Raw genomic sequence first — 53795 nt, 5'->3', positions numbered from 1 at the left:
CTCCACAGCCTGAAAAAAAGTAGGAGATATTCTCCTACTTTTTTCTTTTATCTAATTCAAATTATTAAAATGAAATTTTAATCAGCAAGAGCTTTACTGTTCACAAATAGTGGTATAAACAAGTAAGGAGTGAAGAGGCACTATTTCATTTTATTTAAATGATAATCCGCTCTCCTCCAAAGCTTGTCTAAGCTTCGGCAAAGACGCAGGTCCCATACCATGCAGTTTTAAAATTTCTTTTTCACTATATTTTGAGAGTTCTTCTACAGTTTGAATTCCATGGTGTTCTAATGCCCTTCTTGCTGGCGCTGAAAGAAGAGAGAGAAAACCTTCTTTTGGTTTTCTCTCTTTCTCACAGGTTGGGCAAGTTGGACAATCGCTACTTTTATAGTACTCGTGTCCCTGTTCACAAGTTTTTAACGTTGTCATTTTTTATAGCCCCCTTCTGTTGTCTATCCTTCAATATTTACAACGTGATTCCCATCAAAGAAATATAAACATTTCTCTTTGACAGGATGTTGTAAGCTTTTCTCGAGTGCTTTTGCATATAACGAAAGTTGCACTTTATATCGATCTTCTAAAATTGGTTTTGCTTGTTCGAATCCGCCTGGGAATTTCCCTTCAATCGTATCTGTTTTGAAGTCGATTAACGTAATGCCATCTTCCTCTTCAATCATGCAGTCGATAACCCCTTGGACAAGAATCGTTTCTTCACTCTTCCCTTGCCAATCTTGATATGCTTCTTCTGCTGCAAGCATCATCGTAAATGGTACTTCACGCTCTACACTTTTTGCCGCTAATACCCTTTTACCTAAGTCACTGTCAAAGAATGAAATTACTTTTTCAATTGCTATTTCTTCCGCCTGCTCGAATGTTAATAATTCCTTATTTACCATTCCTGCGATTTGTTCTTGTAGCGTTTCGGCCGTAATCGGTTTCTTCAAATCTACATGCTGCATAACGGCATGGACTGCTGTTCCACGCTCTGCGTACGTTAACCCTTTTTTCTCCATAAAGCGCGGACGTGTTTTAATTGGTGCACGTAGTTTTTTAATAAAGGCGTTATCGCTACCTTCTTCAGATTGATAATTTCTCTTTATTTCTGTAACAGATTGCTTCGCACGATGAGATGTCGCATCCTCATATCCGTACTTCCACATTAATCTGTCGTACACTTCTTCTTTCCGTTCACTTTGCAGGGGAACAGCCTTTTTCTCACGAAGCGCTTCTAACAATTCTTGTTTCTCTTCTTGAACTGGCTCTGGTGCAAGAAGCGTGTTACCGTCCACAACTTCTACTTTCCAGCTAGTGTCATACCCGTAAATTTCATCCGGAATGCTTCCTTGTCCTAATTCAAGAAGCATTTCACTATCACGGTGTCTATATAATGAAGGTGCAATCCAGTCTAAATAACAAGACGCCCCAGCACGTATGTGATCTGGTAATAACCATTCACTATGTTCCCTCGCATCAAGCCATTTTTCCATTTCCTTAGTTGCATCCTTAACTGTTCCGATTAAAATTAGCTTCTCTTTCGCACGCGTTAACGCTACGTATAATACGCGCATTTCTTCTGCAATTAATTCCATTTTCATTTTACGCTTAATCGCAAGCTGTGATAATGTCGTATATTTAATTCGTTTACGCGGATCGATAAATTGTGAACCGAAACCGAAATCTTTATGCAGTAAGAAACGCTTCATTAAGTCTTGTGTATTAAAACGACGACCGAGTCCAGCTACAAATACGACCGGGAACTCTAGCCCTTTACTTTTATGAATCGTCATAATGCGAACAACGTCTTCTTGTTCACCGAGGGCTCTCGCCGTACCCATATCATCACCGCGTTCTAAAATACGTTCAATAAAACGCAAGAAGCGGAATAACCCTCTAAATGATGTTGCTTCATATTGTCTTGCACGGTCATATAGCACGCGCAAGTTTGCCTGCCTTTGCTTTCCAGCTGGTAAACCGCCAACGAAGTCGTAATAACCTGTCTCACCGTACACTTTCCAAATTAAATCAGAAAGGGATTGTTGACGGGCAAATTCACGCCATCCTTGCAGTAAATTATAAAACCACTCTAATTTATCATGAAGTTCTTGCTCTTCTTCAAGCGGTGCTCCTTTTAAGAACGAGCTCATTACTTCATAAAATGACCCTTTCTTCCCATGAGCACGAAGCGTCGCAAGGTCTTCATCATTTAGTCCCACAATCGGTGAACGAAGTACAGCTGCAAGCGGAATATCTTGCATCGGATTATCAATAACGCGGAATACGTTCATCATAATATTTACTTCTGTCGCTTCAAAATAACCAGTCGCAAGGTCAGCATATACTGGAATTCCTTGCAATTTTAACTCTTCCATAATTTGCGGCGCCCACGGCATCGAGCGGAGTAAAATAACGAAATCACGGTATTGTACAGGGCGCATACTATCCGTTTTACGATCATACACTTCATAACCTGAATCAACCATCGCTTTAATACGCTGCGCCATAAGACGAGCTTCAAGCTGCGCTTTTTCTACTTCCGCACCTTCTTCTCCGTCTTGCACTTCTTCTTCCGTTTGCTGAATGCATAGTAGTTCTGCCGCTACATCTTCACCTTCTGGATAGCTAGCACCTAGCTTTAATTCAGCGTCTGCATCGTAGTCGATTTCTCCGACTTCTTCGCCCATAATTTGTTTGAAAATAAAGTTCGTACCTGCTAACACTTCATGACGACTACGGAAGTTTTTCGCTAAGTCTATCTTCATTCCGCCGCCCGATCCTTCTTGTGTGAAGCGTTTATACTTTCCTAAGAATAAACCTGGTTCTGCTAGTCGGAAACGATAAATCGACTGCTTCACGTCACCTACCATGAATAAGTTTCCTTCACTCTCAGAATCTTTCGTTACGAATTTAATAATGGATTCCTGTACAAAGTTCGTGTCTTGATATTCATCGACTAATACTTCAGCAAATTTATTACGATATTGGAGCGCCACTGCTGACGGATTCATTTCACCATTTTCACTTTGTTCACTTAAAATTTGTAAACAGAAATGCTCTAAATCTGTGAAATCGACCATTCCTTTATCTCGCTTCATCGCTTGGAAACGCTCTGTAAATACTTTTACAAGTTGAACAAGCTTTTCTAATACTGGGTGCATATCTTGAAAATCTCGTAAGAAACTTTCAGGTTTGCGGCTAAATAACTCTTCCTGTAATTTCTTCACTTCATCTTTCGCTTTATTACGAAGAGAGTCTACTTGTTTTACAACATCTTCATTGTAATCACTTTTCTTAATACGCTTTAACGTTTGCCACGATACGTTTTGCATCGCTTCATACAATCTTGTCCACGACTCACGAGCAGCTGATGATAGCGTTCCAAGTAAAGCTACATCTGCTTGCAGGGTTTCAATGCGAGGCGCTGGACCGTCAGGAAGCATTGCGAGTTCAGTTGCCTTACGAATATGCTGTTCCGCTGTTTCAAGCTGGAATTTCACATCTTCTAATAAATAAGAAGCATATACTAAATCCTCAATTGTCTTTCCTTCTACGTCATATGCTTCTACTAATTTATCAAGCCATTTTTCCGGATTTGGATGCGCTCTTGATTCTGTATGAAGCGCTAAAATCATACGTTGTAAGTCATCATCACTACGGTCACTCGTATAACGATCAACGAGTTCAAAGAATATCGTATTATCTTCGATGCCATACTCTTCTTCTAATATGTCATCTAGCACTTCTTCTTTTAACAATTCATTTTCTGTTTGATTCGCAATACGGAAACGAGGATCAACATCAAGCATGTAGTAATATCCTCTAATTACTTGTAAACAGAATGAGTGAATTGTTGAAATGGAAGCTTTATTTAATAGGCTCAGCTGCTTTCTTACGTGTTGAGAGCCTGGTTCATCAATTAATACCTTTTCTAACGCTTCCCCGATTCGGTTTTTCATCTCTTGCGCTGCTGCATTCGTAAATGTTACAACGAGCAGGCGGTCGACATCGACTGGGTTCTCTTCATTAATAATCTTTTTAATAATACGTTCAACTAATACTGCTGTTTTACCTGATCCAGCTGCAGCCGCAACTAAAATATCACGTCCGTTCGCTACAACAGCTTTCCACTGGTCATCTGTCCATTGACTACCTTCTGGTTTTTTAGGCCAATTTTCTATCATTCTCCGCCAACCTCCTCTCTTATTTTCTCCATCGCTTCGCTATCTTTCATATCTTTTAACGATCGGAACTGATTATCTTCAAGTGACTCATCAAATTGACAAACAGATTTGAAGTTACAGAACGTACATGCTGCTTTATTTCCCATTTTATAAGGAGCAATATCGATAACACCTTCTGTAATATCTTTTCCAATATTTTCAAACGTATGGTGTACATATTTTTGCAGTACGTTAAACTCTTGCTCACTTGCAATACTTGAACGCGCACTAAAGCTACCGTCTTTTTTCAGGCCAGCAGAAATAATATCTGAGCTTCCTGTTGAAAGTTTGTTATCCATTAAACGAACAACGTCAGCATCTCCTAATACGAGTCCTTTCATTTTAAATTTCTTTAAAATTTCTTTTTCAATTTCAGCTTCAGATGCGTCACCTTTCATCTCAACGATTGGGTTATGAATATGGAAATACAATACACCAGCTGGTGATGCTGCGTGGCCTTTTTTCATCCACGTCTGTGCATTCGAAGTAACAACATCTAAATACGTTAACATTTGAAGTGCTAATCCGTAATACACTTCCGTTAAATCTAACGCTTTTGAACTTGATTTATAATCAATAATACGTAAGAACGTCCCGTTTTCATCTTCTGCCTTATCAACACGGTCAATACGACCGACTACTTCCATCTTTACACCATTTGGTAATGAGAATTCCATTGGCGGAAGTGACCCTGTACCACCCATACCGAACGGCACCTCTAAATCAACTGGTACGAATCCGCTCGACTTCGCATGTTCACGAAGAATGATTGACGTGCGGAAAATAATTTGTTGTAGTTTTTGTTTTAAATAGAAATGACGATTTGAACTTAATAAAATTTGTCGTTGTAATAACGGTGCAATTTCTTCTATTACTAAAACAGAAAGATGTTCACATTCTTTTATTGATAAATCCACCCAAGTGCGGTTTTCACGCAATAACTTGTCCGCAATTTTCTTTAATGCCGCATGGAATAATTCGCCGATATCTGGCGCATCAAGTTTGAAAATATCACGCTCTCTAAGCGACAAACCATGCTGCGCGAAATGAGCGTATGCACAACGATTAAATAGTTCCATACGAGAGACGCTTCCTTTAATTGTATCTCCGTATAAATCTCTACTTACTGCTGTACTTAGTTTCTGCGCACGATTTCGGTAAAATAAACTTGATAGCACGCGACTACTTTTTTGTTTCCATTCATCTGACGTTACGTAGAAATTATATACATCCCACCAAAAATCTAAATTCCCTTCAAATCCGTATCGTTTCCACGTTTGTAGTTGCTGCATAACGTAAGATAACGTCACTTCTGGCGTTGCTACATATGAAATTTGTTCTGAGCGTGATAAGTCGTTTACATCATTCGTAATAAACGAATCTTTCACATTAGGGAACATTCTTTTTATTTTCTTAATAAAGCTAGACGCAAGTAACGTCTTTCCTTCTTCATCTGCAAGCGGGCATGAAATGTATAACTTCTCAGATGCTCTCGTTACCATTTGATACATAACGAACTGTTCTTCTAACAAAGTTTGTCTCGTCGTTGGCGCTAATTCAATCCCTGCTGCACCAAGAACTTCTCTTTCCTCATCAGAAAGCATACCTTCATCCATAGGTGCTGCTGGAATGACACCCTCATTTACACCTATAATAAACGTTGCTCTCACATCAGATAACCTGGAGTGATCAATATTAGCAATTAACACTTGGTCTAATGACGGCGGAATGTTAGCAAATTGAAGTGCCTCAAGACCTGTCGACATAACGTCAGTAAACATAGAAAGAGACATTTTCTCTTCCCCAAGCATCTCTACAAATGTATCAAGAAGGCTCATTACTTCTTCCCATACTTGTTCATGATCTGTCGCAAATAAGAAATCTCCACTTTCTTCTGCACGTATACGTAATTCTTCTAGTTTCTTCGGAACATCCAGTTCTTCTAAAAACAAGTAAACTGCTTCACACATTTGCATAACTGTTCCTGCACGCTTTAACCTTTTTTGCATGCGAATAACAGGTGTTCTTACAACGTCACGTAGCCTATTTATTTTCTCTTCCATTTCACGTTCACTGTCTGTAATCATCCCGTTCGTATCATCAAGAGAACGATAACGGCGATACATCCATGGATCTTCAGCAGTCCATCTCTTTCCTTGTACACCATACGCTAAACAGTAATTTTCAAATTCATCCATTTCTTCACGCATCGCTTCTTTTCTTACGTCTAATGGATATAAAAGCTCTGTTTTCACGCAACGGAACACCGCATCATAACGCCAATTCCCACTAATAATCTCGAGTGCAGAACGAATACATTCTACCAATGGGTGGTGTGACATCGGGCGCTTTTCATCGATGAAGTGCGGGATATTGTAATCTGTAAATAACGTTCGCATCACATCGTAATAACTTTCCCCATTACGAAGAAGCACTGCAATATCTCGGTAACGATATTTTTCGTCCGCAACAAGTTTACGAATTTCACGAGCAACACCTTCTACCTCCGCTCGTAAATTCGCAGCTGTACTAATCGTTACACTCGCTTCACCGTTAAATTTTTCATTCGGACGCGCTTCATAATGAGCTTCTAAATGCGCTAATGCTGGAGAATGAAAACGCGGCTGTTCCATAAGTGGAATTGTTTTTTCAATTTCTATTTTCTCTTCACGCGCTACTTGTTTTATTTTTTCATACGTTAACGTCGTTTCATAAAATAAATCGAGTTCATTTACTGGCTGTGCTAACGTTTTTTCATCTATCGTTAACGTGATCGTAACTTTCGCTCCGCAAATCATAAGCTGTCTTACAATCTCTAACTCTTGCGGGGAGAATGAATGAAATCCATCTATATAAATTTCCGCACCATTTACATATTCAGACTGCGGAAGCTTTTCCACTAGCAATTGCAGGTAGTCTTCTGAATCTAAGTATTTTCCAATTAAAGCACGTTCAAAATCATCGTATAATAGCTGTAAATCATACACTTTATTCGCTAGTAACTTTTGTTCGGCACTGCTACTATGCGCATCCAATTGTTGCCACATTTCATAAACGTTAGATGGCGTTACATTGTAACGTTTAAACTCCGCAATCATACTGCCAAGATGTTCAAAGAAACCGTTTTGCTCCGCTGCTTTTTGGAACACCGATAATCCATCTTTACGAGACTCTACAATTTTACGGAGTAACATATGTACACCAGCTTCATCAATATGAAGACGACTCGCTCCGCCAACTTCTTGTAGTACCTTCCACGCTAATCGTGAAAAACTAAAAACTTGTGCCCGAATAGAACCTCTTACATCCTCACTTCCAATTAACGCCTGCTGCGTCTGGAATGTCATCTGTTCTGGCACAAGATATAATATTGTTTTCCCTCTCGGGCGTTGTTTTAACTCTTCTTGCACTTCGCGTAAACAAAGTGTACTTTTTCCACTTCCCGCTCTACCAATCACAAATCGAAGTGACATGTAACCCCACCTTTCACTTACATAACGAACGTTAGTTTGCTACTATAATTGTATTATAGTACACGAAAAAAGACAAACTGAGTTGTTTGCCTTTTTCTATACTTCTATCTATTATATCAACCTTTTGAAAAATTCGTTTGCACCTCTTGAATTGGCCAATATCGCAAATCAACTTTACCGACAACTGTATCAGCTTTTACAAAGCCAAAGTGTCTACTATCCCAGCTCCCGAGCCGGTTATCACCTACTACAAAAATAAACCCGGGTGGCACCAGCTTTTCTTTCGTTAACTCTTCTAATGTAAAGTCGCCTGTTAGTTGCCTTCCATTTATCTCTTTCTTATACTTCTCTAAATAAGGCTCATCAATAAATTGACCGTTTATATATAACTTATCCTGCTTATATTCAATATGATCTCCAGGTAAACCGATAACCCGCTTTACATAGTCCTCTTTTTTATTCGCATGAAATACCACAACGTCAAATCTGTTCAAGTCCCCAACTTGATAACTCACCTTATTTACAACGAGCATATTGCCATCTTGCAATGTCGGCATCATTGACTTCCCCTCTACAACATACGTTGAAAAGAAAAACGTTCGAAAAAATACAGCTAATAATACACCAATTAAAATTGTTCGTATCCACTCTATGCCTTCTTTTTTCAAAGTTTTCTTCATCTGCTTCTCCCCTTATCCTTTAATACTGAAGCTTTCCTTTACAAAGAAGACTATTCTTAATGTAGTTCTAACTTTACTTCGATTTTCTTACCGACATACCATAAAATAAAAATACCAATCGCTACAATGACTGATTTCACTGGATTATGAATAAATGACATTAAATCATGACCGATATACGTTAAAATAAAAATCATCACAAGTTTTCCGAATGCTAACGCTAGACCAAACTGTTTTACACTAATTCGGGATAAACCAGCGACAACATTTATGAGCGCTGACGGTGTAAACGGAAAACAAAATATAACAAAAATCGGTGCGAATCCTTTCCTTTCAATCCACCCCATTGCTTTTCGTACTCTCTCATGCTTATTTACAAACGAAAAGAAACGACTGCGACCAAAATGGCGGATGATGAAAAAGACAAGTAATGCACCCATTACTGATCCAAGCCATGAATAAAGAAAACCGAGCCAAAAGCCAAACGCAACAGCATTCGCCAGTACAAATACGATAAGCGGTAATGCTGGAATCAACGCCTCTATCATCGGTAAACCAATACCAAGAAGTGGTCCGAACGCTTTATAACTCTCAACAATATGATCCATATTTTCTGGTGAAAAATACTCTTTGATTGTCTGAAAATCCATTCTACACTTTACCCCTTTACTCTAAATACTATCCCTACTGTATCATCGCTTATATGAAAGAGGAAATGGTAGATACGACATATGGAGATGTATTTATTAAAGTTTCCATATCTTTCATAAGAATTCCTTCATTATTTAGCTATGATAATCTATCAATATTCGACAGGACATGTCGTTCGTTTTGTTATTTAGATGGTTTTCCGATTTTTTATCGGTAAATGAAATTACACTGGTGATTTTCTAAATATATCGCTTTATCTATACAGCCCGACCCCCACCTAAATTTTTTGCTTTCGCTGAATTTTGAGGTGGGGGTCTTACTGCCCACAAATAGCGGGATAAACAAAAAAAGAATGGGGATTCCCCCCATTCTTTCACACTTCGCCTTCCTTCACAAAATACACACTCTCATAAGCGGGTCTTAATGTTGATTCCTCTTTTTTATCAATCTCTTTAAAACAAGGGCTCCCTTGTTTTTTCCTACGATCTTCATATTCAGTACGTAATTTCGCTGTACGATTTTGTTGATTTTCAAAACTAGTTTTTGATATTTCTAATTTCACAGCAAAGCCATTTATAAATCTAATAATAAGATTTCCATCTTTTAATTCTTTATTACTTTCAATATAAAAATGAGACAACCAAGCGCACTCTTTTCTAGAGTAAGAATAGGTAGGGAAAAAATAAAGTTGATCTGTAGGACTAATCGCAATTGGTGCTTTATGTGTAATATGAGTTAACTCTTTCGTTCCTTCTTTTCTGCCTAAGAAACTCGAGCCATGCTTGCGGCAACTTCTTTCTATAATATCTAGAGGTTTTTGAAATACGAAAAAAGAATCATTCATTTCAACGACTCGAGTAACAATTTTCTTTTCACTTAGAATAACAGGAAGTAAGGCCATCGTATTTTTCGTTACAACATAATTTTCGACATAGCGTTCCACTTTACTTTCCATGCTCTATTATCTCCTTTTTTCCATTTATATTAGCAGCTGCATATATAATTTTAGCATCTATGAAAAGGAAATAGCTTACAAGTTCCGCTTTTTTACAATTTTTTATCATTTATCAAACATTTGTTAAATAATAAAATCACAATATATTAATTATTTAATTTTAAAACTATAAAAAACAGCACTTATACTACCTATAAATATTTATTATCCATTCCTCATTTCACATCATTACAACAACTAACTTTGCTATAATTAAAATATAAATCCAATATATGGAGGGCCACTATGGAAGAAAAAGAAATCCAACCATCGATTCAAATGAAAAATAGCAGCGTCATTATCGTGAAAAACTCAGCTAGCATTATATTCGGTTTATTTTTCATTCTGCTATTCTTTGCTAAACCGTTTCGTAAATCAAAATGTCCAGAATGTAAAAAACGTGAGAAGAAAAAATCAGGGCAAGAACAATAAAAGGCCTTCCTTTATGGAATGCCTTTTTACATTTGTAGTATCATTTTATTTATTCTTCTTCACCCTAAAAAAAACTATATTTTCTTCCAAGGTTCTCTACATCTTTTTTGATTTGTAATATGATCCTTATCTAAAACATGAGAAAAAGTATTTGTACTTGTTACTCGCTTTTAATTTTTATTAAACACTTCAAATGTGTACATCTTTATCCATCACTAACAATTCGTTATTTAGTTAACTTTATAATATAAGTTTTGTATATAATTTCATTCAAAAACACAATATATATAAGTGGTCATTTTATAATTACATTGCTTTTTATCGAATTCCAAAAAGGAGCTGTATACTATGGATAAAGAAAACCTATTAAGCCAGCAGGTTAATAGCATCCCCTCAGATGCTCTGAATACCCCTAGTAAGGAACAAGAACAACTGTTAGAAACATCATCTCAAAACGTACAAAATTCCAACAACAACGCTAACAAAAAAGATGTTACTCAAGGTCTATCTGGAAAAGATTCCCCTATTTCAATGAAGAATACAAATTTATAGTTATTTACTATCATACGCAGCAAATGCTCTTGCTGAACTAATTCTTCTACAGAAACTAATACGCATTCCAGATAATTTTTTACCAGTTGTAACATCGAAAAAGAGATTTAGATATAAAAACAGGCTCTAAAAAAACTTTCTCCACAACAAAAAAAGGATGGCATTAGCCATCCTTTTTTCCATCATCAACTATAAAATTATAGTTTGATTACGTTTTTAGCTTGAGGTCCACGGTTACCGTCTTCGATTTCGAAGCTAACTTTTTGACCTTCTTCTAAAGATTTGAAACCGTCAGTTTCGATTGCTGAGAAGTGTACGAATACGTCGTTTTCGCCTGGAACTTCGATGAAACCGAAACCTTTTTCGTTGTTAAACCATTTTACTTGTCCTGTTACTGCCATAATTATTTCCTCCTAAGAAAATACAAATTTTAAATTTTTTAGTCTTCCTGTCTAAAAAAAGAATCCACACATTATCAAATACGAAACATAAACTAGTTCTCACATACTTTTTCTCGTTTGTTTCCAGCACTTGATAACATATGGATTGCTTAATTTAACTATTCAACTGACATCATCATAGCATACTTAAAATGAAATGTACAATCTTTTTTGAAAATGGAATTTCTAATTTTTAGTATTTCTTATAAAATATAATTATCTCTATTCTAAATAAGGAGGAATTTATGACCAATAAAATTCCTAGAAAAACATTAAAAAGAATTGAAGAGGATATTGAAAATAATAATCTTGGAAAAGCAAGAGACAGATTGCACGGCCTCATCTTTACATACCCAAATGAATTACATCTTCGAAAACAACTCGGAGATATTTATTATAAATTACAATATCCAGAAATGGCTGGACGTTACTGGTATCTAGAGGAGCATAAAACAGATATTATGCATGAATCATGTTTATTATTTGAAAAATCAAGGGGAAATAGTCCTCATCATATTGCACGTGCTTTAAAGTTTAAAGGCGATTCTAACCATATAAAAGGTTTGCATAAAGATCAACCTTTATCTTCAGTACAGAAGAAAGTAGCAGAGGAGTTAATTTATGAGTATAAAGAAACATGGCAAGATAAGCTAGTTCCTTTTGGCTGCCTAGCGTTGCTTGCTTCCCTTCTCTTTTCTGCTATTGTTGGTCTATTCACTATTTGGAATTGGATTTTTTAATTATAGGGGGAATTTTCACATGTCAAACTACAATAACGAAGAAAAGCTAACAGGCGGAAACGTTTCGAACGTATATCGTTCTAAAAATACTGTTCGTCGAGAGTTAAAGCCAGATAGTGCAAAGATCCATAAGCTATTACAACACTTAGAAAACAAAGGGTTTCATCCTGCTCCAAAGTTTTTAGGTGTAGATGAAAAAGATAGAGAGATTTTATCCTTTATTGAAGGAGAAGCTGGCAATTATCCCTTAAAAGAATATATGCGATCTAATGATGTATTAAAAGAAATCGCAAAGATGCTTCGCCTTTACCATGATGCTGTAAGTGATTTTCCGTTATTAAATGATTGGAAACCGATGAATCACACTCCAAATAACATTGAGGTTTTATGTCACAATGATTTTGCCATATATAACATTATTTTTAATAATGAGAAGCCAGTAGGGATTATTGATTTCGATGTTGCTGCTCCTGGTCCAAGACTATGGGATATCGCTTATACACTCTATACTTGTGTGCCTTTAAGTAGAGTGTATTATACAGAATCCGGTGAAGCCGTTCATTATGACTCATCGCAACATGCAGATCGCATTAAAGAGAGAATGAATTTGTTCGTTCAGTCCTATGATAAAAATATGGATGAAGATTACTTAGGAATGGTGTTGCTTCGATTAGAAGGATTATGTACATATATGAAACGAAAAGCGCAAGAAGGCGACTTGAATTTCCAAAGAATGATTGATGAAGGACATCTAGAGCATTATGAGAAAGATATGAAGTTTATTCGTGATCATAGGGCTGAGTGGAGTTGATTTAGTAATAAAGAAAAGGAAGTATCGTTTTTTTCCGACAACTCAATCTCTCTTTTCGAATCGTTTAGAAAATAACAAGGGGCACCCTTCAAAAAGGTGCCCCTTCCTTTTATTTCGTAAACTGTGCTTCTTCCGTAGATCCTTTTAACGCTGTCGTTGATGAAGTTCCGCCTGTAATCACTTGTGCAACTTCATCAAAGTAACCTGTTCCTACTTCGCGTTGATGACGTGTTGCAGAGTAGCCATGTTTTTCAGCTGCGAATTCTGCTTGTTGTAGTTCAGAGTATGCTGCCATGCCGCGCTCTTTATAGCCACGTGCTAGTTCAAACATACCGTAATTTAATGAATGGAATCCAGCAAGTGTTACGAATTGGAACTTATAACCGTAAGACGCGATTTCCTTTTGGAAGCTTGCAATTGTTTTTTCATCTAGTTTTTGTTTCCAGTTGAATGAAGGTGAACAGTTATATGCAAGTAGCTTTCCTGGATGCTCCTTATGAATTGCGTCCGCAAATCGTTTTGCATCTTCTAAATCTGGTTCCGACGTTTCACACCAAACGAGGTCTGCATACGGTGCATACGCTAAACCGCGCGCAATTGCCTGATCAAGACCTGCATTTGTACGGTAAAATCCTTCTGGTGTTCTTTCTCCTGTAATAAATGCTTTATCAACAGGATCGATATCGCTCGTAATTAAATCAGCTGCATCCGCATCTGTTCTTGCAACGATAATTGTCGGCACTCCCATTACATCTGCTGCAAGGCGTGCAGAAATTAAATTGCGTACTGCTGTTTGCGTTGGTAGTAGTACTTTTCCGCCTAAATGGCCACATTTTTTCTCTGAAGATAATTGATCTTCAAAATGCACACCTGATGCACCTGCTTCAATCATACCTTTCATCAGTTCGAATACATTTAATTGCCCACCAAATCCAGCTTCTGCATCTGCTACAATCGGTACGAAATAGTCTGTATCATCGCTTCCTTCCATATGCTGAATTTGATCCGCACGTTGAAGCGTTTGATTAATTCGTTTTACTACAGCAGGTACGCTGTTCGCTGGATATAAACTTTGGTCTGGATACATATGTCCAGAAAGGTTTGCATCAGCTGCTACTTGCCAACCACTTAAGTAAATCGCTTTTAACCCAGCTTTTACTTGTTGCATCGCTTGGTTTCCTGTTAATGCGCCAAGTGCGTTAATATAGTCTTCTGTATGAAGCGATGTCCAAAGCTTCTCCGCACCGCGGCGCGCTAACGTATGTTCAATATCAATTGACCCGCGCAGGCGAATTACATCTTCTGCGGAATATGGACGTGTGATCCCTTTCCAACGCTCATCTAATTCCCAGCTTTCTTGTAACTTCTCGATTCTTTCGTTTTTCATTTGTTCCATCCCCTTTTCATTTTTTATAAAATTTCATAACCCGGTAATGTTAAAAATGGTACGAATTCATCATTTCGAACGAGATTTGTAAACAACGTTGTCGCCTCTTGGAATCTCCCTTTCTTAAAGGCTTCCTTACCAATCTCTCTTTCTATTTTTGCTAATTCTTCTTCTTTTAGCTCTTCCATTAATTCAAGCGTAATATTACGACCATCATTTAGTTTTCCACCTTCATGACGAATCCATTGCCATACTTGTGCTCTTGAAATTTCAGCAGTTGCCGCATCTTCCATTAAGTTATAAATGGGTGCTGCTCCCCGTCCGCTTAACCAAGATGCAATATATTGAATACCTACACTAATATTCATGCGAAGGCCCTCTTCTGTAATCGTTCCCACCGGTACCTCTAGTAAATCGTTTTCTGTTACACATATTTCTTCACGTTTTCTAAAAATTTGATTCGGTGTTTTCATAATGTGATTAAATACTTCCATTGCAACCGGTACAAGTCCAGGGTGGGCAACCCAAGTCCCGTCATGACCGTCTAAAGCTTCGCGCTCCTTATCAGCACGCACTTTTTCAAAAGCTGCTTCATTTGCTTCTGGATTATTTTTAATCGGAATTTGTGCCGCCATTCCTCCAATTGCTGGTGCATTACGGCGGTGACATGTTTGAATTACTTTCAAAGAATAGGAACGCATAAATGGTGCCGTCATCGTGACTTGTGCTCTATCTGGTAGTAAGAATTTATTATGATTACGGAAACTCTTTAAAAAGCTAAAAATATAATCCCATCTTCCGCAGTTTAAGCCAGCAGAATGATCTTTTAGCTCATACAAAATTTCATCCATTTCAAACGAAGCGTGAATCGTTTCCAGTAACACAGTTGCTTTAATCGTTCCATTTGGAATGCCGATATATTTTTGAGCAAATACGAATACATCATTCCATAATCTCGCTTCTAAATAACTTTCCATTTTCGGTAAGTAAAAGTATGGGCCGCTCCCTTTTGCTAAAAGAGCTTTCGCATTATGGAAAAAGTACAAGCCGAAGTCTACTAAGCTACCCGACATATTTTTCCCATCAACTTGCATATGCTTTTCCTCTAAATGCCATCCTCTTGGACGTACAATGAGTACAGCTGTTTTCTCATTTAATCTATATTCTTTCCCTTTATCATTTTCATGTGAAATCGTTCCCTTTACTGCATCTCGTAAATTGATTTGGCCTTCCACTGCATTTTCCCAAGTTGGTGAATTCGAATCTTCAAAATCCGCCATAAAAAGATGCGCTCCTGAATTTAAAGCGTTAATGACCATCTTTCTATCTACCGGTCCAGTAATCTCTACACGGCGATCCTCTAAGTCTTTTGGCAGCTTGGCAATTGTCCAATCCGCTTCACGTATGTGTTTTGTTTCTTCTAGAAACTTCGGAAACTCCCCTGCATCAATTCTCTTTTGTTTTTCTACACGTTTTTGTAAAAGTTCTATGCGGCGCTCATTAAAATTCTCATGTAGTTCCTTCAAAAAACTAAGCACCTCAGGTGTCAATATTTCGTTGTACGCTGGTAACATTTCTCCAACGAGTGTAACCCGTGAAGTTTGCGTCGACATATTAGCATCCCCTTCTTAAACTGTTTTATAACAGATTTGATTTTATGTTTTATATTATATAACAAATCTTCAGAAAAGGAAGTTTTTTTTGAAAATTCACTTCATTTTTTTTCAAAACGCCATTCTTTCGCGCTTTATTTCATACAAAAAAAGGCCGCTGTTATACAACAACGACCTTTTTGTATTATTTTTAAATTTCACTTTGACTAGTTAAACTTTATTACTGCCCTTGTTCCATATCATGCAATATTGCTCTATGTAAAAACTGTGCGTATTGTTCTCTCGTTACCTTCATAGACGGACCGAATTTACCTTCTCCGATTCCCATTGTAATACCATTTGTTTGTATTGCACTAATTGCATTGGTTGCCCATGAATTTGCTGAAACATCATTAAAGTTATGAGATCCCTTCGCCTGTAAGTCAAAAGCATTCGTAAGAACTTGTGCCATTTCCGCACGCGTTAACGTCGCCTTCGGTCTAAAGTTTCCATTCTCGTCTCCCTGGAAAATTCCGATTTCCGTTAAAGCCAATATCTCCTCGATAAAGCTTGTTGAATTTTCATCGATATCTCCATATGGGTTTTCATATTCATCTTGTTCTTCCATATCAAACACACGGTAAATTAAAGCTGCAACTTGCTCACGTGTTACATTATCCCCAAAACCAAATATTCCATCGCCATATCCCAAAATAATTTCTTGTTCCGCTAATTCATGAATTGCCTCATATGCCCAATGTCCTTTTGGTACATCTTTAAATACAATTGTATTTGTTTTTTGCAACGGTGCACTTTCCGCTTTTACACTGTTACTCTCTGCTGAGAATAACACCCCACCCATAATTGTTAATGCTGTAGCTGTTTTTAATAATTTTTTGCTCATCAAATTATCTCCCCAATATGTATATGTTTTTTTAAAAATATACAGAATAAATGGTATAGTGACAATATATTTTCCGACACATTTCGTGACGGTTTTGTGAATCATATTACACATCATGTCTTTTTCATCGGATTGATTATAAAGCTTGTGTATAACCATAAAAATACATAAATACGAATAATAATTCTTTTTTAAACAAACAAAAAAGCACAAATATTTCTATTTGTGCTTTCATATTTCACTCTACTTCCAATCCTCTTTCAAATGATAATTAATAATCGCATTATTAATAAACTGAGCATATTGTTCTCTAGGTACAGGGCGATTTAATTCATACATGCCATTCCCAGTTCCTCTCACAACATTATTAGATTGTAACGCACTAATTGCATCTTCTGCCCAGTGGCCTTTTGGAATATCTTTAAATGTATGTTTTTGTTTCGTTTCAAAATTAAATGCTCGTTTTAAAATGACAGCCATTTCCGCTCTAGAGATTGGTGCTTTCGGCCTAAAATCCCCTTGGCCATCCCCTGTAAAAACACCACGTTTTGTTAACGCCAAAATTTCCTTTTTAAAAGTTGTTGTACTATCAGAAACATCTTTATATGGATTCGCTACTGGCCCTTCTTCTTTTATCTCAAGTGTTCTGTAAATAGTCCCAGCTACTTGTTCACGTGTTATAAGATCGCCAACACCATACTTCCCGTTTCCATACCCTAATATAATTTTATGATACGCTAAATCCATAATAGCATCATATGCCCAAAATCCGTACGGAACATCTTCAAACACAATCATTTGTGGATACTCTTCCGCTTTTACAGGCGTCACATTCGTCCCTGCAAATATACCTCCTGCCATTGTCGCAATCATCATTACACCCAATATTTTTTTCTTCATTGTCCTCTCTCCCTATTTCATTCAAATAAAATGAATTTCATTGTTTCAGGAGTACTCTTTTTTGGTGAATGTAAGATAAAATGCAAATCTTCTAGAAGAAATATTTCCACTACCTTTCTGCTTTATGCCTCCTTCTTTCTTTTTCAAAAAGGAAGTTGTCACATCTAAGGTGTTATATACTAAAACATTCTACAATTTCTTTATAAACTCCTTTTCACTTTACAACTTCCCTTTATTGGCGCGTAAAGGAGATACCTAATGACGGTTACTATATTCATGATTTATATTTCAGAGGTAGCATTCCCCTTCACTGATAACTCGCCTTCTCTTCCCTTGCGAAAAGTTAGTGCCATCCCTACAAATATAAGGGTAATCCCTATTACTTGCATCTAAATCCGGTCTAATAGTTTGGCAACAGCAGGATCTAAAAACACTAATACAGAAATAATTCTCGTCGATAAATCTCTTAAACTGTCAAAAAATAAGTAATATACAAATCTAGTATGTATAAGTCCTGCAGCTGTAATCATCGCCTTGAAAATGCCGGAAATCTACGAATAGTAGTAATAAAAAAAGCATCCTTTTTTATTAAAAGAGGATGCTTTTTTTATATTTATTAACACTCAAATATGCTACTACTTTTGAAGAGTAAATTGGGCAACTATTTGTTTTAATTTTCCTGCTGCGTTATGCATATGTTCAATTGAAACTGAAATCTCTTGAACAGATTTTTCTTGCTGTTGAATAGACTCTTTTACCCTATCAGTTCGGTCAGATGATCTTTGGGAAATTTGAGCCATGTCTTCTGCAGAAGCCGAGATTTCCTCACTACTCGCTGCAATTTCATCTGTTGACATAGATACCGTTTGAATTTGCTCAGATACTTGCTGTACTTTTTCTGTAATTGTTCCAAATACTTTTTCTGTGTGTATTACTACTTGTGTACCTGCCTGTACCTCATTATCTACTTTCCCCATCATATGTACCGTATGGTTCGTTGTTCCCATAACTTGAGTAATAAGATTCTCAATTTGTTTTGCAGAATCACTAGATTGTTCTGCTAATTTCCGCACTTCATCTGCCACAATTGCAAATCCTCTACCACTTTCTCCAGCACGTGCAGCCTCAATTGCGGCGTTTAATGCTAATAAGTTAATCTGAGAGGTAATACCTTGCATAACATCTATGATTTTAACAATTTCTTCTGATTGTTCTTTCATAGTCTCAACTTGTTTAACACCACTATGTACCGAATTTTGGATTGTATCCATCTGTTGAATCATTTGTTTCATTAATTTGTTACCACTCTCTGCATCTAACGCTGATTGAGCAGACAATTTATTTACTGAGGATGATGTATCGACTATACTCTGCATTCCTTGTGTCAACTCTTCCATTGCACCCGCAGTTTGTTCCATTGCTTGCATTTGACTCTCTGCACCATTTGCAACTTCTTCAATATCCATAGTGATTTTCTTCGCTGCACTACTAGATACTTCTGATGCAGATGCTACTCCGTCTGCATGTTGGAATAAAAGCTGAATATTATTCTCTACTTCTTGCATATTTGTTCTTAGCCCTGCAATCATCTCGTTAAAATTACTTACTAATACACCTAATTCATCCTTAGCAGTATAATCACCATGTACAGTTAAATCTCCTTCTTTCGCTCTTTCCATCATACGACTAACCGTTTGTAAAGGTGCAACTATAAGCTTACTAATAATATAACTTACTATACATATAACGATTGTAGTAACTACTACAAGAATGATAAAGGTAATAACGGATCGATCAATCATTTTTTGAGAATCTTTAAACACTTGATCAGCTAAGTTTGAAACATACGATTCTAGATCCACTGCATAACCAGCCAACTCTATTCCCTTCGGTTTTAATTCCTTCTGAAATTCATTTACCATTTGTGGCTCGTTTGTTGCCTTCGCCTTTTCAAACAATTTTTTATATGTATCTTTATAACTTGGCAAAGATTTCTTCATCTTCTGAAACAGTTCATCCTCTTGCTTACTTAAATTAAAACCATCATCATATTCTTTTAATAAAGAATCATATTTTTTAAGATCTTTTTCAATATTATCAATTATTCCCTCTTTATTTGCCACTTCATTTTGTGATGCCGTAATTAATTCTAATAAATTATATTCTAATGAATTTTGTGTGCGAAGCATTCCTTCTAATAAAATTGCTGAATATTGATAATCATCTACTACAACCTCTGTATCGTGCTTAATCTTGTTAATAGAATTAATTGCCACACTGCTCATGATTATCATACCTAAAACTGCTAATGAAATAAGCGCTAATAATTTATATTTCACTTTTAAATTTTGTAAAAAATACATTTTTTCACCTTTATTCCTTTATATATAGATTTTTAGAATTTTATAGCTTATTATTTACAAAATCGCAATAAAAAGCAATGATAAATATTCCCAATATGAAACTTATATCTCTATAAAAAAAAGTAGCATAATAGCTACTCCTTTTTTCTTTGTTTCTCATATTGTTCAAACGCATGAATTCTTTCAAAAATTGGTGGGTGCGTGTATAAGAAAAATTTCACTAACGCAGGCGGATTTACTTGGCTTAAACTTGTTTTTGATAAATATTGAAAAGTTTTCACACCAGATTTCCCATCTTTCGTCATATTTAAAGCATATTGATCTGCCGCTCTTTCTTCTATACGTGAAACATAGTTTGTTGCTGGTTGTGCTGCAAAAGAGAGTACAGAAGAAATTAAGAAAAATAAAGGTAAAATGGAGAAACACGCTACTTTTGAAATTTGCAATGTATCTCCCCATTTGCGAATACACATATTTATAATACGACTAATTAAAAACATACCTATAAACGATAGCAATACATAACTTGCAACGCCAAAATATATATGCTTCATAACATAATGCCCCATTTCATGGGCCATGATAAATAAAATCTCTTTATCTTTTAACTGCTTAAGCGTTGTATCCCACATTACAATACGGGCGTTAGGGCCAATTCCTGTTACGTAAGCATTTAATGCATTCGTTTTTTCTGACATATTTACTTCATATACGTGCTTAGCAGGAATGTCCGCTTTGTCTGCTATCGCTAAAATTTTCGTTTCTAATTCTTTATTTTTCAGCGTCGAAAAGTCGTTATACAGTGGGTCAATAACGACAGGCTGTATGAATGTTAAAAAGATTGTAAATGGAACAGAGAGCGCCCACCCTGCTAGCCACCATCTCTTCGGAAATTTACGGATAAGCCATAATAGAACGGTCACTACAATTAACATAGTCGCATAACTTTCCCAAAAACCGATAACATGATCTTTTATCCAGCTTTGTGTACTTTGCGTTGAAATGCCGTAATCAACGGACACTTTGCGGCCAATCCATTGCATCGGTAAGGCCAGCACTGTTGTCAGTAATGATAAATAAAAGAAATAAATCGCAACTTGCAAAACACTTATTTTAGTCGTTTCCTTCGACCATTTCTCAAACTTTCTTGAAATACCTAGCACAAGTACAAACAATAAAATAATCCACTCAAGAGGCGTCGCTAAAAAGTATAGTAAATTTTTCACGCGCGAATAATCTTGGCTTAGCGTAAGCTCTCTCGCACTCATAAACGTTTCTGGATCTGCACTTGTTCCTTTATACATGTCCGGAATAAGTTCATGATTCCATCCAAATAAATACCAATATATAAGTAACGCAAATCCAACGTACAAAAAAAGCGACCAACCAATAACCTTCCTCACGCTATTCCCTCCTCTATGCTGCCTGTCTATTATTATTGTAAGTTCGTACACGCTAAATTAGAACAAGCTTATTATGTGAATTGCTCTGGATCTTTTTATTTACATAAAAAAACTCTTCTACATAAGAAGAGTTTTCCCTATCTTTAAACACTTTCTTCGTTTCATAATCTGGAATAAAGCTCGCACTTACAAACCGACACGTACCCTACTTGCTTTTTAGATAACATAAAAAGCCTCTTTAAGGAAGTACATCTATTAATAAATTAAAATCTTGTAAAGAGAAAGAACTATATTTCATAATACCTTGTACAGCTAAAAGTAAAACAAGACCGATCACACACATATAATTAACGCTTTCTTCATTCTTTTTTTCAGTAACCACTCCACCACTTATACATAAAATCCCTAGCAAATGAAGCGCTAAATACATGAAAAAGTAAGCTTCCTCCCAGCGCAAAATAACATTCACTGTCGTTATTAACACTAGACTAAGTAAAATCAAATAAAAAAACTTATTTGATGATATCGTTTCATTCATATATTTTTATACATCCCTTTCAAATTTTGAATTAATGATGTTTCAAAGCTATAAAGTAAATGATTGTTTTCATACCATAAAACAAAAGGAAAGCCACCATTACTTTCTCGAATACTTTATGAATCCACATATACTTCTCTTCATTCTTTTTGAAGATGCGCTTCATCATTTCTTCTACAATTAGACCAAATATTAGTAAAACCCCGAACACAATAAGAAGAGAAATAATATTTTCTTTTAAATGAGTACTAGAAAATAAGTAATACTCTGGAAACACAATCGTATCTACTACAGGTTGAAGCCAATGACAAACGCTTTTATCACACATATCTGTAATAGACGTAGAATCTATAATGTCTTTTAATATTTTTTCAACCGTCTTCTTCATCTTATTTACTCCCGACTACATCTGAAAAGCTCTTTTCCTGCTCTGCATATATAACTGGCACTTCTTTACTCCAATATTTGCGATTAACAAATAAAAAGATAAGTACTAAGTTTAATCCTGTTATAAAAATAATAAGTCCAGGAAAGAATGTCGTATAACTTGAGAAATCGGCAAAACTAATAATTTTTTCTCTACTTATTAGAAAAGACGCACCTATTACAAATGCATTGTTTAACATATGTATTGCAATTGGCATGAGTAAACTTTTCGTACGAATATATACGATTGACAATACGATGCTGAATATGGCTGCACCGAGGAAATCAACATGTAACAACGCAAACAATATTGCTACAACGATGGTCGCTATGCTCGTTCCCCATTTTGTTGCAAAACGTTGAAGTAAAAATCCGCGAAAAACAAATTCCCCGATAATTGGTGCGATGAATACGACCCTAATGACTTGAGATACATATCCCCCAGTACTATCTACAATTGGTTCATGCAGGGCGTTCATAATAAAGTCCGGTGTAATCCATGCAAAACTATACATATACAAAATAAGATACCCGTAACTAAACATGCATAACATAACCGTAATGTATAAAACTTGTACCAAGTTAAATGTTTCATTTTTATTAACAAATAATGAAAATGAAATGTGGTGCTTTCTATACTCATAAGAAATCCATACGATCGGAAGGATATAGAATATAAGGATATTTATAAAAGAAGAATTTTGTATATGAAATATACTTGTTAGCAAATCGCTACTACTTCTCGCTATTAAAATTAATAGTGCAAATACAATTAAAAAATATCTAGCTCGCATCACTTGAAACGGATTCACACTCATCTCCTCCCCTATGTTACTTTTATCATATCATTTGATTCTTAATTTTTTGCGAAAGAAAACCTTAAAATTTCCTTAAAAATTCCATAAGTTACAAAATGATGATATGATATTCGAGAAAATTAGGAGGGATTTTTATGTACCAAGCAAATATTTTACTTGTTGATGATGAAACAGCAATTTTACAATTACTAACTACCATTCTTGAAAAAGAAGGTTTTTCTCATATTACAACTGCAACATCAGCTGAAATAGCTTTATCTCTAACTAAGCAAAACAATTACGATTTAATTATTTTAGATGTAATGCTTCCTGGACAATCCGGTTTTGATATTTGTCCAATCATTCGCCAACAAACAGATTGTCCAATTTTCTTCCTATCAGCAAAAGCATCTGATTTAGATAAAATATCCGGATTTTCATACGGTGCGGATGATTATATTACGAAGCCCTTTAATCCATTAGAAGTAGTAGCACGTATGAAAGCACAGCTTCGGAGACATATGAAACAAACCGTACCACACGAACAAAAATCACACTCGATTTCATTTGGCAGATTTGAAATTGATCAGCACTCTGCAGAACTAACAGTAGATGGGCACATTGTCGAATGTTCCGCTCAACTCTTTCAACTACTACTCTTCTTTTGCGAGAATCCAAACTACGTATTTTCGAAAGAGGAAATATACGAAAAAGTTTGGGGAGCACCTGCCTATAATGGCGATGACAACACTGTTATGGTCCACATTCGAAAACTACGTGAAAAAATTGAACACGATCCAAGTAAACCAGAATATATAAAAACCGTTCGCGGGCTTGGTTATAAGTTCGTTACAAAGTAGGGTGACGATATGAATTTTAATAAACGACTTATTATTCAATTTATCATGCAACACGTTTTTGTTTTAGTTACATTACTTATCGCTGTAGTTGCTGCTTTTACTTATTTAATTTTTCTTCTTACTAGTACTTTATACGAACCTAATATTCCAGATTCTGATAGTTTTACAATTTCAAGATACATCTCTTCAGAAGATGGGCATATTTCGTTACAATCTGAAGTGCAAGATTTAATAAAGGAGAAAAATGATTGGCTCCAAGTTGTAGATGAAAACGGAAAAATCCTCTACCACTTTAATACACCAAATGATGTTCCGAATGCTTATACGAAGACATCTTTAGTCGCATACATACAACATCATATCGAAAGTAATTATAAATTTACATATTGGGAAATTGAATTAGAAGAAAAGAAAGTACTTGTTATTTATGGTGGTATGTTAAAAAGCAATGCGTTACTGACAGCAATTCAAAAGGATCACTCCTCTTTAACGATGGATTCGTTTACATTAACAGATCAAGAAAAACAGTTACTGTCTAAAGAAAAAGCAGCACTTCAAATATTTAATCAAAATGGCGAAGAGGTTTTTGCCTATCCAGCTGGAAAGAAAAAAACATTTTCAGCAATACAAATCGCCCTTAATGAAAAAGAACCGTGGAATCATAAAGAAAACACGTCTAGCTTTTACGATGCAAATAGTGGCAACCTTCTCGTTGTGATTGCGAAAAATGATCACTACTATCCAGATGACGAAATTGAAGATGTATTTACTAAGAAGTTTCTCATCGGATGCGGATTAATCCTTCTTATCGTATTTGTTTATTTAGTCATTCTTTCTATTTGGTACGGTAATAAATTCGGGAAACCGTTATTACATGCGATGCGCTGGCTTAAAAATATCGCTGGCGGAAAGTATGAAGAACCTATTAGTAAAAAAGGAAAACCTGTCAGGTTCCGGAGATCTGGTAAAGAAAAATGGTCATTCCGTTTGTTTAGAGATGTAACAAGTTCACTAGAACACCTTTCTATTACACTCAAAAAAAATGATGCGATGAGGCAAGTACTTCAGCAAACACGAGAAGAATGGATTACCGGTCTAACACACGACTTAAAAACACCACTTAGCTCTATATATGGCTACGCATTATTACTCGAATCGAATCAATATAACTGGACTGATCGTGATATTCAGCAATTTGGTAGTGTTATGAAAGAGAAATCTCAATATATGACGACATTAATTGATGATTTAAGCTTAACGTATCAATTAAAAAATAACAGCCTTCCTGCCCAACACGTAAACGTTGAAATCAATCAGTTCGTTCAAAAAGTGTTATTGCAATTTATTAATAATCCAACACTTCAAAATCAAAATATTGAATTCGTACCGAGCTCAAATAAAATTCAATATTTCATTGAAGAAAAATGGTTCCAGCGTATTATCGAAAACTTACTAGTAAATGCTGTAAAACATAATAACGAAACAACTACTGTCATCGTAAAATTATCACAAAACGCTAATTCCTTTACACTCTCCATTTCAGATGACGGAAAAGGAATGGATGAAAAAACGAAAGAACTTCTATTTGAACGATATTACCGCGGAACAAACACAGAAGAAAGCAACATCGGAACTGGACTTGGCCTAGCCATTACAAAACAGCTCGTTCATGCTCATAACGGGACAATTTCCGTTGATAGTGCACTCGGAAAAGGAACGACGATTATTCTTGTGTTTCCGTTTCGTTCGTAGGAAAGACGCTATGTGGCGTCTTTTTTTTCTTTTCTGGGAGAATTTTGCGGTATATGAAATTATGTGAATCATTTTTTTGAGGTGTTTTAGCGGTATATGAAATTATATCGGCGATTTTTTGAATATATCGGCGCAACTCAAATTATATCAGCGATTTTCTAGATATATCGATTTACCGACAAAAACCGACCATACTAACCTACTTCCTCTACTACTATACAAATTAAAAATAACCCTTCATAACTCACTATGAAAGGTCACTCCATATTTCAGCTATTTCCCTACTAACACAAACACATTCTCATCAGGTGCTTCCATTACTGCAACATGTCCTGATTCTGTTGGAAATGGTTCGCGAATCCATTTTACATCTTTATTATCTTTTAAACTTTCATACGTTTGTTGTACATCTTCTACTAATACTTCGACTTCCGTAAAATTAATATCCGGATGATTGCTTATTACTAACTCCGAACTTTTCTCATCTGGAAACTTCAATCCTATTAACGTCCAAATAACCCCTTCTTCTAATTCTCTTTCTATCATCCAGTTTTGCTTCATTCCCATTTCTTTATAGAAAGAAACTGATCTTTCTATATCTTTCGTATGTATAGATACACATTCTAGTTTTTTGAACATTTTCCCATTTCCCCTTTTATGAAAAAGCGAACCATCTCCCAATGATTCGCTCTTACCCTATTATTTTTTCTTCACCGGTATCCAAAGCTCTACTTGTGCAAACTCACTCTTATCTTCGTGGCAACGCTCATCGTACAGTTCAAACTCCGTAACGCCGCAATGTTCATATCCTGAATGCGGGAACCATTCTGAGAATACTGCATTCCAAGTTTGGTGAATAGACGATACCATTTCTTCATGAGGAACTTTCGGCGTTGTAAATACTGCATATGTTGCTGCCGGGAAAGTACGCTTTGCAATTTCATTTGGTACATTTTCAAAGTCTGTAACTTCCATTCCGATAATATAAGTGAAGTCCCCTGTTTCTAAATTAAAATCAGTACATAATCCAAGCTCTACCCATTGGCTCGTATCTTTACGATTCGGAATTGTTGTCCCAAGATCTTTTTGTAAATATTCTTGCCAAAATACTGGAATGTCTTGATGGTTTTTCCCTTCTTTACTTGTCGTCTTCAATTCATAACCCGCCACTAAAAATTCTGGTTTATTTACAATACGATATTCCATTTGTATGCCCCCTAAATACGGATTTAATTTTCTTTGCTTTACATTCACTCTGTAATACATCGGTGTTTCGATTTCTTGTTTTCGATATTCACTCGGTGTCATTTGAAATAATTTTTTAAAGGCTCTCGTGAACGTTTCGTGAGATTGAAAGCCATGCTCAAATGCGATATCAATAACTTTTTCATCCGTATGAGAAAGTTGATAAGCTGCCCGGGCTAACCTCCTCTTTCGAACATACTCCATTACTGTATCACCTACTAATGCCTGAAATACACGATGAAAATGCGACTCAGAAAAACCCGCAATGCGAGCTAAATTACGCAGCGTTTGTTTTTCCATTACATCTTCCTCAATATAATCAATTGACCTTTGAATTTGTGTTTCATAGCTTTCCATCTCTGTTCACCCGCCTTATATGTATTATGATAAAAGAGAACGCAATCCAATTCTTGACGTTTTTTACTATAATTCCATAAAAAATTGTAACTTTTTTATATGTATTTCGTCGTTATGTATGAAGGGAGGGAAATTAGTGAAACGCAAACAATCATTAGAAGACATTTATTCAGATCATATGCATGATTTATTTCGCTATCTTCTCTCCCTAACCGGAGATTCTCATTTTGCTGAAGATCTCATGCAGGAAACCTTTTACCGCATGCTCGTCCATATTGATTATTATAAAGGCGAAGAAATTAGGCCGTGGTTATTTACAATAGCCTACAACACCTTTATCGATTGGTATCGAAAAGAAAAAAAATATAACACAACTACAGTGGAAGAATTCCATTTACCAAACGTGCCAAGTACAGAACATGAATATTTCGTAAAATTTGAGATCGCTAGTTGGTTAGAAAGTTTATCTTCTCTTCCGCTCGAAAGACGAAATGTCCTACTACTACGAGATTACTACGGATTCTCGTATAAAGAAATAGCAGAAATGACCGGTCTCTCATTAGCGAAAGTGAAAATTGAATTACACCGCGGACGGAAAGAAGCGAGAAACATAGAGGAGTGATACAGATGGGTTGTGCAGCATTTAATAAACTATGGGAGAAGTACGAAAAAGGAACACTCACACGTGATGAACAAGAAGAATTAGAAAATCATATAGAGACTTGTGAGGAATGTGAAGTGTATTTGGATGAATTGCTTACGAAGAGTGCACCGATCAAGAAAAGGCTACCACCACAAAATCTTAATGTCCCATTTTGGAAAATAAAATGGAAACAGCGTTGGCAAACTGTTAGTTTTGTTCTTGCTGTTTGTATAGCAATCTATTTTATCGGTCATTTTTCATCTTCTTTTTACTTCTATAATATGAAAAAGTTAGTCGAAGTAATTGAGATTCCATCACTTGCACTAGAAGCGACAATGCCAAATAGTCGTTCCGCTGGAGGCAGCACAAAGATTAAACCCTTTTTCCGTACAGAAAATGAAATGGATTTATTTAAAACGGTCGGCAAAAAAGAAATTCCAATCGGTACAGTAACAACGCGTAGTTTCTTGTCGTCTGTAACTGTCTCAAATCCATCTTGGGAAAATAAAACCTATTCAAAAAAACTTTCCTTTGTTCATCCGAAAATAAAGCAAGGAGACCATTTAAAGGAAGTATCAAAAAAGGTATGGGGTACTCTTGGGAAGGTAGACGATGGAACCGTTGCAGAAGTAGCGATATCTTTCGATAAATCTTACACTTTACAAGAATTAGAATCTCTTTTATATAGCGTATTTGAAGCGCAAGAAATGCCGCCAACTCCTGTATGGTACGCTTTAGACACAGGACAAGAAAGAATAAATGAAGAAGATTTTATCCTACATGGCGGAGAGGTTATCGGATTTCGAGAGCATATAAATTTCCCTGATAATGAAGCAAAACGACCAAAGACAAAAGAAGATGAAGTAATAGAAATGATGCGTATTCTTTCTGAACATAAAGAAACTGTAAGTAAAACTACTCGAACTCATGAAAAAGAGCTGAACTTAGATAATCGCTATCAGTATGTAAAAGATAACGGTGTAAAAGTATACGGAATTGTTATTACTGGCCCGTCGAAAGAGTTATTAAAATTACAAAACTCCCCGCACGTACGTTATGCGACTCTTGGAGATATTGAGATTTGGAATTGGTTTAATCAGTGATGTAAAAAAGTAGAGCATCTAGGGGTGATGCTCTACTTTTTTTATTCCCTCTCCACAAACTTCCAAACTAAAAATGCTGCACATAGATAGGAAAGCCCAATAGCTAAAAAACTATAGCTTGCCCCTCTGTACCAATTCGATGATTCATTTAAAATGATTCCCATAATCGCTATACCGACTAATGCACCAATTTGACGATTTACATTTAAAGTTGCTCCAGCCATATTGCCATTTTCACGACCGGCAGATTTCATTACAATTGTAGTCATGGCAGGTACTGCTATACCGATTCCAAGATTAACAACACTGTAAATGAGTGCAATTCCTATATAACTCACATTTTTCACTAGAAACATTAATAATACAGATCCTATACTAGCTATAAATAACGCTATGAATAATAGCAAGTTTGAGCCAAACTTAGTCACCATTTTTGCAAATAATAAATTTCCAATAACAAATACACTCATCATCGGCAATAGTTGTAATCCTGCTACAAATGGACTTGCTCCGTATGCTTTTTGTAAAAAGAGTCCAAACATAAATATTCCGCCAAATAAAGCAAAGTTTATTAGAAACCCAACTATATTCGCTGAGGTAAACGTCTCGTTTTGGAACAACACTCTTGGCACAACCGAGTTTTTTGACTTTCGTTCTGCATAAACAAAGAGAATAGCGGTTAATACCGTCCCTACTATTCCTCCTAAAATTTGAGACGAGGACCATCCATAACTTGGACCTTCAATTAGAGTAAACGCCAATAATGTTATTGCAATTATACCGATTAAATGATTCGCTACATTTATTTTCTCCTTTTCCGGTAAAACATTTGGAATAATTACAAAAGCCACTACAATACCAATCATCCCAATTGGAAGGTTTATAATAAAAATGCTTCGCCAACCAAATGTATTTACTAAAAGGCCACCAATAAAAGGACCCGTACCAGAAGCAATGGATACAATTGCCGACCATATACCAAACATTTTAGCTCTCTTCTTTTCATCCGGGAATGATACTACTAATAAACTAAGTGAACTTGGCATAAATAAAGCCGCTCCAACACCTTGAATTACCCGCCCCATAACAAGAATGTTCCCAGTTGTAGCAATCGCACATAAAAGAGATGCGAACACAAAAATAATTAAACCAATCATATATATTTTTTTTGCTCCAAATCGATTGGCTAATGACCCCCCAGCCAATAATAATGCCGCAAAAGATAAAATATATCCGTCGACAATCCATGTCGAACTATACAATGCCAGTCCTAATGTTTCTTGAATATTCACCACTGCAACATTTACTACTGTTACATCTAACGTTGCCATAATAAATCCTATTGCCAAAGCAATTAAAATGATAATACCCGATTTCTCTTTTGTTTGAACATCTGAATTTCTACTAGCCACCCCACCCACTTGCTAACTCCCCTTTCAAAAATTAGTAATTTACCTATATATTCCTTTAGAACTATAATAAAGAAAGTACTTTAATTATAAAAGTACTGATTTTTTATATAGTACCTATACTTTTATATAGTAAGGAGTGTTTATATGGAAAATAAAAACGATGAAATTTTATTGAAATGTCCCATTGAAAAAACAATGTCTGTAATAGGTGGAAAGTGGACTTTCTTAATTTTAAGAGATTTGTTCTATAGTCCTAAACGTTTTGCTGAGCTTGAAAGACGTCTAAGTGGCATTAGCCCACGCACACTCTCTCTTCGCTTAAAAGAACTTGAACAAGAAAATATTATAAAGAGAAAAATCTATTCAACTATGCCACCTCACGTGGAATATTCACTAACAAAAAAAGGCGAAACACTCCGTCCTATTTTTGACGCGATGAAGGACTGGGGAAATGGATGGGAAATATTGGATGAATAAAAAGAAGGTATCATCTTATGTGATGATACCTTCTTTTTGCTAATCCGCAATCACTTTCACATACATCCCTCTCACCGCTTTTTCATAAGCGACCCCACTCATCTTCCTTATGTTTTCTGACACAACAGACGATAGAACAACTTCACCTTCTCGAAGTAACGGCGGATCAATGAGACGAACTTTATTTTTCTTATGTAGATCATAATCGTTTCTATCTTCTTTTACTTTTACATTTGGATGAACTTTGCTTAATAAATCTTCTACTTCGGGGTCATTACATTGCTGCAATTTCGAAATAAGCTCATCATCTTCAAGGAGAAAATCATCTGCATGAATGACCTTTTTATGAAGAGCTAACTTTAACGTTTTCGCTAACATCTCATTTCCGTAAATATTAATTGGCTTCATAAAAAAATCGATTACATCTTTGTAATACGTTTTTGTAAACCACTCTGCCATTTCAATACTTTGAAGAACCATTTTCCCCTCTACTGCAATGACATCCTCTAAAAAACTGTGAACTTCTTCTAAAGAAATATACCCATATGTATACATATCTCGTAACGTATAATCCACTCGGTCTGCGCATAATTCTGGTGCTGACCTTTCTAGTAATGTCCACTTCGAATCATCTAATAAAATATCTTCATAGTTATAACCATTCTTCGCAAGGATCGCTGGAATTTCTGATTTTTTCACAACAGAACTAAATATCTCTTCATGGTAACTTTCATCTTCATTATCAAAAACGTAATCAATCACGTGGGAAAAAGCAGTATGCGATACGTCATGCAGTAAACCAGCAATCTGTTCTTCTACTGAACCACCTAGTTTTTTCACTAATAACATAACACCCACTGAATGCTCAAAACGAGTTACATTCCATTTCTCGTTCATTAAGTAACTTGCGCCTGCTTGATGAATTCCCTTTAGTCTTTGCATAGGCTTACTTAAAAATAATTCTTCTAGCACTGCATCCACTTCAAATTTTCCGTATAGTACATCTGATATGATCACTTACAATCCCCCTTTTCAAGCAAAGTCTTTTTATATTATCTCTTTTTTGAAGAAGCGTAAATATACTATTCTGTAATTTGAATATAAACGTTCTATTTTTATAAAAAACAGGTCCTCTTGTTCTTATCAAATTTAATCAAAAAAAGAAAATATTTCCACGACTCCTCTTTTTTTGTTTTAATAGATTTATAAATACATATTTACTAAAGAAAAAAGCAGCGAATGAAGTCAATTAGAAACTGACTTACAATTATAATATGAAAGGTCGGATAACTATGGACAGTTATTTTCCAAAAGCGGGGAAGTTAATTGGCGGTATCATTATGCTTATTATTTTGCTTTCATCTTTTTGGCTTATATGGATTGGAGAAACGAACATTCGTTACAGTGGAGATCATAAGGGCACGATGCCCTTTTGGTACAAGTGGCTCCCTGTTATTGTCGGTATACTCCTTGTCCGTTTCCTACCATTTCATCATAAAAACTATAATCCCCTTCAACAATTTGAACCAAGGCGCATCATAATTCAAACTGCTATCTTCTTCTTAAGTGGCTCCCTCTTCACGATTTGTCTTCTCACCACGAACTTTGAAGGAATGGCATTACAATTGTGGTTTATGATATTTAAAATTATTTTATTATTATTCACTCCATTAATGCTGCTTTTTTTTTATAAAAATAACCCCGAAAAAGAACGACCAAAGCAAGTAAAATCAACAGGGGATAATAGATGGTATCGGTTTACACCACTTATTGTCATTATAATCTGGGGTTACTTCAACTTCTTTTCTATATTCTCTACACCATTTGTTTCAATGAAAATGGAACCCACGATTTTAATCTCCATTTTACTTGTAGGGTTTCTTATAAATAGTGTACTTGAAGAGATTTTTTATAGAGTTTGGTTGCAAACACGTTTGGAATTATTACTAGGTACTTGGCCGGCTATTCTTCTTACATCATTGTTATGGGCAAGCTGGCATATCGCATTACATGGCTCTGGTCATTGGGATATTGATACAGCTACGGTCATTGTGAACCTTGGTATCGTAGGTCTATTCCTTGGATATTTGTGGGCGCGTTATCGTAAGGTATGGGTAATTATTATTGTTCATGGATTAATTAATGCACATCCACAACAACTAATTGAGATTATATTTAAGTAAAGAGCGCGATTGAGAAATAAAAAATAAAAGGGATTATACATGATTAATATGTATAATCCCTTTTATTTAACCTTATTCAAACGTAACTTCTACCTGCACAATCTCCGACCTACTACCAAGTCTAAGCGGTGGTCCCCAAAATCCAAATCCAGAAGAAACAATTGCGTGGAACGCGCCTTTTTGTGCGTATCCCCAGTCTAGCTCGTACATTCTTCTCGTTACAATATGATTGGGCGCCATTTGTCCGCGGTGCGTATGACCGGATAATAATAAGTCTACACCAGCATCCGCTGCCTGTTTCAACTCAAATGGCTGATGATCCATTGCGATAACTGGCATGGATTTATCCACTGTACTCATAAGTTTTTCAAAGCTTTGGCGATCTCGCTCTGTTTTATCTCTTCTTCCAACGAGATAAAAGTCATCTTCAATTGTAAGCACTTCATCTAAAAGAATACGAATATCAATCTTATCCATCTCTTGTAAAAACTCTGGAACCGCTCTGCCGTAGTATTCATGGTTTCCTAAAACACCATATACGCCTAATGGAGCTTTCATTTGTTTCATAATATGACCCATGTTTTTTTGAATGAATACTCCTGGATGATCATCGATAATATCACCTGGCAGTAAAATAATATCAGGTTCCATTTCATTTACATGACGAACAAGTCTTTTCAAATGCGAAACGCCAGACAGTTTACCGAAATGCATATCAGAAGCCATCGCAATACGTAAACTTTTACGCCCCTCTACCTTTTTCGGTATGTGCACTTCGTATTTTCTTACTACTGGACTATACGCATTAAATACTCCATACGCAAAGATAAAGATAAATGCAGCTATCACAGCCGTCCCTATCCAAATAATTGCCGCTTCTTTCTCTACTGAAAACTGTAAAAGAAAGACCATAATATCAGCTAATGGCAACAACATAAGCGCATATTGTATAACCGCAAACCAAATCGAACCTATCGTTCGCAGAAATGGCAGAGACTTAAACACTTGCACGAGAATGTACGCATATGAAATAAATGCGACTATGAAAGCATAATATCCCCAAGATTCCCAGCCAAATACCGCATGAAGCCAAACCCATCCGTTCCAGCCGATATAAAACATAAGTAGTGTGTATATAATTAATATGGTAAATATATTGAGATAACGAAGATTCTTCACAGCCAGCCTCCTTATTGATTTCTTTTATTATAACTTGTTATGCACTTATAACGTAAATATTAAGCGCTTCAATCTTCAGAATAAGAACATTGATAAACATATTGTCTTAAAATTTTTAAGAACGGCTGTAATGGACATTTTTGAGTCTTACGTGTTGGATAAAATTCTATTATCTTTATCCTTCAAAACTCATCTATGCAATTATGCATAACCATCAATTCCGTTTTATTTTCATGTTACGATATAAATGTAATACGACATATATCGACAAAAATAAAAGGAAGTGATTGTATGAAACGTTCTAAAACATATTTAAAATGTTTAGCATTATCCGCTGTTTTTGCTAGTAGCGCTGTAACTCTTTCAACACCTGCTGCTTACGCTCAAACGACGTCACAAGTTGTAACAGATATCGGGCAAAATGCAAAAACACATACGAGCTATAATACATTTAATAATGATCAAGCTGATAATATGACAATGTCTTTAAAGGTAACTTTTATCGATGACCCAAGCGCTGATAAACAGATTGCCGTTATTAATACAACTGGTAGTTTTCTAAAAGCAAATCCTACTATAAGTGATGCACCTATTGATAACTACCCAATCCCTGGCGCTAGTGCAACATTACGCTATCCTTCACAATATGATGTTGCATTTAACCTTCAAGATAACAGCGCTCGTTTCTTTAACGTAGCACCTACAAATGCTGTAGAAGAAACGACTGTAACATCTAGCGTATCTTATCAACTTGGTGGCTCTGTTAAAGCTTCTGTAACGCCTAATGGCCCTAGCGGTGAAGCTGGTGCAACTGGTCAAGTCACTTGGTCTGACTCTGTAAGCTATAAACAAACTAGTTATAAAACAAATTTAATTGACCAAACAAACAAAAACGTAAAGTGGAACGTATTCTTTAACGGATATAACAATCAAAACTGGGGTATTTACACACGTGACTCCTATCATTCTTTATATGGAAACCAACTGTTCATGTACTCTCGCACATACTTATATGAATCTGATGCAAAAGGTAATTTAATACCGATGGATCAACTTCCAGCACTAACAAATAGCGGTTTCTCTCCTGGTATGATTGCTGTTGTTATCTCTGAAAAAAATACAGATCAATCTAACTTACAAGTCGCTTATACAAAACACACCGACGACTACCAACTTCGTCCAGGCTTCACATTCGGAACTGCAAACTGGGTTGGAAACAACGTAAAAGACGTTGATCAAAAAACATTTAACAAATCGTTTACACTAGATTGGAAGAATAAAAAATTGGTAGAGAAAAAATAAAGAAAACCGAACCGCCACTTAGATGACGGTTCGGTTTTTATTTAAATTACAAAATCCTCCGGAATAAACACTTTCACTTCTTTCGGCTGTACGTATACGAAATCACCCGCTTGAATGTTCAGCTGTTTGAACTGTTCTTTCGTAATTTCTGCTTCTAAATATTCATCTGTTTCGTCTCGTTTTAATTCTACATATACGACAGGTCCGACTGCGTGAGAATAAGATACTTTTGCCGGGATTGCATCTACGCTTTGTTTCGTACGAGAGATTGATAAGTCATGCGGTCTTACGTAGGCTATTCCGTCTACGTTGGAAACGTGCTTATGCTCTGGTGCTTCTAGTTCGACCGATCCTACATTTAGCTTTCCTTTATGAACGCGGCCGTGAAATAAATTTACATTTCCTAAAAAGTCATATACAAACGGACTTGCTGGGTTTTCATATACTTCTTCCGGTGTTCCCATTTGTTCAATGCAGCCTTCATTCATTACAACGATGCGGTCTGCAACGTCTAACGCTTCTTCTTGATCATGCGTTACGAATACGCTCGTAATTTGAAATTCGTCATGTAATTTTCGGAGCCATCTTCGTAATTCTTTTCTCACCTTTGCATCGAGTGCACCGAACGGTTCATCAAGTAATAAAATTTTCGGTTCGACTGCAAGTGCCCGGGCTAGTGCAATACGTTGACGTTGTCCACCAGATAATTGCGCTGGATAACGTTTAGCAAAGCCATCCATTTTTACGAGCTTTAATAATTCTGTTACCTTTTCTTCTATCGCTTCTGCTGACGGTCTTAAGCTTTTCTTTCTTACTTTTAAACCGAAAGCGACATTCTCAAATACATTCATATGCTTAAAGAGCGCATAGTGCTGAAAGACGAAACCGACTTGCCTGTTTTTTACGTGAATGTCTGTTAAATCTTCCCCATCAAATGAAACAGAGCCTCCATCCGCTTCTTCTAATCCTGCAATAATGCGTAATAACGTCGTTTTCCCAGAACCTGATGGGCCTAATAAGGCCACAAGTTCACCTTTTGGAATATCCAAATGAATGTCTGTTAGTGCTTGAAATGTACCATATTGCTTTGATACACCTTGAATTTGAATACTCACCGTAATCCCCCTTATTGTCGTTTTTCCATTCGCCATTCAATCCAGTTTTTTATAACGAGTGTAAACACTGCAATTAATGACATTAACGTCGCTACTGCAAATGCTGCTGAAAATTGATATTCATTGTACAAAATTTCAATATGAAGCGGCATCGTATTCGTAATACCACGCACGTGACCTGATACGACAGAAACGGCTCCAAACTCACCGATAGCACGGGCATTACATAGAATCATGCCGTATAAAAGACCCCATTTTATATTTGGAAGCGTAACGCGCCAAAACATTTTCCAGCCACTTGCGCCAAGTGATAAAGCTGCCTCTTCTTCACTTTTCCCTTGCGCCTGCATAATGGGAATTAATTCACGTGCAACGAACGGGAAGGTTACAAAGATTGTTGCGATAATAATGCCTGGTACAGAGAAAATGAGTTTCACTCCATGTTCAAGTAACCATTCGCCAAGAGCACCCCTCGGTGTGAAAAGTAAAACGAATACTAATCCTGCGATAACTGGTGACACAGCAAACGGCAGTTCAATAAGAGAGAGTAATACTTGTTTTCCTTTAAACTGAAACTTTGTAATAAGCCATGCGGCCGCTACCCCAAATATCGTATTAAGCGGCACAACGATTAACGCAACGAGAAGCGTTAATCTAATTGCTGAAAATGCTTCTTGATCTGTAATAGCGGCAATGTATACATCCATCCCTCTTTCAAAGGCTTTTAGAAAAATAGTTATGAGTGGCAGTAATAGAAAGAGAGATAAAAATAAAACTGTAATCGTAATTAATACGCCTGGTACAAGCTTAGATTCTTTTTTAGCTGATACGCTTTTTACTATTTTCTTTTCTAATAATGTTGGTTCCATTTTCTCTCCTCCTATTCACTTTTTAGTTCATGCCTTCTACTCCAGCTTTGAATCATATTAATAAGAAGAAGGAAAAGGAGAGAAATAATAAGCATCACGGTCGCTACAGCTGTTGCCCCCGCATAATCATATTGTTCTAGTTTCGTCATAATCATCAGTGGTGCAATTTCTGTTTTCATCGGCATATTACCTGCGATGAAAACGACAGATCCGTATTCTCCTAATGCTCTTGCAAATGCGAGTGAAAAACCTGCAAGAAGAGCGGGAAAGATCTCTGGTAAAATGATTTTCACAAATATTTGCAAGCGGGATGCACCTAAACTCGAAGCTGCCTCTTCTACTTCTTTATCAATATTTTGCAGCACTGGTTGCACCATTCGAACGACAAATGGTAAACCGATAAAAGTAAGCGCAACGATAATTCCGAGTGGTGTAAAAGCTACTTTTATGTGAAACAGACTAAATATTTTTCCAATCCATCCATTTTCCGCATAAAGCGTTGTAAGTGTAATACCAGCTACAGCTGTCGGAAGTGCAAACGGTAAATCAATGAGTCCGTCTAATAGTCGTTTCCCTGGAAATTTGTAGCGTACGAGCACCCAAGCTATTAATAAACCGAAAATGGCATTTACAATAGCAGCTGCAAATGAAGTTGTAAAACTAACTTGATAGGAATGCAACACACGCTCGTTCGTTATAACCCCAGCGAACTTCTTCCAACCTAACTGTGAAGTTTGAATAAATACGATAGAAAGTGGTATAAGTACGAATAAACTCATGTACAACATTGTAAATCCAAGCGATAATCCAAACCCTGGTAAAACACGCTTCTTCCTCATCCTCTTTCACCTCATCCCCCTTTAGCAGTGCATTATTTTTGATAAATTTTATCGAATACGCCGCCGTCATTAAAGTGTTTTTCTTGTGCTTTTTTCCAGCCACCAAATAGTTCATCTACTGTAAATAATTGAACTTTCGGAAATTGGGATGCGTATTTTTCTGCTACTTTTTTATTGCGCGGACGATAAAAGTTTTTCGCCGCAATTTCCTGTCCTTTTTCTGAGTACAAATATTCAAGATACCCTTCTGCTACTTTTTTCGTTCCTTTTTTATCAACGACTTTATCTACAACCGCTACTGGTGGTTCTGCAAGTACACTAATAGAAGGGGTTACAATTTCAAATTTATCTTTTCCAAGCTCTTTTTGAGATAATAACGCTTCATTTTCCCATGCGATTAATACGTCACCAATTCCTTTTTCAACAAATGTTGTCGTTGCTCCGCGCGCTCCTGAATCTAATACTTCTACGTTTTTATAAATTTGGCTAACAAACTCTTTCGCCTTATCTTCACTATTATTATATTTTTTCAATGCGTATCCCCACGCCGCTAAGTAGTTCCAACGTGCTCCGCCTGATGTTTTTGGATTTGGTGTAATGACAGACACACCTTTTTTCGTTAAATCATCCCAGTCTTTAATTCCTTTCGGGTTTCCTTTTCGAACAAGAAATACAATTGTTGACGTGTATGGAGTGGAATTATTCGCAAGTCGCTTCTGCCAATCTTCTGCTAGTTGTTTTTTCTTACTAATCGCATCAATATCATAAGCAAGTGCTAGTGTAACAACGTCTGCTTCTAAGCCATCAATAACAGAGCGTGCTTGACTTCCAGATCCCCCGTGTGATTGTTTTACATTTACTGTTTGCCCATGCTTCTCTTTCCAATACTTCGCAAAATCTTTATTGAAATCTTGATATAACTCCCTCGTTGGATCATAAGAAACATTTAAAAGCTCAACTGTTTTTTTATCTCCACTTCCTTCAGAATTACTAGTGGATGTTGCCGAACCACACCCTGATAAAAGTACAACTGCTGATAATAAAACACCTGTACTTTTCATAAACGCTGTCTTACCCCACTTTTTCATCGTTAAGCCCCCTTAGTTTATACAATAGAAAAAGGCACACAATATATTCACAAATGTGAACATTGTGCGCCTTCAGTTTATCTGATTAGCTTCTAATGTATTGTATTCGATTTCTTTTCATTTTAATTCTGTAATTCATATGTGTCAACTTGGAATTTGAATTTTCTTACTAAACTAAAATATTGGCATACTTCGAGCCCAATGATTTTTCAAATCAGCAAATTCTTTTGGTAACTTACTATTTTCATTCCATTCTAATTTATATGCATTTACTAACACCGTAGCCATTGATTCACGGTTCATTACTCCATTTTGATTAAAATTACCGTTCTTATCATTTTCAGAGTTCATCCATAATTTCACAAATAAGATATTGCACTCGCCGTAAGCGTTAATCCCTTCTGTTCTATGTATATCTCCTCCTTGTTGGTCATATGAAGCTTTAAATATATGGCACCACAGCTTAATCAATGCACAAAAAAATGAGGCAACCACCTTCAAAGATGGTTGCCTCATTTTTACACTTGCATCGCTTTCTCTCTCAATGCTCTTCTTAACAACTTACCAGTCGTATTCTTCGGTAGTTCTATTAAAAACTCAATGCTTTTCGGCACTTTATATTTCGCTAAATGTAACGTACAGTAATGCATTAGTTCTTCTTCTGTTACGTTCGTTTGTTTCAGAACGACGTAAGCTCGCACTGCTTCTCCTAAGTTTTCATCAGGAACACCGATTACAACAACTTCCGCTACTGATTCGTGCGTATATAATACTTCTTCTACTTCACGAGGGTATACGTTATAACCGCCAACTAAGACGATATCTTTTTTACGATCCACAATATAGAAGTAACCTTCTTCATCCATTTTCGCCAAGTCACCTGTATATAGCCAGCCGTCTTTCAATGTCGCAGCTGTATCTTCTGGTGCATTATAGTATCCTTTCATAACGTTAGGTCCGCGAACAATTAATTCACCGACTGCGCCGACAGGTACTTCTTCCCCAAGTTCATTTACAATTTTATTTTCTACATGCCAAATATTTGTGCCAATCGACCCTGGTTTACGAGGACGATCTAGCGGATTGAAACAAGTAACTGGTGATGCTTCTGATAAACCGTATCCTTCTGAAACAATAACGTTAAAACGTTTTTCAAAGTTTTGCAGAAGAGCAACAGGCATCGATGCACCACCGGAAATACAAAGACGAAGCGTCTTCACATCTTCTGCGCTTGCTTCTTCAAATAAATATAAATAATTGTACATCGTCGGTACGCCAGCAAAGATCGTTGGCTCGTACGTGCGACAAATACGGAATACTTCTTTCGGACTAAATTTCGGTAACATTAAAATCGTTGCCCCGTTCACAATCGGTGCATTTACCGCAACTGTTAAACAGAATACATGGAACATAGGCAGTGCCGCAACGACGCGATCGTCAGCAGTAAATTGTAAATAAGACGCAACATCATTCGCATTACTATATAAATTTTTATGTGTTAACATAGCGCCTTTCGGTTTTCCAGTTGTGCCCGATGTGTATAGAATAACCGCTACATCTTCTTCATCTAGTTCAGGACCTTCGTAAGTTGTATCTCCAGTCCCCACAAAACTAGTAAACGTTTTCATTTTTTCGGTTTCTGTATGGTTAAAATCTGATGAGGTTTCGCATATGATGATGTTTTCTAATGAAGGAAGTCTTGTTGTAAGAGATTGTATAACAGGTAGAAGGACGTCGAGTACGATGATTGTTTTTACATCTCCATTTTGTAAAATATAATGCATTTCGTCTGCTGTATAAATTGGATTAACTGGAATAACAGTTGCTCCAGCTTTCATTGTTCCGTATAAACCGACCAAAAAATGTGGTGAGTTCCCAACAACTAATGCGACATTGTCCCCTTTTCCAATGCCCATTTCTGCTAAATTGCTAGAAAACCTTGTGACCATTTTGTTTAATTGGTCATATGAGACCGACTGATCCATAAATATATAAGCCGGTTTTTCCCCCTTCTTTTTTGCCGTTTCAGCCAAAGATTGAACGAGATTCACAAAAACCCCACCTTTATAAAATTTAGAATATTTAAAAATTCTAAATTAATTATATTAAAAGAAAATTAAAGTAGCAAGTGATATTCTATTAACTGCATATAGACAGATCACCTTCTCTTAGTTTACTTTGGAAAAATAAGGGGATTTTGTTTACAAGTAATTTATGAAACTAGACCAAAAATCATTTTAGGATAATATGCACTCATCTTTTCTCTAAGTTCATCAAGTTCTTCTTTATGTAACGTCGTATGCTCTCCAAACAAGTTAAGAGCATCCGCTCCCTCTTCATGAAAATAAACTGTAACATACAATGTCGGTAACTCTGTATTGTCTTCATCTATTGATAAGACGACATCTGGTGTTTTATTAACAGTGCTGAATGTTTCATTTCTTTTCCACTTCTTATTTTGAAACATGTCTTGTATATCATGTATCTTTCGTTTGTTATCTGTATGCGTAAAATATATAACATTATCCTCCGCTAGTTTTCCGATAGACAAAATTGTACGACTTGAGGGCGATTCACTGTTACACGCCGTCATTCCGATGACAAAGCTGAGCAATAATACAACGTACATTACCCTTTTCATATCGATCCGCCTCCTTTTGAATATATATATTCCTTTATAAGAGGCAGATGTCCTGTGATTTTATGTTTTTTGGTAAATGAAATTATATGAGCGATTTTCCAAATATATCAGCGCAACTCGGTTTATATCGGCGATTTTTCAGTTATATCGACTTACCGACAAAACCTGACAATCTATGCAAAAAGAAAGAGGCTGCCCGTTATGGCAGCCTCCCTCATTTTTAGAAGAATAAATGTAAGAAATCTTCAGTTGTAATGTTACCGAAGTAGCGTGCGATATCTACGCCTTCTAAAGCTGCAGTGAATGCATCTTTATCAAATTGTACGCCTGTTAGACGTTCTTCAATGTCATGAACATCTAATGAACCGAAGAAGTCACCGTAAATTTTGCATTCTGTTACTGTTCCTTTTTTCACTTCAAGACGAACGTCCACTTGTCCAACTGGGAAACGGTGTGAATGTTGTAAGTTGAACTTCGGAGATTTTCCGTAGTTCCAGTCCCAATTTTGGTAGCGCTCTTCAGAAAGTTTGTAGATTTCTTTCCAATCTTCTTCTGTTAATTCGTACGTTGGAATTTCTGTTTCCCCTTCGAAAATTGTTTCTAGAAGAAGTTGTCTAAACTCTTCTGTCGTCATTTTTTCGTTTAAGAACTCTGTAATATTCGCAACGCGGCTACGGATTGATTTAATTCCTTTTGATTGAATCTTATCCATTTTTACTTTTAATGCTGATACAACGTGATCGATTTCAGAATCAAATAGTAACGTACCGTGACTGAACATACGGCCTTTCGTTGAGAACTGTGCGTTACCTGAAATTTTTCTTCCTTCAGCTAAAATGTCGTTACGACCACTTAGTTCTGCATTTACACCTAATTTACCAAGCGCTTTCGTTACAGGCTCAGTAAATTTTTTGAAGTTGCTGAAACTGTCTCCATCATCTTTTGTAATAAAACTGAAGTTTAAGTTTCCTAAATCATGATATACTGCGCCTCCGCCTGATAGACGACGAACGACATGAATACCTTTTTCTTTTACGTAATCTGCATTAATTTCTTCTACTGTGTTTTGATTTTTACCAATGATAATCGAAGGCTCATTAATGTAGAACAGTAAATATGTTTCGTTAATATCTAAATTCTTCACACAATATTCTTCGATCGCTAAGTTTATTCTAGGATCTGTAATTCCTTTATTATCAATAAATAACATCGTATCACCTCATGAGTTCCATACGTAGCCACTATGCGCTAGCGTAATATGGCCACTGAAAATTTGTTTTGCTTCTGTTACTAAATCAGATGGGTTGCCTGTATGCGGTAAGTGCGTTAATAAAAGTTCTTTTACATTCGCATCTTTTGCAATACTTGCTACTTCTGTACTATTCATATGCCCTGCTTTTGCAGCCTCTTGATGTGCATACATATTACACTCACAAATGAAAAGATCAGCATCTTTTGTGAATGGAATGAATTCAGGAATATAACTTGAATCAGCGCTGTATACTACAGCATCATCTCCAGCTGTAATACGCATCGCAAAGCATGTAACAGGATGAACAGTTTTTAAGAACGAAATCGAGAACGGTCCAACTTGAAGTGTTTCTTCTGGATTGTACGCGATTCCTTTCGTATGTGGTTCATGTGTTAAAGAATGGAATCCATTCTCGTCAAACATATGACCGTATATTGGTAATTCCGGTAGTTGCCTTGTTGTCGCACTCGTAATTAATCTCGCATATTGCAATACCCCAATGTCCGCAACATGATCGTGATGATAGTGTGACAGTACAACTGCATCTATATCAGATGGTGTTATATATTTTTGAATCTGTGCTAGTACACCACTACCACAGTCTACAAGTAAACGAAAACCATCGTGTTCAAACAAATACCCCGACGTTGCTTCTCCCGCTTCTGGAAAGCCGCCCCAAAAGCCGACAACAGTCATTTTCATATGTATCCATCCTTTCTAAAACCGAGTAGGAATGCAGTTTTTCTCCGTACTTGAGAAAGTTTTTTACTTACATCCTACATTGTTAACTATAATCCATTTCCTAAACTTTTTCATTAATTTTCAATTTTGTTATAAAACAGTTGTTGACTTTTATTTTTTGTACTAATACAATGATAGTAAGAAATGGAAATGGAGGGATTGACATGATCGATCAACCAATGGAGTTTTTCAGAAATTTACCGACGAAAACTTGTGCGCACTGTGGGAAAGAAATTGATGAGCAACACGAAGCATACCATAACAAATGTGACGATTGCGTTCACGAAGAATAGTAGTTTGTGAACATAAAAAAACCTAGCAGACATAGTCTACTAGGCTAATAACATCTTATCCTTCATCGTTGAACCTTTCACCAAGAGCTCCAGTTCAAACTCATACAATTCTTTTTTTCGATAATTTTTCGTATGGATTTTATCCATCATCAGATCGACAACTTTTCGGGCCATTTCATCAATTGGCTGTTCAATTGTCGTAATACCTGGTTCTGTAATCTGCGATAATATTTGATTATCAAAACCGATAACAGCGAGATCCTCTGGAATGCTCCAGTTATGGTGCTTCGCCTCTGAGATAATTCCAGCTGCTACCTCATCGCCTCCTGCCAAAATCGCGGTAGGATTTTTTTTGTCCTTTAATACTTCATGGAATATTCGTTTTCCATCTTCCCAAGAGAAAGCGTTTTCAAGAAAGTCAATCGCTTCTACTTGGCGGCTCTTCTCAGTTATTGCACGTAAAAAGCCCATTTTTCGCTGCTGGCTAACTAATTTGGTTTCGTTACCACGGCAAAAAATAAGATTACGATATCCTTGATCTAACACATGCTTCGCAGCTATGTATGCTCCTTGCGCATGATCAAACTTCACTGTTGGAATATTTGCTTCCTCAATATATTCATTACACAACACGATTGGACCGTGCTGTAAGTATGGTTCTACATCTTCCCACGGATTTTCTAGTGAACATAGAATAATCCCATCTACTTGTTTCGTAGATAATAATTGTAAATACTCCATCTCTTTTTCCGGTAAATATCTTGTTTGACAAATAATCAGTTTATATTTATGTTCAGAAGCAGCAATCTCGATTGCTTCAATAAATCTACTGAAGAAAGGATTTGTAATCCTTGGAACTAGCACCGCAATTGTTTCCGTTTTTTGTTTACGAAGCCTTCTCGCCGCAGAATTAGGAACGAAGCCTAAATGCTTCATTGCTAATTGAACCCTTTTTTTCTTCTCATCTGAAACATATGGATGATTATTAATCACCCTAGAAACCGTTGTCCTTGATAACCCTGCTAATTTCGCCACGTCCTCTATAGTCGACACGAAATTCTCCCCCTTTGCATGAAAACGTTTTCTTAAATTGATTATATAGTATATTATTGGAAACTGCAATATCGGTTGTTATGATTTTACTATATTAATATTATACATAGGTAAAAGTCTGTTAATGCAGGGGCAATATACTGCTTTTAGAAATTTACGTTATGTACATTCCTTTTCTTAATACCATATATTCTTTATTCAATATAAAAGCCCATCAATACATCATCTCCATATGATCCATCTTCATATTTAATTTGCTTTCGTTGTCTTCCTTCTTCTACAAAACCCATACGTTTGTACACTTTAATTGCCCGATCATTAACAGAAACTACACCTAAGCAAATTTTCTCTAAACCTTTCTGCCCTTTAGTCCAACTAATAAGAAATTCAATTAATTTCGTACCGATGCCTTGATTACAATACGCCTCTTTAATCCCCATTCCCATTGTGCCTGCGTGTTGTAACCGTTCTAGTTCATATCGGTTGAAAAGTAAAAAGCCTACCACCTTATAATCTACTTCATACACAATATAAAGATTACCTCTCTCATTACTTTTCCGTATCTTTTCTCTTTCTGCATCAATATCATTCGGTAATTTCTTTGGAGATACTATGAAAAACTTTGTAGTATTTTCCGATAATATAATTTCTTTTCTAATGTTCATTATTGCTTCTGCATCAGCCTCTTTTGCTAATCGTATCATTGAATCACCTCGTACTTTTTCTTTTAAAAAATAATATTAAAACTATAAAACGTCCAATATGCAATATTGCATATTGAGAATCTTTTTACTCTTGATACAATATTCATACATCAAAATAAAAGGAATGTATGCAATGAATCCAATATTAACAGCTGCAAAACAACTATTACATAAAGAAGAAAAGATTTTATCTACTTTAAAATGTTCACTTACTGGCTATATGATTACGCATAAAGTCCCATATCCTGGCATGTTACTTGCTACTAATAAAAGACTTCTCTTTTTTAGCCAATATAAAAACACATTCATTGCCGAATTTGATTATGAAAAAATTCTATCCATAGAAACGAAGAGAAGAATCTTTGACAAAAAAATAATATTTTACTATGAAGATGAATATATAACGCTTGGATACATTACAAGTTCGAATGTTGAAGCGTTCATAGACTTGCTACAAAGAAACAGCAAGACTAGCACAGGCTTATAATCAGCGGGGATCCCCTCGCTGATTCATTATTTTAACTCCTCCCACTTCGTCCAAACTTCTCTCCCGTTTATACGGTACATATTATCCTCTCTATCCATAAACCTATGTACAATAAATTCACGTCTAATTGTACAAAAATCATCATGATATTGTTTTATGAATGTATTAATTTCTTTTTCTGTATATTGATTTTCAGCATTTAACTTGCTAACTAAATGCTCTAACAATACTAGTTTTTTCTTCTTTTGACCTGGAATCGATTTTAAACGATCCTCTTTATCGAAAAAGTTACGAATGGTCGTATCGCGGAATTTCATTTCACTTTCAGTCATTTTTTATCCTCCATCACTTTTTTTCTTTATCTTTTCACTTAAAATATCAATAAAGTAATATCCACCCATTAACACATAGTAGAACGTAAGTATTCCAAATGCATCTTTCATACTTGTATATACTTCTTTATCAAACAATATAGGTGAAAGGGCATAAACAAGAAAGATGATTAGCGGATTTACGATAAAATAATAAGTAAGATTGCCTCTCATCATATCAACTCCTCTACCCTATGTTTCTCTGTAAATTGTTGTAATTCCTTTTCTTTCGTTTCTATAGCTTTTAGAAAGATTTATAGATGAACTAAGGAAAAAATGCCCTCTATTAAAATAAAAAAGCACCAAAAAGGTGCTTTTTTTACGCTTCAACCGATTGATTTTCCGCAACATTTTTAAATTGTCGTTTGTGCATCAAAGTTAAGGAGGCGATTGTTCCAAGTGATAATACAACGATAAAGATCATGAGCATTCCTATGTTTTGCCACATGAAGTTAAAGTCTCCACTCGATACGACCGCTTTCAATCCTGATACAGAGTATGTCATCGGTAACCAAGCATTGAATGGTTGTAAAAACTTCGGAATCAACTCTAACGGGAATGTTCCAGCACTTGTTGTAAGCTGCATAATTAATGTAATGATGGCGATAAAACGACCTGCATCACCAAAAGCTGTTACTAAACATTGAATTAATGCGATAAACGCTAAACTTGTAATGATACTAAAGAGTATGAAGTATGGAATGCTTTGTACTTCTACACCCAATCCGAACAGTAATATAACATCTGCTACTATCGCTTGAATAATACCGACTGATAGTAACACGCCGAACTTACTAATAAACCAACTAAATCCTGATTTCGGAACGCCAACTGTATCGCGTAATGGGTATACGATAGATAATAATAATGCCCCAACAAATAAACCGAGTGATAAGAAATACGGCGTAAATCCAGTTCCGTAGTTAGGAACTTCCGCCATTTTCTCTGTCTTCACTTTTACAGGACTTGCAAACATATCATACGTTTTATCTGTCCCTTTTACTTCCCCAGTTTTCTCTGCCCCTTCCCCAAGTTTCTCAGCAAGTTCACCTGAACCATCGTTTACTTTCACTAGTCCATCAGTTACTTTTCCTGAGCCGTCTGCTAGTTTATTTACGCCGTCAATTAGCTGGGTTGAGCCATTTGATAATGTACCTAAGCCTGTTGTTACTTGACCGGAGCCATCTGCTAATTGATTTACTCCACCTGCCATTTGATTTGCTCCTACAGATAATGTACCTAAACCGCCTGTTACTTGGTTTGATCCATCTGCTAATTGATTTACTCCACCTGCCATTTGGTTTGCTCCTGCAGATAATTGACCTAGGCCGCCTGTTACTTGGCTTGATCCATCTGCTAATTGATTTACACCACCTGCCATTTGATTTGCTCCTGCAGATAATGTGTCTAAGCCTGTTGTTACTTGACCAGAGCCATCTGCTAATTGATTTATCGCATCTATTAATTGACCAGACTCGTTTTTAAATTTATTTGCGCCTTCTTTAGCAGTATTTAACTTCGCACCAAACCCTTGGAATTTTTCAACAAATCCTTTTTGTGCACTGGATAATTGCTCAATACCAGCAGTTAAGGATTGTAATTCCGCTGCATTCGGCAGTTTGCTTTGTCCATCACCTGTTTTTTGATTTATTTCGCTTTTTAATTGTTTTACTTCTTCATTTAATTTATTTGTTCCACCTGCTACTCCGGCAGCTTTTTGCTGAACTGTCGCTGTACTTTTTACAGCACTTGTTATGAATGGTTGTAACTGCTCTTGATATTCTTTCGGTAAACTTTCAATTTGCTTTTGTAAATTCGCTACCTCTTGTGCTGCATTTTTGGCATCTCCTGCTGTTGATTGTGTAAGTTCATTTAACTGATTTACATTCGCCCCAGCTCCATCTATTTTCTCATTTACTGTATTCAATATAGAAGGGCCTTTCGACTGTATTTCCTCTAAACCTGCAGCAGAACTTTTCACTTTACTATTTAAATCTTGCAAACCCTTTTCAATTTTTTCAGAAGCTACCTCTAATTGGTTTTGTCCCCCAACCAGTTGTTCCATACCATTTGATAGATCAGTTGTTCCTGTTTTTAATTCACCGGATTTACTTACTAATTTGTTCAAACCACCGGTCACTTTCTCAGATCCATCATGCAATTCACCAATTCCTTTTTGCATTTCACCCGTTTTGCTATTTAACGTATTTAAACCGTCTGTTACTTTTCCTGATCCATCTACTAATTTTCCGATACCTGCTTGCATCTCACTTGTTTTACTATTTAACGTATTTAAACCGTTCGTTACTTTTCCTGACCCATCTACTAATTTCCCAATACCTATTTGCATTTCACCTGTTTTGCTATTTAACGTATTTAAACCTGCTGTTACTTTCCCAGATCCATCAAATAGTTTCCCTACACCTGTCTGTATCTCCCCAGACTTCCCTTGAAGTGTATGAAGGCCATCCGTCACTTTACTTGAACCATCATGCAATTCACTTGATCCGTCGTGTAGTTTACTTGCCCCTTCCGCTCCATCTGCTAATCCTTTTGAGACGTCTTTAATAGAATCGAACATTTTCTCTGCATATGTTTTCGTTAACGTGCTTGATACTTCAGTTTTAATCTTTTCAATGGCTGTTCCTCCAATTTGTGAAGATAAGAAGTTTAAACTTTCGTTTGGAATGTATTCTAAGTTTAATCGCTTTGGATTGTCTTTTAATAACGTTGTAGCGTTACTTGAGAAGTCATCTGGAATGCGCACTAACATGTAATACTTTCTACCTTCCATTCCTTTCTTTGCTTCTTTTTCACTTACGAACTCCCATTTAAAATTTTTATTATCTTTTAAATTATCAACGAGCCCTTTTCCGACCTCAATTGGTTTCCCATCAAATACTGCACCTTTATCTAAATTGACTACTGCAACTGGTAAATCATCTAACTGTTTATACGGATCCCAAAAGGCCCATAAAAACATACCTGCATATAAAATCGGTACGAATAAAACCGCGATAATTGGAATTAATATTTTTTTACTTTTTATAATTTCAGTAAATTCTTTACGAAGCAACTGATTCCATTTCATCATTTCTCCCCCTTTATTAAAATGACCAAAATATTCATTTGGTCATTTTTACCCAAACAAAAAGGCTATACTTTTTCATACATATGCCTTATCCCCGAACTTATTACTATGCAACTTTTTCTCATTATGATTATAATTTTTCTATAACCCCTCTCAAATTAAATATATGACCACATTATTCATTTGGTCATTTTTTTATAAAATTAAAAGGATTATCTTAGTTTGACAATCCTTTTAGTAAATAAAGTTCAAATAACTCTGCAATTTTTTCTTTTTCTAGCGGTTCATGATTTTTTTCCCAATCAAAAATAAGCGATACGTATAGACGAAGCATAATAAATGCTGTAATTTCTGGATCACATTTGCTAATTTCACCTTTTTCAATCGCAATCTTTAAATACGATTGAATAACAGAAACGATTTCCACATCAACTTGTTGCATAACTTCTTGTACTTCTTTCGTTCCCATATCGCGCTCTTCTTGAATTAATTTAATCATGAGCTGATGTTCTTTTCTAAATTCCAAGATGCTATATAATGCTCTATGTACATTTTCAAAAAATGAAACATCTGAACGAATTGCACTTTCTGCAACTTGCTTCATTTCTGTAATTAAATTAGAAATAATTTCACCAAATAGCTCTTCTTTATTTTTGAAAAAAGTATAAATCGTTCCTTTTCCTACATTCGCTAACTTCGCTACTTGATCCATCGTTGTTGCTTTATAACCGAACGCTGAAAAAGACTTTGTTGCAGCTTCAATAATAGAACGTTTTCGATCTATCGCCACATTGTCACCTCCAAAAATGACCAATTGGATAATATAGTCAATCAGTACATCTTTGATATTACCACACGCTTACATTCTATACAAGTTCTCTTTTTATTATTTCCAGTATAAAAGATTTCAGTCAAGTTATATCATACTGTCCATAGTGTATCAAAAAGTATACTTGTATGGAAAGCTAGAATATATTCATAATAATTGCTGGCTAGATCCCACTAGAAATTTAATAAAATAGACAGTGTTCTTAAAACCAAAGGTTTAAGAACACTGTCTATTATTTTGACATAGAAAGTAATATTTTCTCCATTTCTTTCTTAGTTAGCTCATCATCGATTATTTCTTCGTATATCTTTGTATCTCTTGTAAAAATATCATTCACTATGACAATCTGATACTCACTATTCTTTCCTTGTTCTGGTACAAACATTTTGAGCCCTTTTAACTTACCCTCTCCATGAGAAGATTTATTATAGACCATTCCTTTCCCGTCTAAATTATAACTTTCTAGACTCTCTTCTCCAGGCATCATGTAGTGAAGTGGATCCTTATTACCACCTGCATAAATCCTTGATTGGTAAATTGTAAAACCATATTTTCCATTTGTATATTCTGATTTAACAACTAATTCTACATCTCTTCCAAAATATGAGTCAGCCCATTCTCTCTTTAATTCATAACCTTCAGGTATATAAGTCGGCTGCTTAATTTGATACGGTACATGTTCTTTCGCTTCTTCTATAGTATATGTTAAAGACTTCTCCACCCTTTCCGAAAGTGGAACTAATTTCTTCTCAATACTAGCTAATCTTTCTTGATCACCTTTATTCAAACGTTCACGTTTAAATTCCTTTGTATCTCTATCATAATTCTCAGGTACTTTTTTATTAACCATTGCTTTTTTATGAATTTCTTTAGCTTCTTTAAATAATTGAACATACTGCTCAAATTCTTCTTTTGTAAAATTCTTTTCTGCCAAATACAAAAAATCTGTATCCCTTTTATATGACTTTATTGACATCCCCCATTCTCTACTTGCATTCTCCGGTGTACCTAATACTGTTTCTATCGCTTTTTCAAATGCCGCTTTAGATTGCTTTTTTTCTACAACTTTTTCTTTCTGTCTTTCATCTCCCTCAGTTATCCTTGCATTTAATAAAAATCCGCCCGCTATAGCTGCTATAGCAATCACTCCGAGTAAAGAAAGACGATACGATTTCTTTTGGAATTTTTTAATCATAATGATTCTCCTTTTTAATGTTCGTTTATTTCTACTTAAATTTGCTAGGCTTGGTACTTGATAGGAATAATGTTCTAGAAGGGTAATAATTGTATGTCCGTATGCAATTTGCTCCTCTTTATCTATGAAAGTAAGCGCATATGCATCACATGCCAATTCTTGATCTTCTCGCATACAAAAATAGGCGTACCAAAGAATCGGATTGAACCAATTTAATAGGATTAAACTGTACATAATCCAATTTACAGCTACATCTTTTCTCTTAATATGAGCTAACTCATGGTAAAAGACATATTGTAATTGTTGCTCATTTAATACTTTCATATGTTTTTTTGATAGTAATACTTTCGGACGAAAGAAACTAAACACAGTTGGGCTCGCAATCTTTCCTGCTAGACGTAATGAAACTGCCTTCTTCATTTTCATAGACTGCTTACAGCGATCAAACACTGTAATGACCTGTTCATCCGTAATATCCGGTTGTTTCTTTATGTACGAATATAACCGTCTATTTGTAAGAAACGTGATGGCTGCTAATACAATTACCCCAGCTAGCCACACATATAAAGCAAGTTTGTATAAAGAAAATGTAGTCTGTTTTTCCGAACTGACTTCTACTTCCGGTTCGCTAGTTTTTGTCACCATTTTAGGATTTGATTCCAATTCCACTGTACGATCGCTTTCTATGTTCACTCTACTCTCAGTAGACGGCATATTTTTTGGAATAACTTCTGATACGCTAGAACTATAAGAAAGTAATGAATAAATGCTATACGAGCTATCTGGTGACCATGGTAAAAGGAGTCTAATCATTAATACAATCCACAGCATATATTGCCATCGGGGGGGGAATTTATTTCTAAATAGAACTTTTATACATAAAATAAATCCAACTAATATGCTGGCCATAAGTGACGTTTCTATAAGCCAATCAAAAAAATGAGGAAGGTATACATTTATAAGCGTGTTTATCATTTTTATCGATCCTTCCTCTTATTCTCCTCTGTCTTCTCATCTAAAATGCGTTTCAGTTCATTAATATCTTCTGAAGACAATTTTTCCTCTTTTAAAAAATTAACAAGTAACGGTTTAAACGCTGCACCGCAAAAACGCTTTAGTAAAGATTTCGTTTCCACTTGCAAATAATTATCTTGTGATACTAACGGATAATAAGCATACATTCGCCCTTTATCTTGATGATAAGAAACGGCTTCTTTTTGTACTAATCGATTAATTAATGTGCGGATTGTTTTCGGTTTCCAGTCCATTGCATCTTCCAGTTCTTCTATAATTTCATTCGCTGTTTGCGGAGAACTCGACCAAAGTACTTTCATAATTTCTAATTCCGCTTCAGATATTTTAGGTAATTGATTTGTCATCGTATGTTTCACTCCTAAGTATTACATTTGTAATC

Annotated in this window: 52 protein-coding genes and 2 pseudogenes; 14 read left to right on the top strand and 40 right to left on the bottom strand. The window is 35.9% G+C overall.

The window, feature by feature from the left end; genetic code table 11:
* Window positions 1-150: 150 nt before the first annotated feature.
* From DN400_RS26515 to DN400_RS26490, 6 genes are all read right to left on the bottom strand, one after another.
* Entirely contained in the window at window positions 151-429 is a 279-nt protein-coding gene (locus DN400_RS26515) for an RNA polymerase alpha subunit C-terminal domain-containing protein (RefSeq protein WP_053565036.1), read from the bottom strand.
* A 23-nt stretch (window positions 430-452) separates the two neighbouring features.
* Complete coding sequence (gene addA / locus DN400_RS26510) at window positions 453-4178, bottom strand: helicase-exonuclease AddAB subunit AddA (RefSeq protein WP_065228456.1); 3726 nt, start codon at window positions 4176-4178, stop codon at window positions 453-455.
* Complete coding sequence (gene addB, locus DN400_RS26505) at window positions 4175-7690, bottom strand: helicase-exonuclease AddAB subunit AddB (protein WP_098211789.1); 3516 nt, start codon at window positions 7688-7690, stop codon at window positions 4175-4177. The genes addA and addB overlap by 4 nt, the downstream gene beginning before the upstream one ends.
* A gap of 116 nt (window positions 7691-7806) precedes the next feature.
* Window positions 7807-8370, bottom strand: a complete 564-nt coding sequence (lepB, locus tag DN400_RS26500; protein ID WP_000751910.1) for a signal peptidase I — start codon at window positions 8368-8370, stop codon at window positions 7807-7809.
* 56 nt (window positions 8371-8426) lie between these two features.
* Complete coding sequence (locus tag DN400_RS26495; RefSeq protein WP_000347517.1) at window positions 8427-9020, bottom strand: TVP38/TMEM64 family protein; 594 nt, start codon at window positions 9018-9020, stop codon at window positions 8427-8429.
* Between the two features lie 374 nt (window positions 9021-9394).
* Complete coding sequence (locus DN400_RS26490; protein WP_000444448.1) at window positions 9395-9976, bottom strand: competence protein ComK; 582 nt, start codon at window positions 9974-9976, stop codon at window positions 9395-9397.
* A gap of 285 nt (window positions 9977-10261) precedes the next feature.
* Here DN400_RS26490 and DN400_RS26485 point away from each other — a divergent pair, with 285 nt between their 5' ends.
* Window positions 10262-10447, top strand: coding sequence for a hypothetical protein (locus DN400_RS26485; protein ID WP_000391373.1), 186 nt, complete (start codon window positions 10262-10264; stop codon window positions 10445-10447).
* Window positions 10448-10795: 348 nt separating this feature from the next.
* On the top strand, window positions 10796-10999 hold the full coding sequence (locus DN400_RS26480; RefSeq protein ID WP_000356913.1) for a hypothetical protein: 204 nt from the start codon (window positions 10796-10798) through the stop codon (window positions 10997-10999).
* A gap of 197 nt (window positions 11000-11196) precedes the next feature.
* Here the strand turns inward: DN400_RS26480 and cspA are convergent, their stop codons facing one another.
* Window positions 11197-11400 (bottom strand): RNA chaperone/antiterminator CspA, encoded by a 204-nt coding sequence (gene cspA / locus DN400_RS26475; RefSeq protein WP_000301518.1) that lies wholly within the window; start codon window positions 11398-11400, stop codon window positions 11197-11199.
* Between the two features lie 284 nt (window positions 11401-11684).
* Between cspA and DN400_RS26470 the strand changes: the two genes are divergently transcribed.
* Window positions 11685-12179, top strand: a complete 495-nt coding sequence (locus DN400_RS26470; RefSeq protein WP_065228454.1) for a DUF6584 family protein — start codon at window positions 11685-11687, stop codon at window positions 12177-12179.
* Between the two features lie 19 nt (window positions 12180-12198).
* Window positions 12199-12990 carry a phosphotransferase gene (locus DN400_RS26465; protein ID WP_065228453.1) on the top strand — a complete coding sequence of 264 codons (792 nt, stop codon included), beginning with the start codon at window positions 12199-12201 and terminating at the stop codon, window positions 12988-12990.
* Between the two features lie 109 nt (window positions 12991-13099).
* Here DN400_RS26465 and aceA read toward each other — a convergent pair whose 3' ends face one another.
* From aceA to DN400_RS26415, 11 genes and pseudogenes are all read right to left on the bottom strand, one after another.
* A complete protein-coding gene (gene aceA, locus DN400_RS26460) occupies window positions 13100-14377 on the bottom strand; it encodes an isocitrate lyase (RefSeq protein ID WP_098211788.1) in 1278 nt (425 codons plus the stop codon).
* 23 nt (window positions 14378-14400) lie between these two features.
* On the bottom strand, window positions 14401-15990 hold the full coding sequence (gene aceB / locus DN400_RS26455; RefSeq protein WP_000107345.1) for a malate synthase A: 1590 nt from the start codon (window positions 15988-15990) through the stop codon (window positions 14401-14403).
* A gap of 220 nt (window positions 15991-16210) precedes the next feature.
* On the bottom strand, window positions 16211-16978 hold the full coding sequence (locus DN400_RS26450; protein WP_072939738.1) for an S-layer homology domain-containing protein: 768 nt from the start codon (window positions 16976-16978) through the stop codon (window positions 16211-16213).
* Window positions 16979-17116: 138 nt separating this feature from the next.
* Entirely contained in the window at window positions 17117-17773 is a 657-nt protein-coding gene (locus tag DN400_RS26445; RefSeq protein WP_016082513.1) for an S-layer homology domain-containing protein, read from the bottom strand.
* Between the two features lie 281 nt (window positions 17774-18054).
* Window positions 18055-18349, bottom strand: a pseudogene (locus DN400_RS30075) (EamA family transporter); the annotation flags it as partial.
* Window positions 18350-18408: 59 nt separating this feature from the next.
* Complete coding sequence (locus DN400_RS30360) at window positions 18409-19200, bottom strand: methyl-accepting chemotaxis protein (protein WP_404978292.1); 792 nt, start codon at window positions 19198-19200, stop codon at window positions 18409-18411.
* Between the two features lie 156 nt (window positions 19201-19356).
* Window positions 19357-20136 (bottom strand): annotated as a pseudogene (locus DN400_RS30355) (MCP four helix bundle domain-containing protein); the annotation flags it as partial.
* Window positions 20137-20270: 134 nt separating this feature from the next.
* Window positions 20271-21539, bottom strand: a complete 1269-nt coding sequence (locus tag DN400_RS26430; protein ID WP_043936613.1) for a M48 family metallopeptidase — start codon at window positions 21537-21539, stop codon at window positions 20271-20273.
* A 238-nt stretch (window positions 21540-21777) separates the two neighbouring features.
* Window positions 21778-22077, bottom strand: a complete 300-nt coding sequence (locus tag DN400_RS26425) for a DUF2101 family protein (protein WP_016082517.1) — start codon at window positions 22075-22077, stop codon at window positions 21778-21780.
* Between the two features lie 31 nt (window positions 22078-22108).
* Window positions 22109-22465, bottom strand: coding sequence for a hypothetical protein (locus tag DN400_RS26420; protein ID WP_072939741.1), 357 nt, complete (start codon window positions 22463-22465; stop codon window positions 22109-22111).
* A 1-nt stretch (window position 22466) separates the two neighbouring features.
* Window positions 22467-23315, bottom strand: coding sequence for a CPBP family intramembrane glutamic endopeptidase (locus DN400_RS26415; RefSeq protein ID WP_065228450.1), 849 nt, complete (start codon window positions 23313-23315; stop codon window positions 22467-22469).
* A gap of 140 nt (window positions 23316-23455) precedes the next feature.
* On the opposite strand from DN400_RS26415, the gene DN400_RS26410 reads away from it, so the two are divergent.
* Both DN400_RS26410 and DN400_RS26405 read left to right on the top strand, forming a co-directional pair.
* Complete coding sequence (locus DN400_RS26410; RefSeq protein WP_029442109.1) at window positions 23456-24160, top strand: response regulator transcription factor; 705 nt, start codon at window positions 23456-23458, stop codon at window positions 24158-24160.
* Between the two features lie 9 nt (window positions 24161-24169).
* The gene (locus tag DN400_RS26405; RefSeq protein ID WP_065228449.1) at window positions 24170-25912 is read left to right on the top strand and encodes a sensor histidine kinase; all 1743 of its coding nucleotides are present in this window, start codon (window positions 24170-24172) and stop codon (window positions 25910-25912) included.
* 273 nt (window positions 25913-26185) lie between these two features.
* Here DN400_RS26405 and DN400_RS26400 read toward each other — a convergent pair whose 3' ends face one another.
* Together DN400_RS26400 and DN400_RS26395 are read right to left on the bottom strand one after the other, a co-directional pair.
* Window positions 26186-26551 (bottom strand): VOC family protein, encoded by a 366-nt coding sequence (locus tag DN400_RS26400; protein WP_000473644.1) that lies wholly within the window; start codon window positions 26549-26551, stop codon window positions 26186-26188.
* A gap of 60 nt (window positions 26552-26611) precedes the next feature.
* Complete coding sequence (locus DN400_RS26395; RefSeq protein WP_000446842.1) at window positions 26612-27514, bottom strand: AraC family transcriptional regulator; 903 nt, start codon at window positions 27512-27514, stop codon at window positions 26612-26614.
* Window positions 27515-27632: 118 nt separating this feature from the next.
* Here DN400_RS26395 and DN400_RS26390 point away from each other — a divergent pair, with 118 nt between their 5' ends.
* Window positions 27633-28136 carry an RNA polymerase sigma factor gene (locus DN400_RS26390; RefSeq protein WP_139062868.1) on the top strand — a complete coding sequence of 168 codons (504 nt, stop codon included), beginning with the start codon at window positions 27633-27635 and terminating at the stop codon, window positions 28134-28136.
* 5 nt (window positions 28137-28141) lie between these two features.
* Window positions 28142-29260, top strand: coding sequence for an anti-sigma factor (locus DN400_RS26385; RefSeq protein WP_065228447.1), 1119 nt, complete (start codon window positions 28142-28144; stop codon window positions 29258-29260).
* Between the two features lie 41 nt (window positions 29261-29301).
* Here the strand turns inward: DN400_RS26385 and DN400_RS26380 are convergent, their stop codons facing one another.
* On the bottom strand, window positions 29302-30681 hold the full coding sequence (locus DN400_RS26380) for an MFS transporter (RefSeq protein WP_065228446.1): 1380 nt from the start codon (window positions 30679-30681) through the stop codon (window positions 29302-29304).
* Window positions 30682-30816: 135 nt separating this feature from the next.
* Here DN400_RS26380 and DN400_RS26375 point away from each other — a divergent pair, with 135 nt between their 5' ends.
* Complete coding sequence (locus DN400_RS26375) at window positions 30817-31149, top strand: winged helix-turn-helix transcriptional regulator (protein ID WP_065228445.1); 333 nt, start codon at window positions 30817-30819, stop codon at window positions 31147-31149.
* Between the two features lie 39 nt (window positions 31150-31188).
* Here DN400_RS26375 and DN400_RS26370 read toward each other — a convergent pair whose 3' ends face one another.
* Window positions 31189-32166, bottom strand: coding sequence for an HD domain-containing protein (locus DN400_RS26370; protein WP_065228444.1), 978 nt, complete (start codon window positions 32164-32166; stop codon window positions 31189-31191).
* 275 nt (window positions 32167-32441) lie between these two features.
* On the opposite strand from DN400_RS26370, the gene DN400_RS26365 reads away from it, so the two are divergent.
* Window positions 32442-33332, top strand: a complete 891-nt coding sequence (locus DN400_RS26365) for a CPBP family intramembrane glutamic endopeptidase (RefSeq protein ID WP_065228443.1) — start codon at window positions 32442-32444, stop codon at window positions 33330-33332.
* Window positions 33333-33404: 72 nt separating this feature from the next.
* On the opposite strand, the gene DN400_RS26360 is transcribed toward DN400_RS26365, so the two are convergent.
* Entirely contained in the window at window positions 33405-34511 is a 1107-nt protein-coding gene (locus DN400_RS26360) for a metallophosphoesterase (protein WP_000793741.1), read from the bottom strand.
* A gap of 34 nt (window positions 34512-34545) precedes the next feature.
* Here DN400_RS26360 and DN400_RS30205 point away from each other — a divergent pair, with 34 nt between their 5' ends.
* Together DN400_RS30205 and cytK2 are read left to right on the top strand one after the other, a co-directional pair.
* Window positions 34546-34722 carry a TetR family transcriptional regulator gene (locus tag DN400_RS30205; protein WP_071714124.1) on the top strand — a complete coding sequence of 59 codons (177 nt, stop codon included), beginning with the start codon at window positions 34546-34548 and terminating at the stop codon, window positions 34720-34722.
* A gap of 80 nt (window positions 34723-34802) precedes the next feature.
* Entirely contained in the window at window positions 34803-35813 is a 1011-nt protein-coding gene (gene cytK2 / locus DN400_RS26350) for a beta-channel forming cytolysin CytK2 (RefSeq protein WP_016513148.1), read from the top strand.
* Between the two features lie 41 nt (window positions 35814-35854).
* Here the strand turns inward: cytK2 and DN400_RS26345 are convergent, their stop codons facing one another.
* The 9 genes from DN400_RS26345 to DN400_RS26305 all read right to left on the bottom strand — a co-directional run bounded on the left by DN400_RS26345 (window position 35855) and on the right by DN400_RS26305 (window position 44319).
* Window positions 35855-36928 (bottom strand): sulfate/molybdate ABC transporter ATP-binding protein, encoded by a 1074-nt coding sequence (locus DN400_RS26345; RefSeq protein WP_065228442.1) that lies wholly within the window; start codon window positions 36926-36928, stop codon window positions 35855-35857.
* A gap of 11 nt (window positions 36929-36939) precedes the next feature.
* A complete protein-coding gene (gene cysW, locus DN400_RS26340; RefSeq protein WP_061660109.1) occupies window positions 36940-37797 on the bottom strand; it encodes a sulfate ABC transporter permease subunit CysW in 858 nt (285 codons plus the stop codon).
* Window positions 37798-37808: 11 nt separating this feature from the next.
* A complete protein-coding gene (cysT, locus tag DN400_RS26335) occupies window positions 37809-38636 on the bottom strand; it encodes a sulfate ABC transporter permease subunit CysT (RefSeq protein WP_001227879.1) in 828 nt (275 codons plus the stop codon).
* A 32-nt stretch (window positions 38637-38668) separates the two neighbouring features.
* Window positions 38669-39724: a sulfate ABC transporter substrate-binding protein gene (locus tag DN400_RS26330; RefSeq protein WP_016513151.1), complete on the bottom strand. Its 1056-nt coding sequence runs from the start codon at window positions 39722-39724 to the stop codon at window positions 38669-38671.
* A 174-nt stretch (window positions 39725-39898) separates the two neighbouring features.
* Window positions 39899-40075: a hypothetical protein gene (locus DN400_RS30200; protein ID WP_001986183.1), complete on the bottom strand. Its 177-nt coding sequence runs from the start codon at window positions 40073-40075 to the stop codon at window positions 39899-39901.
* Window positions 40076-40242: 167 nt separating this feature from the next.
* Complete coding sequence (locus DN400_RS26320) at window positions 40243-41775, bottom strand: fatty acid--CoA ligase family protein (RefSeq protein ID WP_147802032.1); 1533 nt, start codon at window positions 41773-41775, stop codon at window positions 40243-40245.
* Between the two features lie 161 nt (window positions 41776-41936).
* Window positions 41937-42365: a hypothetical protein gene (locus tag DN400_RS26315; RefSeq protein WP_098587626.1), complete on the bottom strand. Its 429-nt coding sequence runs from the start codon at window positions 42363-42365 to the stop codon at window positions 41937-41939.
* A gap of 220 nt (window positions 42366-42585) precedes the next feature.
* Window positions 42586-43575 carry a lipoate--protein ligase gene (lplA, locus tag DN400_RS26310; protein WP_098587624.1) on the bottom strand — a complete coding sequence of 330 codons (990 nt, stop codon included), beginning with the start codon at window positions 43573-43575 and terminating at the stop codon, window positions 42586-42588.
* 9 nt (window positions 43576-43584) lie between these two features.
* A complete protein-coding gene (locus DN400_RS26305) occupies window positions 43585-44319 on the bottom strand; it encodes an MBL fold metallo-hydrolase (RefSeq protein ID WP_098014900.1) in 735 nt (244 codons plus the stop codon).
* Window positions 44320-44522: 203 nt separating this feature from the next.
* On the opposite strand from DN400_RS26305, the gene yhfH reads away from it, so the two are divergent.
* Window positions 44523-44651, top strand: coding sequence for a protein YhfH (gene yhfH, locus DN400_RS26300; RefSeq protein WP_000567010.1), 129 nt, complete (start codon window positions 44523-44525; stop codon window positions 44649-44651).
* Window positions 44652-44690: 39 nt separating this feature from the next.
* On the opposite strand, the gene DN400_RS26295 is transcribed toward yhfH, so the two are convergent.
* Both DN400_RS26295 and DN400_RS26290 read right to left on the bottom strand, forming a co-directional pair.
* The gene (locus DN400_RS26295; RefSeq protein WP_000103711.1) at window positions 44691-45704 is read right to left on the bottom strand and encodes a LacI family DNA-binding transcriptional regulator; all 1014 of its coding nucleotides are present in this window, start codon (window positions 45702-45704) and stop codon (window positions 44691-44693) included.
* A gap of 194 nt (window positions 45705-45898) precedes the next feature.
* The gene (locus DN400_RS26290; RefSeq protein WP_065228438.1) at window positions 45899-46408 is read right to left on the bottom strand and encodes a GNAT family N-acetyltransferase; all 510 of its coding nucleotides are present in this window, start codon (window positions 46406-46408) and stop codon (window positions 45899-45901) included.
* Between the two features lie 133 nt (window positions 46409-46541).
* Here DN400_RS26290 and DN400_RS26285 point away from each other — a divergent pair, with 133 nt between their 5' ends.
* Window positions 46542-46895, top strand: coding sequence for a PH domain-containing protein (locus DN400_RS26285; RefSeq protein WP_001068217.1), 354 nt, complete (start codon window positions 46542-46544; stop codon window positions 46893-46895).
* Between the two features lie 26 nt (window positions 46896-46921).
* On the opposite strand, the gene DN400_RS26280 is transcribed toward DN400_RS26285, so the two are convergent.
* From DN400_RS26280 to DN400_RS26255, 6 genes are all read right to left on the bottom strand, one after another.
* Entirely contained in the window at window positions 46922-47227 is a 306-nt protein-coding gene (locus DN400_RS26280; RefSeq protein WP_000140298.1) for a DUF2087 domain-containing protein, read from the bottom strand.
* A gap of 3 nt (window positions 47228-47230) precedes the next feature.
* Window positions 47231-47443 carry a hypothetical protein gene (locus DN400_RS26275; RefSeq protein ID WP_014481972.1) on the bottom strand — a complete coding sequence of 71 codons (213 nt, stop codon included), beginning with the start codon at window positions 47441-47443 and terminating at the stop codon, window positions 47231-47233.
* Between the two features lie 142 nt (window positions 47444-47585).
* Window positions 47586-50357 carry a YhgE/Pip domain-containing protein gene (locus tag DN400_RS26270; protein WP_098205183.1) on the bottom strand — a complete coding sequence of 924 codons (2772 nt, stop codon included), beginning with the start codon at window positions 50355-50357 and terminating at the stop codon, window positions 47586-47588.
* Between the two features lie 217 nt (window positions 50358-50574).
* Window positions 50575-51147, bottom strand: a complete 573-nt coding sequence (locus DN400_RS26265; RefSeq protein ID WP_000963381.1) for a TetR/AcrR family transcriptional regulator — start codon at window positions 51145-51147, stop codon at window positions 50575-50577.
* Window positions 51148-51418: 271 nt separating this feature from the next.
* Complete coding sequence (locus DN400_RS26260; protein ID WP_065228436.1) at window positions 51419-53356, bottom strand: M56 family metallopeptidase; 1938 nt, start codon at window positions 53354-53356, stop codon at window positions 51419-51421.
* A 2-nt stretch (window positions 53357-53358) separates the two neighbouring features.
* Window positions 53359-53760: a BlaI/MecI/CopY family transcriptional regulator gene (locus DN400_RS26255; RefSeq protein ID WP_000184509.1), complete on the bottom strand. Its 402-nt coding sequence runs from the start codon at window positions 53758-53760 to the stop codon at window positions 53359-53361.
* Between the last annotated feature and the right edge of the window lie 35 nt (window positions 53761-53795).

This window comes from Bacillus sp. AR8-1, assembly GCF_008042345.1.
In the GTDB taxonomy this organism is placed as follows: domain Bacteria; phylum Bacillota; class Bacilli; order Bacillales; family Bacillaceae_G; genus Bacillus_A; species Bacillus_A cereus.
This window is presented reverse-complemented; position numbering and strand designations above follow the sequence as displayed.

Bases quoted from the DNA above. Each gene is read 5' to 3' on its own strand.
- DN400_RS26445 (WP_016082513.1), bottom strand. From the start codon at position 17,773: ATGAAGAAAAAAATATTGGGTGTAATGATGATTGCGACAATGGCAGGA.
- DN400_RS26255 (WP_000184509.1), bottom strand. From the start codon at position 53,760: ATGACAAATCAATTACCTAAAATATCTGAAGCGGAATTAGAAATTATG.
- DN400_RS26385 (WP_065228447.1), top strand. From the start codon at position 28,142: ATGGGTTGTGCAGCATTTAATAAACTATGGGAGAAGTACGAAAAAGGA.
- DN400_RS26450 (WP_072939738.1), bottom strand. From the start codon at position 16,978: ATGATTCACAAAACCGTCACGAAATGTGTCGGAAAATATATTGTCACT.
- DN400_RS26420 (WP_072939741.1), bottom strand. From the start codon at position 22,465: ATGAAGAAGACGGTTGAAAAAATATTAAAAGACATTATAGATTCTACG.
- DN400_RS26410 (WP_029442109.1), top strand. From the start codon at position 23,456: ATGTACCAAGCAAATATTTTACTTGTTGATGATGAAACAGCAATTTTA.
- yhfH (WP_000567010.1), top strand. From the start codon at position 44,523: ATGATCGATCAACCAATGGAGTTTTTCAGAAATTTACCGACGAAAACT.
- DN400_RS26400 (WP_000473644.1), bottom strand. From the start codon at position 26,551: ATGTTCAAAAAACTAGAATGTGTATCTATACATACGAAAGATATAGAA.
- DN400_RS26480 (WP_000356913.1), top strand. From the start codon at position 10,796: ATGGATAAAGAAAACCTATTAAGCCAGCAGGTTAATAGCATCCCCTCA.
- aceA (WP_098211788.1), bottom strand. From the start codon at position 14,377: ATGAAAAACGAAAGAATCGAGAAGTTACAAGAAAGCTGGGAATTAGAT.
- lplA (WP_098587624.1), bottom strand. From the start codon at position 43,575: ATGTTATTTATTGATAATAAAGGAATTACAGATCCTAGAATAAACTTA.
- addA (WP_065228456.1), bottom strand. From the start codon at position 4,178: ATGATAGAAAATTGGCCTAAAAAACCAGAAGGTAGTCAATGGACAGAT.
- DN400_RS26465 (WP_065228453.1), top strand. From the start codon at position 12,199: ATGTCAAACTACAATAACGAAGAAAAGCTAACAGGCGGAAACGTTTCG.
- cytK2 (WP_016513148.1), top strand. From the start codon at position 34,803: ATGAAACGTTCTAAAACATATTTAAAATGTTTAGCATTATCCGCTGTT.
- DN400_RS26260 (WP_065228436.1), bottom strand. From the start codon at position 53,356: ATGATAAACACGCTTATAAATGTATACCTTCCTCATTTTTTTGATTGG.
- lepB (WP_000751910.1), bottom strand. From the start codon at position 8,370: ATGAAGAAAACTTTGAAAAAAGAAGGCATAGAGTGGATACGAACAATT.
- DN400_RS26315 (WP_098587626.1), bottom strand. From the start codon at position 42,365: ATGAAAAGGGTAATGTACGTTGTATTATTGCTCAGCTTTGTCATCGGA.
- DN400_RS26305 (WP_098014900.1), bottom strand. From the start codon at position 44,319: ATGAAAATGACTGTTGTCGGCTTTTGGGGCGGCTTTCCAGAAGCGGGA.
- aceB (WP_000107345.1), bottom strand. From the start codon at position 15,990: ATGTCGACGCAAACTTCACGGGTTACACTCGTTGGAGAAATGTTACCA.
- DN400_RS26285 (WP_001068217.1), top strand. From the start codon at position 46,542: ATGAATCCAATATTAACAGCTGCAAAACAACTATTACATAAAGAAGAA.
- DN400_RS26330 (WP_016513151.1), bottom strand. From the start codon at position 39,724: ATGAAAAAGTGGGGTAAGACAGCGTTTATGAAAAGTACAGGTGTTTTA.
- cspA (WP_000301518.1), bottom strand. From the start codon at position 11,400: ATGGCAGTAACAGGACAAGTAAAATGGTTTAACAACGAAAAAGGTTTC.
- DN400_RS26405 (WP_065228449.1), top strand. From the start codon at position 24,170: ATGAATTTTAATAAACGACTTATTATTCAATTTATCATGCAACACGTT.
- DN400_RS26375 (WP_065228445.1), top strand. From the start codon at position 30,817: ATGGAAAATAAAAACGATGAAATTTTATTGAAATGTCCCATTGAAAAA.
- addB (WP_098211789.1), bottom strand. From the start codon at position 7,690: ATGTCACTTCGATTTGTGATTGGTAGAGCGGGAAGTGGAAAAAGTACA.
- DN400_RS26485 (WP_000391373.1), top strand. From the start codon at position 10,262: ATGGAAGAAAAAGAAATCCAACCATCGATTCAAATGAAAAATAGCAGC.
- DN400_RS26270 (WP_098205183.1), bottom strand. From the start codon at position 50,357: ATGAAATGGAATCAGTTGCTTCGTAAAGAATTTACTGAAATTATAAAA.
- DN400_RS30200 (WP_001986183.1), bottom strand. From the start codon at position 40,075: ATGAACTCTGAAAATGATAAGAACGGTAATTTTAATCAAAATGGAGTA.
- DN400_RS26425 (WP_016082517.1), bottom strand. From the start codon at position 22,077: ATGAATGAAACGATATCATCAAATAAGTTTTTTTATTTGATTTTACTT.
- DN400_RS26275 (WP_014481972.1), bottom strand. From the start codon at position 47,443: ATGATGAGAGGCAATCTTACTTATTATTTTATCGTAAATCCGCTAATC.
- cysT (WP_001227879.1), bottom strand. From the start codon at position 38,636: ATGAGGAAGAAGCGTGTTTTACCAGGGTTTGGATTATCGCTTGGATTT.
- DN400_RS30360 (WP_404978292.1), bottom strand. From the start codon at position 19,200: ATGCAAGCAATGGAACAAACTGCGGGTGCAATGGAAGAGTTGACACAA.
- cysW (WP_061660109.1), bottom strand. From the start codon at position 37,797: ATGGAACCAACATTATTAGAAAAGAAAATAGTAAAAAGCGTATCAGCT.
- DN400_RS26390 (WP_139062868.1), top strand. From the start codon at position 27,633: ATGAAGGGAGGGAAATTAGTGAAACGCAAACAATCATTAGAAGACATT.
- DN400_RS26290 (WP_065228438.1), bottom strand. From the start codon at position 46,408: ATGATACGATTAGCAAAAGAGGCTGATGCAGAAGCAATAATGAACATT.
- DN400_RS26490 (WP_000444448.1), bottom strand. From the start codon at position 9,976: ATGGAAAGTAAAGTGGAACGCTATGTCGAAAATTATGTTGTAACGAAA.
- DN400_RS26365 (WP_065228443.1), top strand. From the start codon at position 32,442: ATGGACAGTTATTTTCCAAAAGCGGGGAAGTTAATTGGCGGTATCATT.
- DN400_RS26395 (WP_000446842.1), bottom strand. From the start codon at position 27,514: ATGGAAAGCTATGAAACACAAATTCAAAGGTCAATTGATTATATTGAG.
- DN400_RS26280 (WP_000140298.1), bottom strand. From the start codon at position 47,227: ATGACTGAAAGTGAAATGAAATTCCGCGATACGACCATTCGTAACTTT.
- DN400_RS26470 (WP_065228454.1), top strand. From the start codon at position 11,685: ATGACCAATAAAATTCCTAGAAAAACATTAAAAAGAATTGAAGAGGAT.
- DN400_RS26495 (WP_000347517.1), bottom strand. From the start codon at position 9,020: ATGGATTTTCAGACAATCAAAGAGTATTTTTCACCAGAAAATATGGAT.
- DN400_RS26515 (WP_053565036.1), bottom strand. From the start codon at position 429: ATGACAACGTTAAAAACTTGTGAACAGGGACACGAGTACTATAAAAGT.